33 protein-coding genes and 5 pseudogenes are annotated in these 45,681 nt (G+C 69.2%); 20 read left to right on the forward strand and 18 right to left on the reverse strand.

Features of this window, described 5'->3' with window-relative positions; all coding sequences use genetic code 11:
- The first annotated feature begins 990 nt into the window (after positions 1-990).
- The 12 genes from ABZT02_RS43215 (at position 991) to ABZT02_RS43270 (ending at position 20,620) form a co-directional block, all read left to right on the forward strand.
- A complete protein-coding gene (locus tag ABZT02_RS43215; protein WP_356028302.1) occupies positions 991-2,586 on the forward strand; it encodes an arabinofuranosidase catalytic domain-containing protein in 1,596 nt (531 codons plus the stop codon).
- A gap of 182 nt (positions 2,587-2,768) precedes the next feature.
- Positions 2,769-5,216: an RICIN domain-containing protein gene (locus tag ABZT02_RS43220; protein ID WP_356028304.1), complete on the forward strand. Its 2,448-nt coding sequence runs from the start codon at positions 2,769-2,771 to the stop codon at positions 5,214-5,216.
- Between the two features lie 83 nt (positions 5,217-5,299).
- Entirely contained in the window at positions 5,300-6,430 is a 1,131-nt protein-coding gene (locus ABZT02_RS43225; RefSeq protein WP_356028306.1) for a ricin-type beta-trefoil lectin domain protein, read from the forward strand.
- Between the two features lie 673 nt (positions 6,431-7,103).
- Positions 7,104-8,546: an arabinofuranosidase catalytic domain-containing protein gene (locus ABZT02_RS43230; RefSeq protein ID WP_356028309.1), complete on the forward strand. Its 1,443-nt coding sequence runs from the start codon at positions 7,104-7,106 to the stop codon at positions 8,544-8,546.
- A 151-nt stretch (positions 8,547-8,697) separates the two neighbouring features.
- Positions 8,698-10,341 carry a ricin-type beta-trefoil lectin domain protein gene (locus ABZT02_RS43235; protein WP_356028376.1) on the forward strand — a complete coding sequence of 548 codons (1,644 nt, stop codon included), beginning with the start codon at positions 8,698-8,700 and terminating at the stop codon, positions 10,339-10,341.
- Positions 10,342-10,416: 75 nt separating this feature from the next.
- On the forward strand, positions 10,417-11,895 hold the full coding sequence (locus tag ABZT02_RS43240; protein WP_356028312.1) for an arabinofuranosidase catalytic domain-containing protein: 1,479 nt from the start codon (positions 10,417-10,419) through the stop codon (positions 11,893-11,895).
- A 29-nt stretch (positions 11,896-11,924) separates the two neighbouring features.
- A complete protein-coding gene (locus ABZT02_RS43245) occupies positions 11,925-13,757 on the forward strand; it encodes an RICIN domain-containing protein (RefSeq protein WP_356028314.1) in 1,833 nt (610 codons plus the stop codon).
- 55 nt (positions 13,758-13,812) lie between these two features.
- Positions 13,813-16,221 (forward strand): ricin-type beta-trefoil lectin domain protein, encoded by a 2,409-nt coding sequence (locus tag ABZT02_RS43250; RefSeq protein WP_356028316.1) that lies wholly within the window; start codon positions 13,813-13,815, stop codon positions 16,219-16,221.
- A gap of 79 nt (positions 16,222-16,300) precedes the next feature.
- Positions 16,301-18,283 carry an alpha-L-fucosidase gene (locus ABZT02_RS43255; protein ID WP_356028318.1) on the forward strand — a complete coding sequence of 661 codons (1,983 nt, stop codon included), beginning with the start codon at positions 16,301-16,303 and terminating at the stop codon, positions 18,281-18,283.
- A 71-nt stretch (positions 18,284-18,354) separates the two neighbouring features.
- The gene (locus tag ABZT02_RS43260) at positions 18,355-19,674 is read left to right on the forward strand and encodes a ricin-type beta-trefoil lectin domain protein (protein ID WP_356028378.1); all 1,320 of its coding nucleotides are present in this window, start codon (positions 18,355-18,357) and stop codon (positions 19,672-19,674) included.
- A gap of 235 nt (positions 19,675-19,909) precedes the next feature.
- Positions 19,910-20,269, forward strand: coding sequence for a hypothetical protein (locus ABZT02_RS43265; protein ID WP_356028321.1), 360 nt, complete (start codon positions 19,910-19,912; stop codon positions 20,267-20,269).
- Positions 20,270-20,404: 135 nt separating this feature from the next.
- The gene (locus tag ABZT02_RS43270; protein ID WP_356028323.1) at positions 20,405-20,620 is read left to right on the forward strand and encodes an alpha/beta fold hydrolase; all 216 of its coding nucleotides are present in this window, start codon (positions 20,405-20,407) and stop codon (positions 20,618-20,620) included.
- 475 nt (positions 20,621-21,095) lie between these two features.
- Here the strand turns inward: ABZT02_RS43270 and ABZT02_RS43275 are convergent.
- Together ABZT02_RS43275 and ABZT02_RS43280 are read right to left on the reverse strand one after the other, a co-directional pair.
- A pseudogene (locus tag ABZT02_RS43275) lies at positions 21,096-21,374 on the reverse strand (DUF6207 family protein); the annotation flags it as partial.
- 178 nt (positions 21,375-21,552) lie between these two features.
- The gene (locus ABZT02_RS43280) at positions 21,553-21,696 is read right to left on the reverse strand and encodes a hypothetical protein (protein ID WP_356028326.1); all 144 of its coding nucleotides are present in this window, start codon (positions 21,694-21,696) and stop codon (positions 21,553-21,555) included.
- Between ABZT02_RS43280 and ABZT02_RS43285 the strand changes: the two genes are divergently transcribed.
- The 3 genes and pseudogenes from ABZT02_RS43285 to ABZT02_RS43295 all read left to right on the forward strand — a co-directional run.
- Complete coding sequence (locus tag ABZT02_RS43285; RefSeq protein ID WP_356028329.1) at positions 21,688-22,182, forward strand: hypothetical protein; 495 nt, start codon at positions 21,688-21,690, stop codon at positions 22,180-22,182. The two genes, ABZT02_RS43280 and ABZT02_RS43285, sit on opposite strands and share 9 nt — an antisense overlap.
- A complete protein-coding gene (locus ABZT02_RS43290) occupies positions 22,134-22,859 on the forward strand; it encodes a dienelactone hydrolase family protein (protein WP_356028332.1) in 726 nt (241 codons plus the stop codon). The genes ABZT02_RS43285 and ABZT02_RS43290 overlap by 49 nt, the downstream gene beginning before the upstream one ends.
- A gap of 1,030 nt (positions 22,860-23,889) precedes the next feature.
- Positions 23,890-24,044 (forward strand): annotated as a pseudogene (locus tag ABZT02_RS43295) (IS3 family transposase); the annotation flags it as partial.
- Positions 24,045-24,184: 140 nt separating this feature from the next.
- Here the strand turns inward: ABZT02_RS43295 and ABZT02_RS43300 are convergent.
- Positions 24,185-24,802, reverse strand: a complete 618-nt coding sequence (locus tag ABZT02_RS43300) for a TetR-like C-terminal domain-containing protein (protein WP_356028334.1) — start codon at positions 24,800-24,802, stop codon at positions 24,185-24,187.
- A gap of 68 nt (positions 24,803-24,870) precedes the next feature.
- Between ABZT02_RS43300 and ABZT02_RS43305 the strand changes: the two genes are divergently transcribed.
- Positions 24,871-26,205 carry an alpha/beta hydrolase gene (locus tag ABZT02_RS43305; RefSeq protein ID WP_356028336.1) on the forward strand — a complete coding sequence of 445 codons (1,335 nt, stop codon included), beginning with the start codon at positions 24,871-24,873 and terminating at the stop codon, positions 26,203-26,205.
- 232 nt (positions 26,206-26,437) lie between these two features.
- On the opposite strand, the gene ABZT02_RS43310 is transcribed toward ABZT02_RS43305, so the two are convergent.
- Together ABZT02_RS43310 and ABZT02_RS43315 are read right to left on the reverse strand one after the other, a co-directional pair.
- Positions 26,438-26,833, reverse strand: a complete 396-nt coding sequence (locus ABZT02_RS43310; protein ID WP_356028339.1) for a nuclear transport factor 2 family protein — start codon at positions 26,831-26,833, stop codon at positions 26,438-26,440.
- A gap of 770 nt (positions 26,834-27,603) precedes the next feature.
- The gene (locus ABZT02_RS43315; RefSeq protein ID WP_356028342.1) at positions 27,604-27,774 is read right to left on the reverse strand and encodes a hydrophobic protein; all 171 of its coding nucleotides are present in this window, start codon (positions 27,772-27,774) and stop codon (positions 27,604-27,606) included.
- 291 nt (positions 27,775-28,065) lie between these two features.
- Between ABZT02_RS43315 and ABZT02_RS43320 the strand changes: the two genes are divergently transcribed.
- Positions 28,066-28,611 carry a transposase family protein gene (locus tag ABZT02_RS43320; RefSeq protein ID WP_356028344.1) on the forward strand — a complete coding sequence of 182 codons (546 nt, stop codon included), beginning with the start codon at positions 28,066-28,068 and terminating at the stop codon, positions 28,609-28,611.
- Between the two features lie 322 nt (positions 28,612-28,933).
- Here the strand turns inward: ABZT02_RS43320 and ABZT02_RS43325 are convergent, their stop codons facing one another.
- From ABZT02_RS43325 to ABZT02_RS43350, 6 genes are all read right to left on the reverse strand, one after another.
- Positions 28,934-29,728 (reverse strand): SDR family oxidoreductase, encoded by a 795-nt coding sequence (locus tag ABZT02_RS43325; RefSeq protein WP_356028347.1) that lies wholly within the window; start codon positions 29,726-29,728, stop codon positions 28,934-28,936.
- A gap of 267 nt (positions 29,729-29,995) precedes the next feature.
- On the reverse strand, positions 29,996-32,422 hold the full coding sequence (locus ABZT02_RS43330) for a glycoside hydrolase family 2 TIM barrel-domain containing protein (RefSeq protein WP_356028349.1): 2,427 nt from the start codon (positions 32,420-32,422) through the stop codon (positions 29,996-29,998).
- Positions 32,419-34,746: a glycoside hydrolase family 3 N-terminal domain-containing protein gene (locus ABZT02_RS43335; protein WP_356028352.1), complete on the reverse strand. Its 2,328-nt coding sequence runs from the start codon at positions 34,744-34,746 to the stop codon at positions 32,419-32,421. Before ABZT02_RS43335 ends, ABZT02_RS43330 begins: the two co-directional genes overlap by 4 nt.
- Before the next feature lie 218 nt (positions 34,747-34,964).
- Positions 34,965-35,093: a hypothetical protein gene (locus tag ABZT02_RS43340; RefSeq protein ID WP_356028380.1), complete on the reverse strand. Its 129-nt coding sequence runs from the start codon at positions 35,091-35,093 to the stop codon at positions 34,965-34,967.
- 27 nt (positions 35,094-35,120) lie between these two features.
- Complete coding sequence (locus ABZT02_RS43345) at positions 35,121-36,098, reverse strand: alpha/beta hydrolase fold domain-containing protein (RefSeq protein WP_356028354.1); 978 nt, start codon at positions 36,096-36,098, stop codon at positions 35,121-35,123.
- 65 nt (positions 36,099-36,163) lie between these two features.
- Positions 36,164-38,995 (reverse strand): family 78 glycoside hydrolase catalytic domain, encoded by a 2,832-nt coding sequence (locus tag ABZT02_RS43350; protein ID WP_356028357.1) that lies wholly within the window; start codon positions 38,993-38,995, stop codon positions 36,164-36,166.
- A 321-nt stretch (positions 38,996-39,316) separates the two neighbouring features.
- On the opposite strand from ABZT02_RS43350, the gene ABZT02_RS43355 reads away from it, so the two are divergent.
- The gene (locus ABZT02_RS43355; RefSeq protein ID WP_356028360.1) at positions 39,317-40,777 is read left to right on the forward strand and encodes an MFS transporter; all 1,461 of its coding nucleotides are present in this window, start codon (positions 39,317-39,319) and stop codon (positions 40,775-40,777) included.
- 34 nt (positions 40,778-40,811) lie between these two features.
- On the opposite strand, the gene ABZT02_RS43360 is transcribed toward ABZT02_RS43355, so the two are convergent.
- Positions 40,812-41,405, reverse strand: coding sequence for a TetR/AcrR family transcriptional regulator (locus ABZT02_RS43360; protein ID WP_356028361.1), 594 nt, complete (start codon positions 41,403-41,405; stop codon positions 40,812-40,814).
- Positions 41,406-41,644: 239 nt separating this feature from the next.
- On the opposite strand from ABZT02_RS43360, the pseudogene ABZT02_RS43365 reads away from it, so the two are divergent.
- Positions 41,645-41,989 (forward strand): annotated as a pseudogene (locus ABZT02_RS43365) (AraC family transcriptional regulator); the annotation flags it as partial.
- A gap of 332 nt (positions 41,990-42,321) precedes the next feature.
- Here the strand turns inward: ABZT02_RS43365 and ABZT02_RS43370 are convergent.
- Entirely contained in the window at positions 42,322-42,939 is a 618-nt protein-coding gene (locus ABZT02_RS43370; protein WP_356028362.1) for a TetR family transcriptional regulator, read from the reverse strand.
- A 124-nt stretch (positions 42,940-43,063) separates the two neighbouring features.
- Here ABZT02_RS43370 and ABZT02_RS43375 point away from each other — a divergent pair, with 124 nt between their 5' ends.
- The gene (locus ABZT02_RS43375; protein ID WP_356028365.1) at positions 43,064-44,056 is read left to right on the forward strand and encodes an aldo/keto reductase; all 993 of its coding nucleotides are present in this window, start codon (positions 43,064-43,066) and stop codon (positions 44,054-44,056) included.
- 164 nt (positions 44,057-44,220) lie between these two features.
- Here ABZT02_RS43375 and ABZT02_RS43380 read toward each other — a convergent pair.
- From ABZT02_RS43380 to ABZT02_RS43400, 5 genes and pseudogenes are all read right to left on the reverse strand, one after another.
- Positions 44,221-44,334, reverse strand: a pseudogene (locus tag ABZT02_RS43380) (hypothetical protein); the annotation flags it as partial.
- A pseudogene (locus ABZT02_RS43385) lies at positions 44,303-44,428 on the reverse strand (hypothetical protein); the annotation flags it as partial. The pseudogenes ABZT02_RS43385 and ABZT02_RS43380, both read right to left, overlap by 32 nt.
- 11 nt (positions 44,429-44,439) lie before the next feature.
- Entirely contained in the window at positions 44,440-44,835 is a 396-nt protein-coding gene (locus ABZT02_RS43390; RefSeq protein WP_356028368.1) for an MmcQ/YjbR family DNA-binding protein, read from the reverse strand.
- Positions 44,836-44,986: 151 nt separating this feature from the next.
- The gene (locus tag ABZT02_RS43395; RefSeq protein WP_356028371.1) at positions 44,987-45,421 is read right to left on the reverse strand and encodes a nuclear transport factor 2 family protein; all 435 of its coding nucleotides are present in this window, start codon (positions 45,419-45,421) and stop codon (positions 44,987-44,989) included.
- A 56-nt stretch (positions 45,422-45,477) separates the two neighbouring features.
- The coding region (locus ABZT02_RS43400) for a zinc-binding dehydrogenase (protein ID WP_356028374.1) at positions 45,478-45,681 on the reverse strand (204 nt) is incomplete at its 5' end.

Below are 45,681 nucleotides of genomic sequence, written 5' to 3' on the forward strand. Positions count from 1 at the left end.
CACCACTGGTCAGACGGCCATCCACCAGGAATCCCGGTGGCCATCAGCCTGGACTCGGCTGGCCGCACATCTGGACTTTGCCACGGCCGCCGTCATTCTAGGGGTCGTCGCAACACGTGGTCGATGGCCCACCGGTACGAGGAAGTAGCTGACGGTGAGGCAGGATCACGGCCTCTCACCGGGCAATCGGCGGGTTGCCAGTGATGCCAGCGGTCCTTGCGACCGCCTGAGTCAGCGGAGCGCATGACAAAGAGCCGCCCGCTCCGGGGGCCGCCCCATGGATGGAGGTGCGCCCGTCCTTGCGCCCCGGCACCGAAGCACCTGACTGCCGCACCGAAGTGACGCGGAACCAGAACGCCCGAGCACCAGCAGTACGCGGGGAGCGGCCTCGGGCTGCCGGGCCCGCCACACGATCCGCGTCTCTCACGATCCGGGTCTCACGCGTTGCGGGAAGACGGAATCGAATCGGTTCGGCGCAAGCGCTTCGACGAGATGGTACGACCGTCGAGGGGCGGGGGCAATGGCATGCCGCACACCGAACAGTGCACCCCGGTACGATCGTTGACCGTCTCGTCGGCCGGTGTGGTGTGCACCGCCCCCTCGTCAGCCCTGTTCGGCGGCGGCACCCCAGGTCAGCGGCGTGGCAGCGGGCGCCCGACCGATCGCGGCCCGGCCGTCGGCCCGACCCTCGCGACTCGCCGCGCCGCGTCGGCGTGGGGGCGCACCACCGCTCATCCGCTGTCACGCCGTATCTCCTCGCGCGGGGCGGTCGACCGGGATCGGGGGAGATCGGCGATCGAACCGATTCGGGCACCGGGGCGGATGGAGGCGGCCGAAGCCCTTGACAGCACTGCCGGATCGGGAGCACCGTCTCCCCCCGAAACCTCTCTGCAACCCACTGAAAGATCGGCACCTTCAGGCGCGTCCGCATGTGTCCGCGCCACCCGCACAGAACCCGCCCGGGTTCCGTCGGCACGGTAGGGAGATCGGATGGGAACGACAGGTACGAGACGCCACGTGCTGTTCGGGCGCGGTGGCGTCCGACGACTGCTCACTGCGGTACGGCGCCGCGGAAGGCCGGGAAATGAGGTGGCCCGGGCATCCGTCCGATCGTGGGAGCGCTCCCGCAGCTCTCGGCCGAAGACATTCGCCCGGGTGGGGGCGGCGGCCGTGCTCGCCATCGGCGCACTGGCCGGTGCCGCGGCCACGACCGGGACGGCCCGGGCCGCCACGTCCGGACCGTGCGATCTCTACGCGGCAGGAGGAACGCCCTGTGTGGCGGCCCACAGCACGACGCGGGCGCTGTACGCCTCGTACAACGGGCCCCTTTACCAGGTCCGGCGTGCCTCGGACAACACCACCCGGGACGTCGGCGTCCTGAGCGCGGGCGGCTACGCCGACGCCGCCGCCCAGGACTCGTTCTGCGCGGGGACGACCTGCCTGATCTCGATCATCTACGACCAGTCAGGTCGCGGGAACCACCTCACCCAGGCGCCCGGCGGCGGTGCCGCGGGCGGTCCCGACAACCTCGCGAACGCGACGGCCGCGCCCACCATGGTCGGCGGTCACAAGGCCTACGGCGTCTTCGTGGCACCCGGTACGGGATACCGCAACAACCGCACCGACGGCATCGCGACCGGAGACAACCCCGAGGGCATGTACGCGATCTTCGACGGCACGCACTACAACGGCGGCTGCTGCTTCGACTACGGCAATGCCGAGACGGACAGCAACGACGACGGCAACGGCACCATGGAGGCCATCTACTTCGGCAACATCAAGGTCTGGGGCTACGGCTCGGGCGACGGCCCATGGATCATGGCCGATCTGGAGAACGGCCTGTTCTCCGGGGTGAACCAGCACTACAACGCGAACGACCCGACCATCAACTACCGGTATACAACCGCCATCGTCAAAGGCGGCCCGAACCACTGGGCGATCCGCGGCGGCAACGCGCAGTCGGGCGGCCTGTCCACGTTCTACGACGGTCCGCGGCCCAACGTCGCGGGCTACAACCCGATGCGGAAGCAGGGTGCCATCATCCTGGGCATCGGCGGTGACAACAGCAAGGGCGCCCAGGGCACCTTCTACGAAGGCGTGATGACCTCCGGCTATCCGTCGGACGCCACCGAGAACGCGGTCCAGGCCAACGTCACCGCGGCCGGGTACAGCAACACGACCGGCGGGACGGGGACCGGCGCGCTGCACGCTGTGGGCGCGGGCAAGTGCCTGGACGTGCCGAACTCGTCCACCACGGCCGGCACGCAGCTGCAGATCTGGGACTGCAGCGGCGGCGCCAACCAGAGCTGGACCCGCACCTCCTCGGACCAGTTGACCGTGTACAGCGGCAGCAGCCAGCTGTGTCTGGACGCGTACAACAACCAGACCACCGCCGGCACCAAGGTGGTGACCTGGCCCTGCAACGGCGGCGCCAACCAGCAGTGGCGGCTGAACTCCGACGGCACGATCACCGGCACCCAGTCCGGACTCTGCCTCGACGTCACCGGCGCCTCCACGGCCAACGGCGCCCTGGCCGAACTGTGGACCTGCAACGGCGGCTCCAACCAGCGATGGAGCCTCGGTTGAGGGCAATGGCTCCCGTCCGAGGCCGGTCTCATCACCGGCCACGGACCGCGCAGGATCCGGAGCCGGTGCTTCGCCGCTCCGGTGCCCGGCGTCCTGCGCACCTCCCGACTTCTTCCTACCGTCCGACCGAATCGCCACCGGGCGTCCACACCGAATGCCACCGTCACCCCTGGAGGATGACGATGTCCCGCGCCAGAGCGCTCCGCTTCCTCCGGGCCGCCCCTCTGGCTCTGTTCGCCTTACTGGCCGGGAGTCTGCCCACGGCTGGTGCCGCGTTCGCCGTACCGGCCGGGCGCCAGGCGGCGGCCGCCGACCTGTACGTGGCGCCGGGTGCGCCCGCGGGCGGGAACGGCACCGCTGAGCAACCGTTCGGGACGATCGACCAGGCGCAGCAGCCGGCGCACCGGCTCTCGGCCGACACGAATGTGGTGGTCCACCTGGGCGGTGGCACCTACCGGCTGTCCAAGCCGCTGACGTTCGGATCGGGAGACGGCGGCCAGAACGGCCACACCATCACCTACCAGGCCATGCCCGGGCAGCAGCCGGTCGTGAGCGGCGCCCAGCGGATATCTGGTTGGCAGGTTCATGATCAGGACACCAGCATCTGGTCGGTCCACGTCGGCACCGGTGTGAACACGCGTCAGTTGTACGTGAACGGAAAGCAGACACCGCGGGCGGCGATCCAGGTACCCCGTTCCGGCTTCACCTTCACGCAGACCGGACTGACGGTCAACGACTCCTCCTTCGACTACCTGGCCGGTCTCTCGGACCAGAACCACATGGAAGTCGAGAGCGTCAACTCCTTCACCGACCGCTACGCGCCGGTCCAGTCGATCAGCGGCAGGACCCTCACCATGCAGCAGCCGGCGTGGAACAACAACTCCTGGGGTTACGACACCATCAACGCGCCCTTCGCCGGCGGCACGATGTATCTGGAGAACAACTACGCGTTCCTCAAACAGGCCGGGCAGTGGTACCTCGACTCCTCCACCGGCGACCTGTACTACCGGGCCCAGCCGGGACAGAACCCGAACAGCCTCGACGTCGAACTGCCCCGGCTGCAGAGCCTGCTGGGGATCAGCGGCAGCTACGGCTCCCCGGTGACCGGCCTGGAATTCTCCGGAATCCGTTTCACCGGGACCTCCTGGCTGGGCCCGAGCGGGCCCGAAGGCTACGCGGACCAGCAGAGCGGCGCGCACATCACCGGCGCCTACGCGATGCCCGCCAACTGGCTGAGCACCTGCAGGTCGGGGTGCACGCAGTTCGAGGCCACCCGGAACCACTGGGCGCAGATGCCCGCGGCCGTCCAGGTCTCCGCCGCCACCGGCATCACGTTCTCGGGTGACACGTTCTCCGAACTCGGGCAGGCCGGCCTGGGCGTGGGCAACGACGGCGCAGCCACCGCCTCCGGCACCGGACTCGGTGCCAACGGCATCACCATCACCGGCAACACGTTCACCGACCTCGCCGGCAGCGGCATCCAGGTCGGCGGGATCCAGCCGGACGCGCACCACCCGAGCAACCCGCAGATGACCAACCAGAACATCACCATCAGCAACAACAAGGTCAGCGGGGTGGGCACCGACTACAAGGAGACCGCGGGAATCCTGTCCACCTACGTCACCAACGCGACGATCACGCACAACCAGTGCGACCACCTGCCCTACGACGGGATCGACATCGGCTGGGGCTGGGGGATGAACGACCCGGGCGGCAGCCAGGACTACGTCAACCGGGGCACCTACAACTACCAGCCGATCTACAGCACTCCCACGACGCTGAAGAACAACACCGTCTCCCACAACCTGGTCTTCGACACCAAGAACGCGATGTTCGACGGCGGCAGCATCTACAGCCTGTCCGCGGCCCCCGGTTCGGTGATCTCCGACAACTACATGTACGACAACAACCGCACCACCGCGCTGTACCTCGACGAGGGCTCCCGGTATCTGAAGGTGTCCGGCAACGTGGTGCAGGACGCGGGCAACTGGGCGCTCACCAACGCCAACGCGAACAACCACACCGACGACAGCACGTTCTCCGGCAACTGGTACAACGGCGGCAACACGTACGTCGCCACCGGCCCTCCCCACAACAACGTCCTCAGCGGCAACGTCCTGGTCAGCGGCATCAACTGGCCACAGGGCGCCAGAACGGTCATCCAGCAGGCGGGCGTCCAGTCCTCGGGCGACGGCGGCTTCCCCACGGGCTACCACCAGTTGGTGATCAGCAGCAACAGCCTGTGCCTGGACGTGTACGGCAACTCCACCACCGCGGGCGCCGCGATCGACCAGTGGACCTGCAACGGGCAGAGCAACCAGCAGTTCGAGTTCGTGCCGGTCTCGGGCGGCTACGGGCAACTGCGCGCGCAGAACTCCGGACAGGTCGTGGCGGTGGCGGGCGGCTCCACGACCGCCGGTACGCCGAACATCGTGCAGCAGGCCGCGAGCGGAGCGTCCAGCACCCTGTGGCTGCCGGTACGGCAGTCCGACGGCTCGTACTCCTTCAGGAACCAGAACAGCGGTCTGTGCCTGGACGTCTACGGCGGCGGCGGCAACCCGGGCCAACAACTGGACCAATGGCAGTGCAAGAACGCACCCGGCACCAACCAGGACTTCACGCCCCGGTGACCCCTTCACGCCTCCGGAACGCCCGCACGATCCGGTGATTCGTTCACCCCCACCCACTGACCCGCACCCAGTGAGGAACGCTGATGAAGAAGTACTGGGCACCCTTGGCCGCGGCGCTGACGGCCGCCCTCGGCATGGGCGCAGCGTGGCCCGCCGCGGCCACCGCCGCCGAGACGCCGCCCTTCGCCGCGCGGGCCGCCGCCACGCCCCTGCGGCTGATGCCACTGGGCGACTCGATCACCTGGGGCGTCGGCAGCCCGTCAGGCAACAGCTACCGGGGCTTCCTCGGGAACAAGCTGACGGCCGAGGGGCACACCCTGGACTTCGTCGGCTCGGGGCGCAACGGCACCATGGCCGACCCGGACAACGAAGGCCACTCCGGTTGGCGGATCGACCAGATCGCCGGCATCGCCGACTCTGTGCTGGCACGTTACCGGCCGAACGTGGTCACCCTGGAGATCGGCACCAACGACCTGAACGGCAACTACCAGATCCCCACCGCCGCCGACCGGCTCCGCGCGCTCATCGACCAGATCACCAGGGCCGTACCCGACGCGACCGTCCTCGTCGGCACCGTGATCATCTCCACCAGCGGCACCGAGGAGGCCAACCGGCCCGCGTTCAACGCCAAGTTGCCCTGGATCGTCCAGGCCGAGCAGGCCGCCGGCAAGCGTGTACGGCTGGTGGACATGAGCGCCCTGACCGCCGCGGACCTGTCCGACTCCCTGCACCCCAACGACAGTGGCTTCGGCAAGATGGCGGACGCCTTCAACGCGGGGATCGAGGCGGCGGACGCGGCAGGCTGGATCAAGCCGCCGGATGTCACGAGCGGGCAGGTGCGTTCCGGGATCGCGGGGAAGTGCCTGGGGGTGAGCGGCGGCAACAGCGCCAACGGGACCGCCGCCGAGATCCGGTCCTGCGACGGCTCCGCCGCCCAAACGTGGTCCGCGCGCTCCGACGGCACCCTGCGGGCTCTCGGAAAGTGCCTCGACGCCACCGGCCGCGGTACCGCCAACGGCACCAAGATCGCGATCTGGGACTGCAACGGCGGAACCAACCAGCAATGGCAGACGTACAACGGCGGCTACCGCAACCCTGTCTCCGGGCGCTGCCTCGACGACCCCAACGCGTCCACCGCCGACGGTACGCAGCTGGTCCTGTGGGACTGCAACGGCGGAACGAACCAGCAGTGGACCGCTCTGCCGGTCTCCTGAACGCGCGACCCCGCTCCACCGAGGCCCCGTCCCGCGGCCGGTGGCCCCTCCGCTTCCACCCCCGTACAAGGAGGTTGACCCTTGATGTCCTGGCTCGACAAGGTCCCCCTGCTCCGCAGGGCGCTGACCTCGGCCACCGGCTTGCTGGCCGGCACATCACCGATGTCGCCGCGTGCCGGGTGCTCCAACGGCCATGCCATCCAGCATTGGAGCTTGAGGTGAAGTGATCCGGCGCGCAGCGCGCGCTCCCGCCCCCGGAGCACTTCGGGGTGACCGGAACCTACACCCGCGTCCGGCTCGGCGGCCCTCGCCGGACGCGGGCTCCGGCATGCCCTCAGATCGCTCTGACCAGGTGCAATACATGGGATGGATCGGAGTCCGATTGAGGGTGTCGAGTGTATTGACTCGTTGATGGACCTGTGGAATCACTAGGACATGGGATGTCTGAGTGGTTCTTGTGAGTGCTTCCGAGCGCCCGCACCGCCATGAGGCGTCTGGATCCCCGCGGCCATGCCGGTGGCGGCGGTCCACGGACATCCCTTCGGCCAGGCACAGCACCCTCTGTCCCCTTCCCCCACATCTCCGAGGAACAGAAATGCGGCCTTCACCCCTTTCCCGTCGGAGTCCTGCGGCTCGCAGACGACGCTTACCGGCGTTCGCCGCCACAGGCGTGATGGCGCTGCTGGCCATGATGCTGGCGACTTCGCAGACCTGGTCCGCGCCGGCACCCGCCCCGGCATCGACGCCGGCGCCCATGGTGAGTTCGGCGTCGGGGCGGTGCCTGGACGTCAAGGGCAACGTCGACACACCGGGAACGGCGCTGGACATCCGGGACTGCGACAACCAGCCGAACCAGGCGTTCGAGTTCACCCCGGCGGGCGAGCTGAGGACGATGAGCGGTACCCGATGCGTGGACGCCTACGACAACCGGACCGCGCCGGGAACCCCGGTGATCATCTGGTCGTGCAACGGGCAGTCGAACCAGGCGTGGCGGCAGAACGCCGACGGGTCCGTCACCGGTGTCCAGTCCGGCCTGTGCCTGGACGTCAACGGGGCGGGCACGGCCAACGGCACCGCGGTCATCCTGTGGACCTGCAACGGCCAGAGCAACCAGAAGTGGACCACCTCGACACCCCCGCCCGTGCCCGGCGGGTCGGGTCCCTGTGACATCTACTCCGCGGGCGGTACGCCGTGCGTGGCCGCGCACAGCACCGTGCGGGCGCTCTACGGGTCGTACAGCGGCAGCCTGTACCAGGTCAGGCGGGCCTCGGACAACACGACCCGGAACATCGGGGTACGGGCGGCCGGCGGCTTCGCCGACGCGGCGGCGCAGGACTCGTTCTGCGGGGGCACCTCCTGTGTGATCACGGTCGTCTACGACCAGTCCGGACGCGGCAACGACCTGTGGTACCAGGGATCGGCCCAGGTTCCGGGATCGAGTCAGAGCAGTCCCGCGAAGGCGACCTCCGAGTCGCTGACCGCCGGGGGCACCAAGGCGTACTCGCTGTACATCAATCCGGGCAACAGCTATTGGCGGGACGGTCATCTGACGGGCGTTCCGACCGGCAGCGCGCCCGAAGGGGCGTACATGGTGACCAGCGGCACCCACGTCAACAGCGGCTGCTGCTTCGACTACGGCAACAGCGAGACGACGCGGAAGGCCGACGCGGCCGGGGCGATGGACGCGATCAACTTCGGCACCGAGTGCTGGTTCGGCGGCTGCTCGGGGAGCGGCCCCTGGGTCCAGGCCGACCTCGAATGGGGCCTGTACTCCGGAGGCAGCCAGTCCTGGAACACCGGTCAACGGGCCTTCCCCGTCAAGTTCGTCACCGCGATGCTGAAGAACAACGGGACGTCGAGGTTCGCCCTCAAGGGCGGCAACGCGCAGTCCGGCAGCCTGACGACTCTGTGGGACGGCGCGCTGCCCGGCGGATACAGCCCGATGAAGAAGCAGGGCGCCATCGTTCTGGGCAGTGGCGGTGACTGCTGCAAGCCCGGCGGCGGTGCCAACCTGAGCGCCGGCACCTTCTACGAGGGGGCCATCGTCGCCGGCTACCCCTCCGACGCAACCGACAACGCGGTCCAGGCCAACGTCATCGCGGCCGGTTACCGCTGAGGCCTTCTGCCCGACGCGGGAGGCGGCCCTCCGGGACGTCCGGAGGGCCGCTGCGGGGTCCGCCCCGCTGCCCCGCATGCCCTGATCGACGGATGCGCTCCGCGACGGGGCGTGTTCTGCCGCAACCGACCCAGGAGTTGATGACATGCACATGATCATAAAGGGGGTCGGACACCCCTTGCCGCCGGACCCGCGACCGTTCCTGCGCAGGACCTTGGCGTTCGCCTTCTCGGTCGCGCTGTTCTGCGTCGGCGTCCCACTCGTCTGCCTCGGCACCGCGCAGCCCGCCGCCGCGCTGGGCAACGGACTGGCACTGACCCCGCAGATGGGCTTCAACGACTGGAACGCGTACGGCTGCAACGTCTCCGAGTCGCTGATCAAGTCCACCGCGCAGGCGATGCACACCAACGGCATGCAGGCAGCGGGCTACTCCTACGTCAACATCGACGACTGCTGGATGACCCACAACCGCGACTCCGGCGGCCGTCTGGTGCCGGACCCGGCCAAGTTCCCCGACGGCATCAAGGGCACCGCCGACTACGTGCACTCCCTGGGGCTGAAGCTGGGGATCTACGAGGACGCGGGCACCGCCACCTGCGCCGGGTATCCGGGCAGCCTGGGGCACGAGAGCACCGACGCCCAGTCGTTCGCGTCGTGGGGCGTGGACTACCTGAAGTACGACAACTGCAACAACAACGGGGTGTCCGCGCAGAGCCGGTACACCGCGATGCGGGACGCCCTGGCGGCGACGGGCCGACCCATCCTGTACAGCCTGTGCAACTGGGGCCAGGACAACGTGTGGACCTGGGGCGCGGGAGTGGGCAACAGCTGGCGCACCACCGGGGACATCAGCGCCAACTTCGCCAGCATGCTGTCGATCTTCCACAGCAACGTGGGACTGGCCTCCTATGCGGGACCGGGCCACTGGAACGACCCGGACATGCTGGAGGTCGGCAACGGCTCGATGACGGCCACCGAGAGCCGCAGCGAGTTCAGCCTGTGGGCGGAGATGGCCGCGCCGCTGATCGTGGGCACCAATATCCCCTCGGCCAGTGCGGAGACCCTGTCCACGCTGACCAACTCCCGGGTGATCGCGGTCGACCAGGACCCGCTCGGCAAGCAGGGCACCATGGTGTCCTCCTCGGGCGGCCTCGACGTGCTGGCCAAGCCGCTGGCGAACGGGGACGTGTCGGTGGCGCTGTTCAACGAGACGGGCTCGACGGCGACCATCTCGACCACCGCAGCGGCGATCGGCAAGACCGGGGCGTCCGCCTACACCCTGACCGACCTGTGGTCGGGGGCGTCCACCACCACCTCGGGCACGATCAGTGCTTCAGTGCCGGCGCACGGCACGGTGATGTACCGGGTCGCGGGCGGCACCAGCGGCGGCGGAACCAGCGTGACCGGCGCGGTGCACGCGGTGGGTGCGGCCAAGTGCCTGGACGTACCCAACGCGACTAGGACCGCCGGCACCCAGGTGCAGATCTGGAGCTGCAACGGCGGCGCCAACCAGACCTGGACGCACTCCGCGTCCAACCAGTTCACCGTCTACTCCGGCGCCGACCAGCTGTGCCTGGACGCCTACAACAACCAGACCACCCCGGGGACGAAGGTGGAGATCTGGTCGTGCAACGGCCAGAGCAACCAGCAGTGGACGCTCAACAGCAACGGCACGATCACCGGCGTCCAGTCAGGCCTGTGCCTGGACATCGCCGGAGGGGCCACCGCCGACGGAAGTCTCGTCGAGCTGCGCACCTGCAACGGCGGCAGCAGCCAGCGGTGGACGTTGGGATGACTCCGCATTCGAAGCCCAGAGGAGGTCTCCATGCTCGTACCGGCCGGTGATCGCCGAATCAGGCGAGGGAAAGCCGTGCTCCTTGTCGCCCTGGCGATGGTGGTGGCCGTGTTCGGCGCCCCGGCGTTCGCCACCTCCCCGCGGGCCGACACGGCGGCCATGGCCCGTCCGGTGGCCGACCACGTGGCGGACGCGTCGCTCCCGTGCGACCTCTATGCCGCGGGCGGTACGCCGTGCGTGACGGCACACGCCACGACCAGGGCGCTCTTCGCCTCGTACAACGGGCCGCTCTACCAGATCCAGCGGGCCTCCGACCACAGCTACCGCGACATCGGAGTGCTCAGCGCCGGCGGGTACGCGGACGGCGCGTCCCAGGTGTCGTTCTGCGCGGGCACGTCCTGCACGATCACGAAGATCTACGACCAGACCACCAAGCACAACGACATGCCGATCTCCTGGGGCGGCTATTGGAAGGGGCCCGGGCCGGGCGGGTCCGACGTCGGCGCGGACGCCATGGCCCTGCCGGTGACCGCGGCCGGCCACCAGGTCTTCGGTGTCAAGGTCACTCCCGGCGTCGGCTACCGGCTCGACCACGCGAGGGGCGTGCCCACCGGGGCCCAGCCCGAAGGCATCTACATGGTGACCTCGTCGAACTACACGAGCCAGTGGTGCTGCTTCGACTACGGCAGCGGTGAGAACTCCCACACCGACACCGGCAACGCCACCATGAACGCCATCTACTGGGGCACCGCCTGCTGGTTCGGCGGCTGCACCGGCAGCGGCCCGTGGGTCGAGGCAGACCTGGAGAACGGCATGTTCCACACCAACACCGGCTCCAACAAGGACCCGAGTAACCAGGGCGTGCACTACCCCTTCGTCAGTGCGTGGCTGAAGAACAACGGCACCAGCAACTTCACTCTCAAATACGGCAACGGCGCGAGTGGCGGCCTGACCACCACTTACTCCGGCCCCCTGCCGAACGGTTACTCACCGATGAAGGTCGACAGCTCGGTCCTGCTCGGCACCGGGGGCGACAACAGCCCCAACGGCGTGGGCGAGTTCTTCGAGGGCGCGATCACGGCCGGCTACCCCTCCGACGCCACCGAGAACGCCGTCCAGGCCGCCATCACCGCGGCCGGCTACGGCACAGGAGGCGGCGGCGGTACGTCGACCGCGCTGCACGCGGTGGGCGCGGGCAAGTGCCTGGAGGTGCCGGGCGCGTCCACGACGCCGGGTACACAGACGCAGATCCGGGACTGCACCGGGGCGGCGAACCAGACCTGGTCCCGGACCGACTCCCGCCAGCTCACCGTGGACTCGGGCGGCAGCCGGCTGTGCCTGGACGCTTCCAACCAGGGCACCAGCGCCGGCACCAAGGTCATCACCTGGACCTGCAACGGCCAGGCCAACCAGCAGTGGAACGTCAACGGCACCGTCACCAGCGCCCAGTCCGGCCTGTGCCTGGACGTGACCGGCGCCGCCACCGCTAACGGCACCCCCGTGGAGCTGTGGACCTGCAACGGCGGATCCAACCAGCAGTGGTCACTGAGCTGACCCCGTGACGTGTGACGCAGGAGGACCGAATGAGGACGAGAGCGAGACCCGGCCGTCTGGTACTGGCCGTCGGCATCGTCTTGGCGTTCGTGCTGCAACTGTCGGCGACGGCCGAGAGCCGGGCCGTCTCCGGCGAGGCGCTGAGCGTGAACCTGGCCTCGACGCGGGGCCCGTCGACCGGTGTGGGCGAGGGGTTCCTCTACGGCTTCACGCAGGACGGCAGCCAGCCGGCCGACCAGTTCATCAAACCGCTGGGGATCAACGCGTTCCGCGGCGGCGGATGGTTCTCGGGCGGCTGGATTCGGGACAACTACCAGTACGGATCAGCCACTCGGGCCGACCTCGACTCGATCGTGGCGCAGGCGAAACGGCTGACCCAGCCGCCGTACCACGCGCAGTACCAGGTCCTGGTCAGCGACATCTACGGCGCCAACGGCGGCCAACCGTCCAACACGAGGTACCCGTGCGACAACGGCGACTGCTCCAACTGGATCGCCTTCATCGACTCCACCGTGGGGGCACTGCAGGCATCGGGGCTGAAGTTCGCCTACGACATCTGGAACGAGCCGGACATCTCCGCCTTCTGGACCCGGGGCGTGAACAGCGCCCAGTACTTCCAGATGTGGGACACCGCCTACCGGGAGATCCGGCGCATCGCCCCCTCGGCGCAGATCGTGGGACCGTCCCTCGCGTTCACCCCGCAGAGCAACCCGGGGGAGTGGCGGACCTGGCTGGCGCACGTGAAGGCGGCCGGCACGGTCCCGGACATGATCACCAATCACGACGAGGGTGACGTCGACGACCCGGTCACCGTCTCCCAGTCCCTCAACAGTGCCCTGACCGCTGCGGGTATCGGCCCGCTGCCGCTGTCCGCGAACGAGTACCAGCCCGCCGACCGGCAGACCGCCGGGGTGACGGCCTGGTACCTGGCGCGGTTCGCGCAGTCCGGGTACACCAACGCGATGCGCGGCAACTGGGTCTGCTGCGTCACCCCGAACCTGACGGGTGTGCTCACCCAGAGCGGCGGAACCTGGCAGCCGACCGGCAACTGGTGGGCGCTGCGCGACTACGCCGACATGACCGGCACCCTCGTCGCCACCTCCGGCCAGGTCGGCTCGACCGCGATCTCGGCCTCCGAGGACGCCACCAACAAGCGCGCGGTGGCGATCATCGGCGACGCCGACGGCAACTCCGGCACCTCGTCCGTGACCTTCAACGGGCTGTCGTCCGTCCCCTGGCTGACGAACGGCGGCAGCGTGCACGTCACCGTGCACCGCATCCCGGACCAGGCACCGCTCGGTGCGCCGCTGACGGTCTACGACCAGAACCTGAGCGCGTCCGGCGGCTCGATCACCGTGCCCTTGACGTTCCAGGCCACGCACGACGCGTTCGCCGTATACCTCACCCCGGCCTCCTCCGGCGGCGAGGGCTTCCCGACCGGCTACCACCAACTCGTCGCCGCCCACGACACCTTGTGCCTGGACGTGTACGGCAACTCCACCAGCGCGGGCGCCGCGATCGACCAGTGGACGTGCACCGGGCAGAGCAACCAGCAGTTCCAGTTCGTACCGGCCACGGGCGGCTACGGCGAACTGCGCGGCCAGAACTCCGGACAGGACGTGGCGGTCGCGGGCAGCTCCACGACGGCAGGCACCCCGAACATCGTCCAACAGCCCCCCGGCGCAGCGGCCAACGGCCTCTGGCTGCCTGTCCGCCAGTCCGACGGCTCCTACGCCTTCCAGAACCGCAACAGCGGTCTGTGCCTGGACGTCTACGGCGCCGGCAGCACCGCGGGCCAGCAACTCGACCAGTGGCAGTGCAAGAACGCACCCGGTACCAACCAGGACTTCTTCGTCCGCTGAACCGTCCGCTGTCCGCACCGCCGTGGACACTCCCCACCTGCGAAAGGAACCCACCGTGTCAGCAATCGCACGGCTGTTACGGCGCCTGCGTGTCCCGACGGCCGTGGTCGCGGGCCTCGTCCTGGCCGCCGGCGGCGTCGTGGGCACAGCCGCCGCCCCGGCCCGGGCGGCCACCTCCATCACCCTCAACGGCGCGTCCGGCGGACGGACCTTCGACGGTGTCGGCGCGATCAGCGGAGGAGGCGGCAACAGCAGGCTCCTGATCGACTATCCCGAGCCCCAGCGCGGCCAGGTCCTCGACTACCTGTTCCGGCCCGGCTACGGCGCCTCCCTGCAGATGCTCAAGGCCGAGATCGGTGGGGACACCAACTCCACCTCGGGAGCCGAGCCCAGCCACCAGCACACCCGCTCCGACCTGAACTGCGACCGGGGCTACGAATGGTGGCTGATGGAGCAGGCCAAGGCCCGCAACCCGAACATCAAGCTGTACGGGCTCGCCTGGGGCGCCCCGGGCTGGATCGGCAACGGCAACTTCTGGTCCACCGACATGGTCAACTACCTGGTCTCGTGGCTGGGCTGCGCCAAACAGCACGGGCTGAGCATCGACTACCTCGGCGGCTGGAACGAACGAGGCTACAACGTCTCCTGGTACCAGCAGCTGCGGAGCACCCTCAACAGCAACGGCTACGGCAGCGTCAAGATCGTCGCGGCCGACTCGGACTGGTCCGTGGCGAACGACGTCAACTCCAACCCGTCGTTCGCCTCCGCGGTGAGCGCCATCGGCACGCACTATCCCTGCGGCTACCGGTCGTCCCAATCGACCTGCTCGGTACCGCAGGCCGCCATGTCGTCCGGCAAGCCGTTGTGGGCGAGCGAGAACGGCTCGGACGACTACAACGGGGGAGCGCAGGCCATGGCCCGCGGCATCAACCGCGGATACATCGACGGACGGATGACCGCGTACCTCAACTGGCCCGTGGTCGCCGCCCTCACCCCCAACCTGCCGTACCCCACCATGGGCATGGCCCTGGCAGCGCAGCCGTGGTCGGGCTCCTACTCGATCGGCAAGAACACCTGGGTGATGGCGCACACCAGCCAGTTCACCAGCCCGGGATGGCGCTATCTCGACGCCTCCAGCGGCTACATCGGCGGCAATCGTGCCAACGGAAGCTACGTCTCGCTGAAGTCCCCGAACAACTCCGACTACTCCACGGTCATCGAGACCATGGACGCCTCCAGCGCACAGACGCTGAACTTCAACGTCACCGGGGGGCTGTCCGCCGGAGCCGTCCACGTCTGGTCCACCGACGTGAGGTCCGCCGACCCGGCCGACCACTTCGTGCACGCCGCGGACATCACCCCATTGGGCGGCGGTTTCAGCCTCACCGTCCAGCCCGGCCACATGTACACCCTGACCACCACGACCGGACAGGGCAAGGGAACCGCCACCGGTCCCGCCCGGGGCGCGCTGAAGCTGCCGTACAGCGACTCCTTCGACGACTACGCCACCGGCCATGAGGCGAAGTACCTCATGGACTGGCAGGGCGCCTTCGAGGTGGCGGGCTGCGGCGGCGGCCGCAGCGGAAAGTGCGTGCGCCAGATGAGCCCGCAGAAGCCGATCACCTGGGACTCACTGACCGATCCCCACGCCCTGCTCGGTGACGTGAGCTGGGGCAACTACACCGTCGCCTCCGACGTGCTGCTCGAACAGCCCGGATACGCCGAGCTGATCGGCCGTGCGGGTGGGCACGACTACGACCGCACCGGCGGTCAGAACGCCTACCGCCTGCGGGTGAGTGACACCGGGGCCTGGTCGATCCTCAACTCGAACACCAACGGCACCGTCACCACCCTGGCTCGCGGCACGATCGCGGCACTCGGCACCAACCGGTGGCACAGCCTGGCGCTCACCTTCTCCGGGACCACGATCGCCGCCGTCATCGACGGTGCCACGGTCGGTTCCGTGGACGACCGCACCTGGGCCGCGGGGCAGATCGGCTACGGGACCAGCCAGGGCGAGGCGGCACAGTTCGACAACCTGTCCATCACACCCGGCAGCGGCGGGAGCGGTGGCGGTACGGCCGGCGCGATCGTCGGGGTCGGCTCCGGCCGCTGCGTCGACGTACCGAACCAGTCGCAGACGGCCGGCACCCAGGTGGCGCTGTGGGACTGCAACGGCGGCAGCAACCAGCAGTGGACGAACACCTCCGCCGGTGAGCTGCGGGTCTACGGCAGCGACTGCCTGGACGCCGCGGGCCAGGGCACCAGCCCCGGCACCAAGGTGGACATCTGGGGCTGCACCGGCGGCGGCAACCAGAAGTGGACGATCCACGCCGACGGCACGATCACCGGTGACCAGTCCGGCCTGTGCCTGGACGCCACGGGCGCCGGAACGGCCAACGGCACCCTGCTGCAGCTGTGGACCTGCAACGGCAGCAGCAACCAGAAGTGGACGCACGACTGATCCAGGTGCCCGGCCGACCCGGCCGACCGTCAGCGACCGAAGGTACGACTTCCGCTCAATTCCCCCTGAGAGGCCCCACATGTCCTCGTCCTCCCTGCCGTTCAGCCGGCGCCGACTGCTTGCGGCGGCCGGCGCGTCGGCGGCCGTCGGCCTGCTGCGGTTCGCCCCCGAGGCCGCCGCGACCGACGGCCCCGGAAGCTACACCGCGAGCTGGTCCTCCGTGGACCAGCACCCCCCGGCCCCGGCCTGGTTCCAGGACGCCAAGTTCGGCATCTACTACCACTGGGGCGCCTTCAGCGTCCCCGCCTTCGGCAACGAGTGGTATCCGCGCAACATGTACATCGGCGGCTCGGCCGAGAACAACCACCACAAGGCCACCTACGGCGACCCCTCGGCCTGGCCGTACCACAACTTCATCGACGGTGCCCGCGACAAGGCGGGCAACTTCGTCCAGTTCGCCCCCAAGCTGGTCTCCCAGGGCGGCAGGTGGGACCCGGACGCCTGGGCCAGGCTGTTCAAGGCCGCGGGCGCCAGGTTCGCCGGGCCGGTCGCCGAGCACCACGACGGATTCTCCATGTGGAACAGCCGCTCCAACCCGTGGAACTCGGTCCAGCACGGCCCCAAGCTCGACCTGGTGGGGCTGCACGCGCAGGCCATCCGCGGGCAGGGCCTGAAGTTCATGGCCTCGCTGCACCACGCGTACCACTTCAACGGCTTCTACGACCACGTGCCCTCCCAGTCGGACCCGAGGCTCCGCATCCTCTACGGCCAGCAGGGCTCGGCCGCGGAGAACAAGCTCTGGTACGACAAGCTGGTCGAGGTCATCGACGGCTACCAGCCGGACCTGGTCTGGCAGGACTTCGCGCTGAACCAGGTGCAGGAGTCCTATCGGCTCCAGTTCCTGGCGCACTACTACAACCAGGCCGTCGCGTGGAACAAGGACGTGGTCGCGACCTACAAGGACGGCCTCAACAACAAGGGTGAGGTCTTCGACTTCGAGCGCGGCGGCCCGGCAGATCTGCTCACCCCCTACTGGCTCACCGACGACAGCATCTCCTCCTCCAGTTGGTGCTACACGGTGGGCATCGGCTACTACTCGACGCAGGCGCTGCTCCACTCGCTGATCGACCGGGTCAGCAAGGGCGGCAACATGCTGCTGAACATCGCCCCGATGGCCGACGGCACCATCCCCTCCGGACAGCAGTCCATCCTGCTCGCCATGGGCGACTGGCTCGGCCGCTTCGGAGAGGCGGTCTACAGCACCCGCTCCTGGGCCGGCTACGGCGAGGGCCCCACCAAGATGGGCGGAGGGTCCTTCAGCGGACCGGTGGCCGGCAAACCTCAGGACGTCCGGTTCACCCGCAGCCGGGACAACAAGGTCCTGTACGCCACCGCGTTGGGCTGGCAGGGCGGCACCATGACCGTCACGACGCTGAACTCGAACCGGATCAACCTCAGCAGCCTGACCGGCGCCCAGCTGCTCGGCAACACCGCAGGCACCTACATCGACCTGCCGGCCCCGACCCAGGACGCGTCCGGCCTGCACCTCACCATGCCCTCGTCCAACCCGCCGTTCAGCGCGCCGGCGTACACGGTCAAGCTCACCTTCTCCGGTGAGATCCCCGTCCTGGGCGCGCCGGGCGGCTCCACGACCTGGGTGCGGATCGCGAACGTGACCAGCGGACTGGTGCTCGACAGCGGGGGCAGCGTGGCCGCCGGCTCCAACCTCAAGCAGTGGAGCTACGACGGGAGCACCAACCTGCAGTGGCAGCTGATCGACCTCGGCAACGGCTACCACCGCATCGTCAACCGCACCAACGGCATGGCCGCCGACAGTTACGGCAACGCCGCCAACGGCGCTCCCGCCCGCCAACAGGCGTGGAACGGCGGCAACAACCAGCAGTGGTCGCTGGTCAGCCTCGGCAACAACCGCTACCAGATCGTCAATCGGGGCACCGGCACCGCCCTGGACGGCAGCGGCAGCACCACGAGCGGCTCCACCACCGTGCTGTGGGCGCCGAACTCCAGCACCAACAACGCGTGGACCGTCACCGCCGTGTGAACCGGCGCTCCCCCTGGGACAGCAGAACTCGACGACGGAAGAAGGAGAGCATGGGACGTAAACCGCTCTTGATGTCCATAGCGGCCGCACTGCTTCTCATCCTGAGCACCGCGGGCACCTCGTTCAGCAGCGCCCTCGGCGCACCCGCACCGGCCACGAAGTCCGCCGCGGCGGCGAGCGCCGGCTGCGGCAAGGCACCGACGCTGACCAGCGGCAACCACACGATTCAGAGCGGCGGCCAGAACCGCAGTTACATCCTGCGGGTCCCGGCCGGCTACGACAGCAACCACCCCTACCGCCTGGTCTTCGGCTTCCACTGGCGGGGCGGCACCGCGAACGACGTCGACTCGGGAGGCACCGACGGCTACAACTGGTCCTACTACGGCCTCAGGCGCCTGGCGGACAACGCGAACAACAGCACGATCTTCGTCGCGCCCCAGGGCAACGGCAACGGCTGGGCGAACCCCGGCGGCCAGGACGTGGCCTTCGTCGACGCCATGGTCAACCAGATCGAATCAGGCCTGTGCGTGGACACCACCCAGTTGTTCTCCGCCGGCTTCAGCTACGGCGGTGCGATGTCGTACGCCCTCGCCTGCTCACGGGCGACGGTCTTCCGCGCGGTCGCGGTCTACTCCGGCGCGAACCTCAGCGGCTGCAACGGCGGCAACCAGCCCATCGCCTACATGGGCCTGCACGGCCTCAGGGACAACGTGCTGCCCATCTCGTCGGGACGGCAGCTGCGCGACACCTTCGTCCGGGCGAACGGCTGCACACCGCAGAACCCGCCCGAGCCCGCCAACGGAAGCCTGACGCACATCATCACCACCTACTCCGGATGCAGGTCCGGCTACCCCGTCGTCTGGGCCGCGTTCGACGGAGCGGGCCACGACCCGGGCCCCATCGACGGTTCCACCGGTGACGGCTGGCGTACCTGGACGTCGGCAGCCGTGTGGCAGTTCTTCACCCAGTTCGGCTCGAGCACGCCGCCGACTCCACAGCCCACTGAAAACCAGGAGATCGTCGGCCAGCAGTCCGGACGCTGCCTCGACATCAACAACTCGACCACGGCCAACGGTACGCAGGCACAGCTGTGGGACTGCAACGGCGGCTCCAACCAGCGCTGGACCCACACCACCGGAAAGCAGCTGGTCGTCTACGGCAACAAGTGCCTGGGCGTGGGCCAGGGCGCGGGCAATGGCACCCCGGCGGCGATCTGGGACTGCACCGGGCAGCCCGACCAGCAATGGAACATCAACGCCGACGGCACGATCACAGCGGCGCAGTCGGGGCTCTGCCTGGACGCCAACGGTCAGGGAACCGCCAACGGGACGAAAATCCAGCTGTGGACCTGCTCGGGCGGAGCCAACCAGCACTGGCGCCTGCAGAATTGACGGACCGGGGCCAGGCCCGACACGGTACGGGCCTGGCCTGGTGCGGGGGCGTGCTCGAGCCCGACGCGGACGCGGAAGATCCAGCTGCGGAACGTCCCTGACGGCCTTCAGCTGCACTCCGTCACGAGGACACGGAGTTCGGACTCCCGTCGTTGTCTGATTGGACATCATTTTCCTTGCACTGCAGGTTAGTTGAACCCATGCTCTGCTGCGTCTGTGAACTCCTGATAGCCAGTTGCTCGCCGGGACGGCCGTGGCCGCGCCGTCCGTGCAGACGTCACCCGGGCGCATAGCCTGGACGCCCTGCGAACCACCCTCCGGCAAGAGCGATTCGGCCACGTTCGAGTGCGCCACCATCAAGGTGCCCGTCAACTGGAAGCGGCCCCACGGCGCCACCATCGACCTGGCCCTGACCCGCCACCTCGCCACCGACCCCGAGCATCGGATCGGCTCGCTGCTGATCAACCCCGGCGGCCCGGGTGGCTCCGATGTGGACTTCGCGTTCCAGGCGCCTGCCGCCTTCTCTCCCGAACTGCGGCGCGTTTCGATATCGTGGGCTTCGACCCACGTGGCGTCGGCCGCAGCAACCCCGTGACATGTGACCAGGATCTCCTGAACGCCCAGTGGAACGCGATCCATCCGGACAGTGCCTCCTCCTGCCGCATTGCGCAAGGCGAACCACGCTCTCGGCGAAAACTGCCGAGCCGTCACGGGACCGCTGGTCGGCCACATGGACACCGCGAGCGTCGTCCGCGACATGGACGCGATCCGCTCCGGCCTCGGCGAGCAGCGAATCAGCTACTACGGCGTCTCCTACGGCACGTTGATCGGCCAGCAGTACGCCGAGCTCTATCCGAGCCGCATCCGCCGTGGGTTCGGTCGGCCAGACCGCGGGGCAGTGCGTGCCGGTGCGGGGATAGCGTGGGGCCCCGCCAGCCAGCGATGACGGTGACTCCTCGCTCCGCAAGAGGCCGACGAGTGACGATCGTCCTGCTGCTGGTTCCGCCCCTGCTGCCCTTCGTGACGCCGCAGCTAGCCCGGCGGCTCCTCGGACCCCGCGGCCGCGGCTGGAGCGGGGCACGGCTTCGCGGATCAGCCGCCACGGTTCGCCCCGGATCAGGGATGGGAACATGCCAGCTGACCTGCGCTGTGATGACGCCCTGCTGCGCGTTGGCGATCGGCGGATCGTGATTGAGGTCGACTGGGCCTGTTCCTTCCTGACGCGGGGGTGTGGGGTGGTGTCCTGCGGGGCGTTCCGGAAATTCTGGTGGACGAGGTGCGGAGCGCTCATGAGGTGCGGTTGCGCTTGTCGCCTCGTGCAGAGCGTCGGCCCCGTCTGCTGGCTGCCCCGCTCGCTGAGACGCCTGCGCCCTTTTTCGGTGAAGGAACGGTGCCATGCCAGGGCACCGGGCTCCGGGTTCCCGGGGCGTACGGTCCGCCGGTGCGATCGTGCACTGCGCGGCGAGCAGTTCCTGGACCGCGAGCGCGGTTGCGTCATCGGCGGCCGCGACCTCTACCACGGCCAGCCCCGGCTCCGCCACGTGCGCGTCAGAGCCCCGCCGTATGACGCCGCCAGCGCATTCCACCGCGGCTCGCCGCCGTTCGGGTACCTTCGGTCGCGGTTCGACGCGCGGGAAGGACTCGCCCAGCAACCGGCTGCAGACACTGGCCTCATGAGCGAGAGCAGCGAGAAGGTTCACAGTCCTGGGGAGGCAGCGGGCGGCGTCGCCCAAGGCTCGCCTTCCGGCTGCGCGGGTCCTGGCGCCGTCGGGAGGGGTCGGGTGGTGAAGTCTGCCGAGTCCCCTTGCACGGTCGCCGAGACTAGCCGGGCCGCGCAGCCGGGGCAAGATCGCTCGCTCGAGGTCGCCACGGGGGCGGTCACGACGTGCGGCGGTGCTGGGCGGAGCTGCGGGAGCGCAGACGGATCACGATGTAGAGGGCCACGGCCGCCAGGACCAGGACGACCTTGCTGATGATGCCGACGCGCCAGGACCGCGCGGCGTACCCCACGGGATGTCGCACTGGCCCTACGTCCAGGTCGTCAACGACGCCCTCACTGCACGCGCCATCCCGCCGGGCACCGTACGGGCCGGCCACCACGGCCTCGAGCGCGGCCTGACCATCACCCTCGCCTCGGATGTCTCCCGCATCAGCGGCCGCGGCGGAATCCGGATCGACTGGGAGGAACGCCAAGGCTGGTACCACGCCCCGACCGGGCTGAACGCCTTCGACGTGCTGCTCTACACCGCAGCCCTGCGCGCGCCGAGCGCGGACCCGGAACGGGTGGCCGACGTGCCGGAGGAACTGGTGCGCTTCCGGCGGCTGCCGGAGGAGTATCGGGAGGAGTGTCTTCAGCGGTTTCTGGCGTGGAGGGGAGGTTGCAGAGGGGCACCCGAGCTGTTCTGCCAGCTGCAGAACACCGACCCGACCGGGCTCAACGATCACTACAGTCCCGTCTTATGGCGACGATTACAACGCGCATGGTCGAATACGCAGCCGACGGTCTGACGATGGTCGGGCACCTGGCGCTCCCCGTTGGCGCCGGCCGTCGGCCAGCGGTCCTGATCGGGCCCGAGGGGATGGGGCTCAGCGACGTTGAGCGCCGGCGGGCCGATGCGCTCGCCGAGCTGGGATACGTGGCGCTGGCCTTCGACCTCCACGGCGGGCGCTATTTGGGCGACCCCGAGGAGATGCTTGCCCGTTGCATGCCGCTGCTCGCCGACCCCGACCGGATGCGGGGCATCGGCCACGCGGCGCTCGACGTGTTGCGGGCCGAACCGCCGACCGAACCTGATCGGATCGCCGCCGTCGGCTACGGCACCGGGGGCGCCATCGGGCTGGAACTCGGGCGCGACGGTGTCAACCTACGCGCGATCGCGACAGTCAACGCGCTGACCACGGGCCGACCGGGCGAGGCGGCGCGTATTCGCTGCCCGGTGTGGGCCGGGGTCGGGTCGGAAGACCCGATCATGCCGCCTGCGCAACGGGAGGCGTTCACCGCCGAGATGCAGGCGGCGGGCGTCGACTGGCGCCTCGTGGTCTATGGCGGCGCCTTGCACGCCTTCCACCACCCGCCGGTCGACCACACCGTGGTCCCCGGCGTCGGCTATCACCCTCGGCACGCGCAGCGAGCCTGGCGCGACGTCGTCGACCTACTTGCCGAGTGCTTGCCCGTGACGGAGTGATCTGGTCAGTCCAAGCTCGGGCACCCGCTGACCAGCGCATACGGCCTTCCGCCTGGCAGGCTGACCACACTCAATTCGACCTGTGGGTGATCGCCCGGGGCAAGCCCGAGTCGTGCGGAGAGGTCGTGGCCGCCCACCTCTGGAGGTGGCGGCCGTCGATCAGATGGGCCCCCGACCAGGGCTTGAACCTGTCCGCTGTGCCCGACGGCGCAGTGTCGGGGTACGTCCACGATCGAGAGCCTGCGACCGGCCTGGCGGCAAGCGCGCGTGCGCTGTGGACGAACCTGCTCGGTCTCGATCCACATAGACCTTTTCGCCAGTCCGTCTGGTCTCGTGGTGTCACGGGGGTGATCCAGACGGCGGATCGCTGTTCGCCGGACCGGGCGGAGCCGACTCGACGTCGGCCGCCACGGCAGCCGGCGGGAGCTTCTGCTGTACCCGCTTCGAGATGCTCCAGGCCCGCTCCCGCACCGGTGACCGTGCCAAGGAGCCGGTCCTCGTGACGCCGCCGCATCGCTTCCGTACGGAAGCGGGAGATGACGGTGAGCACCTCGCCGATGCTCCGGGCCGCTGACGCGAGCAGGCTGGGCACGACAAAGGCGAGCACGACCCACACGGGGGCGTCGCCGATCGCTGTCAGGCCCGCGGCGGTCATGCCGAAGATGTGGGGGAGGCGGAACGCGGTCATCGTCGATACTCCGGGGTGCAGCAGGCGGACACAGCAGGGAGAGCACCGTCATCCCCTGAGGCCGTGGCAGAGCAGAGCCGCAGCGCGGGAAGGTCGGAGATCGGCACTGTGCCGGGGCGGAGTGTTAGCGGCGCAAGCCCGTCAATCAGGAGCACGTCGGCGCTCTGTCCAGCTCTCCGTTTCGGACCCCGGCCTGCGTGTAAGAGGCCTTGCGGTGCCGTTGGAGTACGGGAGGTTGGGCAGGGCGCCCTGCTCGCAGCTCGCTCGCGAGCGGCACGGCCCGGTAGACCCTGTCCTCCTAGCCCCGCAACCCCCGGTATCCAGGCAGAGGAGAGGCGGGGCCGCCGGCAGTGGGCCACCGTCAGGAACTGCGGATCGCGATCGTGGTCTGGATCGAGAGGACCTACCACCGTCTCCGCAGACAGGCCCTCGCTCGGCGGCTGACCCCCGCCGAATTCGAGACCGCCATGACCACAGGGGCCTTCCGGGCCGCGTAGCCACACCTGTCACCCAACCTTGCAGCAGCCCTAACCGATGGTCGGCCGCAGTTGGTTGACCTTGGGATCTCGGTCTTCACCGACCATGCACCACTGCTTCAGCCGGGCTCGGGAGAGCCCGGATACCGACCCTGATCCTGTCACCGAGCGAGTTCGGATTGGCGAAGACTGCGGAACAGCTCCGGGGTCGTCCATCCGCGCAGCGTGGCGTGCATCGTCGAGCGGAATGCGCCCTCGGCCGTGGTGGAGTCGAGGGCTCCGGCCAGTTCGAGAGTCACGAGTCCATGCAGGGTTGCCCAGATGGACAGGGCGATCGCTGTTGCGTCGCCGGCGAGAAGGGATGCCTTCAGGCCGCGATCGATGGCATCGAGGAGCGGACGGATTGGGTCGCTGGCACCGACCTCGCCCGACGGGTCGAAGGACTGCACACCACCGAACAGCACCGTGTACAGGTGGCTGTGTCCTCGCCCCCAGCGACGGTAGGCGACGGCCAGCGCGTAGAGGTCGGCGAGAGGGTCCGCGGAGATCTGCACCGCCGAAACGTCCTGGAACAGGCCGGCGACGGCTCTGTCGCGCACCGCACGGATCAGCCCGTCCTTACCGCCGAACAGGGAGTACACCGCCGTCGTCGACGCCTCGGCGGCAGCGGCCACGGCGCGGACCGTGAGCGACTCCCGCGGACGGGTGGCGAGCATCTCGGTCGCGCACTCCACAAGCCGCTCTTTGACGGCCTCGTCGTTTGTTCTCGGCCTACCCACGGCCAGCAGCCTACCCCCTCTGATAACGTCGTTTTGAAACAGCGTTCTGAAACTGTCGGAGGTTCGCCGTGCCCACGTCCGCCATACGCCTCGTCCGCTTCACCGGTCGCTTACTGCTGGCCCTGGCCGCCGTCACGATGCTGGTCGTCGTCTTTCTCGCACTGATCGCCCTCACAGATGGGGCAGGCTCGGGGTTCGCCGCATGGTTGTCGACCCTTGGAGTCGGTGCTGTCCTCGCGATGTGGCTGGGCCGACGCCGCACGTGGCCGGCGCGGCTCGTGCCGTTCCTGCCGGTGATTGTCGCGGCAGCACTGACGGCATCGGTCTGCATCCCGACCGTGCCGACGGCCCGGCGATACCCACCCGCCCTGCCGTTCGTGACCACGCAGCACTGGAGCCTGTCCACCGGCAGCCGGGTCGCGGTATACCACTACCCGCCCGCGAACCCCGGTCCCCGGCATCCCATCCCGTTCGTGTACCTCAACGGCGGACCGGTCCGTGGCATCTCGGTGCTCGACCACCGGTTCCTGCAACTCCTGGCACGCCAGGGCTATGACGTCTACGCCTATGAACAGGCCGGTGGCGGACGAAGCGACCTGCTGCCCATGAGTCAGTACACGATCTCCAGGTCGGTCCGTGACCTCGCCGCCTTCGTCGACCGCCTGAACAAGGGCAAAATCGACATCCTCGGATTCTCCTCAGGCGGGTCCGTGCTCACCCGAGCCCTGGCTGACCCGGGGGTCGCTGCACGCTTGCACCGGGCGATCATTGCTGAGCCCGGCCCCATGGACGGCCCCACCGCACACATCGCCGGGCACAAGGGCCGGAAGTCCGCGAGGGGCCTCGCACCGGCCATGCCCGGACCGCGATCGACGCACGTCCCCCGGTACGCCGTGGCGTTCGGCCTTATGCGACTGGGACTCCTCACCCCCGACACCGGACTGATCGGCCAGGCCGAAGGCGACAACGCCTTCACCGCCGCAGACCTCGACAGCGACACCGCATCCGCCTACTGCGCTCGCGACGCGCATCGCATCCCCGCCGAGGACACCGCACGGAACTTCTCCTTCAGTCCCGCCGCCAGCCTCCGCATCCAGCAGACGGTCAAGGACTCCCCCTCCATCGCCTCGAAACTGAGGCGCTCCCGGACCCCCGCGATGCTGATGATCGCCGAGTGCTCCTCCCAGATTCGTCACTGGGAGACCACCGTCCTTGCCAATGACCCCGCCATCCAGCGCACGCAGTACATGCCCGGAGTCGGACACCACATGTGGAACGGCCTCGACGACAACAACGACCGGGCCGTCGCCGTCATCACTGCGTTCCTTCAGGACAAGCCGGCACCCCAGCCGAACTATCCGACCCGTGATGAGATCCCTGCCTTCCTGCGCGACCAGAAATGAAGACGTTGCAGCCTGCCGCCAGCACAACGGCGGCCGAAACCTCGGGGCCGTGGCTTTGTTCACGAGTACCGACAGCAGATGTTCACCACTTCGGCAGGCAGGCGCCGGAGGTTCTGTTCGCTGCCAGTGGCGCCACCGCCCGCATCCCCGAGGAGCGCCAGCCCTGGGGATCGAACTGACCAACGGCTGAACCATGGACTGCGCACAGAACGGCGGGAGCCTGGAACGCCGGTCACGGCCCTTTGTCCCCATGGCGGTGGGCGACCCGCCACCACCCGCCCTCGCGGCGGTAGACCTGCGTCACCCTGAGCGTGTAGCTCGTGGGCTCGCCGTGGACGGACACGGACGTGCGCTCGAAGCCGGCCGTCCAGGCCAGGTCGCCCACCACGTCGCACGCCCGCAGGTCGAACGCGTACGACGTGCAGGAGGAGAAGCTCTCCGCGAGGTGGGTGAAGAGCTCGTCGACCTCGCGTAGCCCGAAGGCGTTGCGCCAGGCGCCGAGCACGCTCACCGGCTCCTCGCGGGACCACAGTGCCCTGCGCGGGTCCGCGTCGCCGTTGTGGATGGCCAGCTCCGCCGCGTACAGGTCGGATCCGACCCAGGCCAGGAAGTCGTCGCGCTCGCTCATGTCAGCATCGAAACGCCGCTGCGGCCTGACCGCCTCCCAGCCCGGCAGGTGGGTGAGCCGCGACCGGGCCGTCCGGCGGGCCGGGGTGGGGCGGGCCCATCCGAGCCTCGGGAGCCGGGGTGGCCGCCGAGGGCTGAGCCGCCCCTACCGCGCCAATGCCCCGACAGGAGCCCGAGGGTTCGAATTCCAAAGCCACATCGGTGCCTCCCGAAGTAGTGAACATCTGCTATCGGTTCTCGTTCTCGTGAGCAAAGCCACCCACGGCCCATGCAACGAATACGCACAGGATCCCAGGAGTCTTCTGCCCGGCATGCTGGCCCGTTACATCAGCCGAGAGCGCTGTTCTCCGACACTGCCACTCTGCGCACGACCACGGCTGCTTTATCGACGACGCCTCCTGGGGCGGGCACCGCCACCACCACGGCAGTGGCCGTCACCACTGACCTGCTTTCCCGGCTCAGCGGCTCGAGGTGATGCCGCGAGGCGACGGGATGTGGCCCCTGGGGTCACCTGTCGCATCGGACCAGCGGGATACAGCCCGCGGCCGGACCGGGACCGGCAGAGCGTGCGGGGCGGCGCGCGGAATCGGGGTGGCTGGGGTCCGGTGGTTTGGAGGCGCAGGTTCCACTGCTCACCGGGCCCCAGCTATGAAGCCCGGTTCCCGGGACGACGGTAGTCACACCGTTTTACAACAGAGTTGTCCTGATACGGGACATGCCCGTGGGCCCCGGATGGATCCGGGGCCCACGGGCATGTTGCTGCGGGGTGGGTTACCAGCGATACCAGCGTCCCTTGCGGCCGCCCGAGTCGGCGGAGCGCATGACGAAGCCCAGCAGCCAGACGACCAGCACGATGACGGCGAGCCACCACAGTGCCTTGAGCGCGAATCCCGCGCCGAAGAGGAGCAGAGCCAGCAGAAGAACGACAAGCAGGGGAACCATAGTTATCAACCTCCGTCGCTCCTCGTGCCCGGCGAAGGCAAGAACACACAGTCGATTTCCCTGGTTTCTCCACTGCTCATGCGGGCACTGGGCTCAGGTTCTTCACGGCGTTCACCTCTGCCCAAGCGCTCGGAGCCCGGGCTCGCACAGGCTCGCTGTGTCACTTTTCATGGGCTCTGGTCCACTTCGTGTGGTCGCGTACGCAGCGTGACTACGATCTCCTCGTGAGGCTGGCTGAGATAGCCCGAAAATCGCCCGGGCGGTGCGCGGTGTCGCCGACAGTGCTGCGCCGTGAACAAAATACGGCCGGAACTCGAGGAGTTGCTGTTCTCCTCGCTGGAGAACGTGTTGGTGGAGTCCGTCGCGGCTACCGACATCGTCGTCCGGATCGAGGCCCTGAGCACTGCTCGGCAGGCAACCAGCCCTGGCTGCGGGTACTTGTCGGGGCGAATACACGGCTCCTATCCGCGGTTTCCTCACGATCTACCGACGGCGGGCAAGCCCGTCGTGGTGGCATTGAGGGTGCGCCGGTTCGTCTGCGCGGAGGGCTCCTGTTCGCGCAAGACTTTCGCCGAGCAGGTTCCGGGGCTCACTCGCCGGTTCGGCCGGCGGACGGAACGGCTGCGATCGACGCTCATCTCGATCGGCCTCGCGCTCGCGGGCCGGGCGGGGCCTCGCATGACGGACGTCTTCGGGGCGCCGGTCAGTCGGAATACCCTGCTGAGGCTGATCGCCTCGCTGCCGGATCCTCCTGTCACGACACCCCGCGCGGTCGGCGTGGAGTCTACAGCTGTCCGTTGTCCAACGGGCCAGGGCCTCTCCGGCCAGCGGGAATGACACCGGAGAGGCCCTGACGAATCGGGAGGGGCGTTGCCCCGGGGGGAACCGTCAGACTTGGAGCCAGATCGCGTGGTCCGGTTCCAGAAGTCCGTCCGTCATCGAGCCGCTGGCCAGCTGCGTCGCGGTGTGGTCGGGCACCTGGTACGGCTCGTCCGAGAGGTTGACCACGCACCAACCGGGGTCGCAGCGGAAGGCGAGGACACCGACGGGGGGCGTCGACCCACGCGAGGGACACCGCGAAATACGAGAACCATCAGGTCCGGCTCCAGCCCGAACTGATGGTCCAGGGCCTCCGTTTCCGCCGCTGACACCGCACCGCTTACATATGGGTGCCGCCGTCTATGCGGATCTCCGTGCCGGTGATGAACGTGCCGTCCACCGAACCGAGCATGGCGACGACGCCCGCGACTGTCTCCGGCCCGGCGAAGCCCTGGCCGATGGCCGGGAGCAGCTTCATCATGATGTCGTAGTCCGCGTCGTCGGGCAGGCCCGGGCCGACGTTCTCCTTGCTGGTGCCACTCGCGTCGGTCATCCCGGAGGAGATCGAGCCCGGCGCGACGGCGGTGAAGCGGATGCCCTGCTTGCTGTACTCGGCGGCGAGCGCATGGGTCATGGACTGGATGCCGCCCTTGCTGGCGGCATAGGCGGCCATGTAGGGGTGCGCGAAGCTCGCCGAAGTGGAGCTGAAGTTGACCACGGCCGGGTTCTCGCCCTGGAGCAGCGCCGGGATCGTCTCGCGGATCATCAGGAAGGTGCCGGTCAGGTTGACCGCGATGACCTGGTTGAACTGTTCCAGGCTGGTCTCGTGGGTGTGCGAGGAGCGCAGGATGCCGGCCGCGTTGACCAGTACGTCCAGGCCGCCGCCGAGGGCGATAAGGGCGGCCGCGACGGCCTCGCGGACGGAGGTCTCGTCGGCGATGTTCACCTGGACGGTGTGCAGACGGTCCTTGGTACCGGTGTCGGCGGCGAGCTTGCGGGTGGCGGTCAGGCCGGCCGTATCGACGTCGGCGGCGACGACGTGGCCGCCCTCGGCGAGTATGCGCAGGACGGTGGCCTGGCCGATGCCGGAGCCTGCTCCGGTGATCAGGACACGGCGGTCGTCGTAACGGTTCATGGGAGTGCTCCAGTTTCTGGCTAGTGAGTCTGCTGGTCGGTCGGCCGGTGAAGTGATGGCGTGGCCTTGGGTCGGCTGCCTGCGCGGACGCGTTCGGCGTGCTGCCGGGTGGGCCGCGGCGGCGGAGTCGAAGGCGGGCCGGCCAGGCTCGCCCGTCTCCAGGAACTGGTCCCAAACGGTGGCGAGTTCCTCGCAGATCGTTTGATCGTGAGGCACGTCTGTTTCTTGCAACGGAGACGGAGCCCACGCGGACGAATCCATGATCGTTCAGCGTGCGTCGAGGGTGAGGTGTGAGACCCCGTGCAGGTGCGACGTCGCGGTGACGTGGACGCTCCCGGTCCGACCCATGGAACGCAGGACGGCGAGGGCACGACCGCGGTACGCGCGCTGAGTGGGATCGGCGAACGGACGGGTGGGGTCAGGTCTGGCGCTGCCGTACCCCACGAGCTCGGCCGGCCCCTCGACCCTGAGCTCGATGTCGTCGTCCGCGAGCATCTCCACCGTGCCGGCGCCGTCGACGATCTCGACCTCGACGAACGCGAGGTCGTCGCGGTCGGCCCTCAGTCGAGCCCGGTCCGCGGTCAGACGGACCGCGAGGTCGTCCCCCGCCGAGCGGAGCACCGTCCGGGACACCTCGTGCCCTCCTCGGTAACCAACCGCGACGAGCTCGCCGGCGGCGTACGTGGTGATGAACCGAGCGGTGTAGCGACGTCGTTGCCCGGCCCTGCGACGGCCGGCGGAACGCCCGTTGACGAACAGCTCCACCTCGTCGTCCGCGGAGTAGACCTCGATCTCGGCCTTGCGGCCCGCGCACCCGCGCCAGGCCCAGCTCTCGACAGCGTCGGTGCTGCGCCACGCGACCCGTGCGACCGGTTGTCCCGCCTGGTCGAGGGGCCGCACGCCGATCGCCGGCCCGGGGCGCGTTCCCCAGGCCACCTGCCCGAGGCGCAGCGAGAAGTCCGGCTGGCCGGTCAGGTCGATGACCCCGGGCCCGGCGAGGAGGTAGGGGTACGGCTTGACCAGCCCGGTCCTGCGGCCGGGCGCCCACACCCCGACCCCGGACTCTCCCAGGTACTCCCAGCCGACCCAGATGAAGTCGCCGATGACGGACGGGTACTGCGTGACGAGGTCCCACGCACGGGCGATGTCTCCTGGCAGGGTCTCGCTGCCGACGATCACGCGGTCGGGGTGGGCCTTCACATCGTGCTTGTACCGCGCCAGCCCGTAGTTGTAGCCGGCGATGTCCACCTCGGCGAACGCGTCGCGTGTCGCACGATCGGCGATGGGGAGCCGCGAGACGACGTCCATCATGCGCCCGATCTGGTTGACCAAGCGATTGGCTTCCGTGCTGCCGGGCCCCTGCTTGTTGTGTCGAGGCCCGTCCGGCGTGTCGGAAGTACCCGCGTACGGGGACCTGTTCATCGACGACAGGACGTTGAGGAAGATGTTGAGGGCCACCGTGACCGGGCGGTCCGGGTCTGCCGCCTTGACGTACGCGGCGATCTCACGGGTGAGCGCGACGCCGTCGGGGTGCGCGGTCTCGGGTATCTCGTTGCCGATCGAGTAGATGATGACGGAGGGCCGGTTTCGATCCTTCTCGATCATGCGGTCGGCATCCTCGCGCCAGGTGTCCAGGAACCTGTGCGAGAAGTCGTGCGTGGACTTGGACTGGATCCAGTAGTCGGCGAGTTCGTCCATCACGTACATGCCCAGCTCGTCACACGCGTCGAGCAGGTGACGTGACATCGGGTGGTGCGCCGACCGGACGGCGTTGAAGCCGCTCTCCTTGAGGATGCGGATGCGCCGGAACTCCGCGGCCCGGTGGGTGGCGGCGCCCAGGATGCCGTTGTCGTGGTGGATGCATGCGCCGCGCAGGTTGACCTTCTGCTTGTTGATCCGCAGGCCGTGGCGGGCGTCGACGTGCACCGTGCGTAGCCCCACGAGCTCGCGACGGGTGTCGACGACGGCACCGTTGTGCTCGACCGTCGTGACGAGCTGGTAGCGGAACGGGTCCTCGGCGGACCACAGGCGGGCCCCGGGCACGTGCAGGTGCGCGATCCCGTCGTCGGCCGCCACGGCCTGCGCCACGGCCCCTGCCTCGGAGTGCAGTACGGTGCGGACGTGCACGGGCCCGTCGCTGTCGTTCACGACTGCGGTCCGGACCTCGACGACCGCGTCGGAGCCGTGGAGCGTCGTACGCACGCCGACACCGTCATCCTGAAGGCGCACACGACTGCGAATCCGCAGGGACACCGACCGGTACAGGCCGGAGCCGGGGTACCACCGGCCTGCGGGCTGCGCGCTGTTGTCGACGTCGACCGCGATCTCGTTCTCGTCGTCCCAGTTCAGGACGGAGTCGATACGGAAGCCGAACTCGGTGTACCCGCTGCGCACGGTCCCGACCGGGTGGCCGTTCACGGTCACGACCGACTCGCCCTGGATGCCGTCGAAGCGGAGCTGGACGTCTCGACCGCGGTACGCGGGGTCGGCGTACCAGCGCGTGCGATAGGTGTACCGACCCCCCGGGAACCATCCGGTGTCGGACCTGCCGGAGGCGTCGGACGACCGAGGTTCGGTGATCATCGCGTCGTGCGGGAGGCGTACGGCGGTCTCTTCGGCACTGCCCGGGCGACGCATGGTCCAGTCACGAAGGTCGACGCGGTCTGCGTCGAGTTGCACGTCGGTCCCGGTCATCCGGTCACCTCCAGGGTGGTGGTGAGCTCGGCGGTGGAGCTGCCGCCGACCCAGAGGTCGAGGAGGGTGGTGTCGAGCTGGTACGTGCGGGTCGCGGCGCTCCAGTACCGGAGCTGGTCGGGGCCGAGCTCGAAGCGCACGGTGGTGGTGGTGCCCGCGGGGACCGGGACTCGCTCGAAGCCCTTGAGCTCCCGCACGGGCCGCGACGACGACCCGTAGCGCTGGTGGACGTACAGCTGCACGACCTCGTCGGCGTCGCGCTCAGAGGTGTTGGTGACGTCGACCGACACGGTTGCGGTGTCCTGGCGGGCCTTGGACGTCCGGTCGATCCGGAGGTTGGTGTACGTGAAGGTGGCGTAGGACAGGCCGTGGCCGAACGGGTAAAGGGGCGCCCCGTGGTCCTGGAAGTACCGGGCGTGCTGCTCCTGCGGCGTGAAGGTCCGGTAGTGGGAGTACACGAGCGGCACCTGGCCGACGTGGCGGGGCCATGTGAAGGGCAGCCGGCCGGCGGGCGATACGTCACCCACCAGCACGGAGGCGACCGCTTCGCCCCCACGTGTTCCCGGGTACCACGCCTGCACGATGGCGGGGACGTGCTCGTGCGCCCACCGCAGGTCCAGGGGACGGCCCGACAGCACGACCAGGACCACGGGCGTGCCGGTCGCGGCGACGCGCTGCAGCTGCTCGAGCTGACGGCCGGGGAGGTCGAGCGTGGAGGTCGACGCCTTCTCGCCGATCTGGTTCTGCGGCTGCCCGACGACCACGATCGCGACGTCGGCGTCCTGGGCGGCGGCGACGGCGCGCTCGATCTCGGCGTCCTCGTCCAAGTCGGCCGGGGTCGGGACGACCGAGGGGTCCAGTACGTCGAACGGCGACGGGTGCAGCCGCTCGGGGGCACCCGCCCCGGCCGCGTACTCGACCAGGATGCCGTCCCCGAGCCGGGCACGCAGCCCGTCGAGGATCGAGACGGTCTCGGAGGTGTCGTGGGCGAACACCCAGGGCCCGAGCGTGTCGCGCCGGGAGTCGGCGAGCCGGCCGACGACGGCGACGCTGGCGAGCCGCTCCGGCCGTAGCGGCAGCGTGGCCGCGTCGTTCTTGAGGAGTACGAGGCTGCGCTCGGCCGCATCCCGGGCGGCATCACGGTGCGCCGCGGCGGACAGGGCCGCGGGTGCCGCGTCCTCGTCGGTGTAAGGGCTCTCGAACAGACCGAGCCGGAACTTCGCCGCGAGCACCCGCGACACGGCGGTGTCCAGTGTCTGCTCGCTGACGAGCCCGTCGAGTACCGCCTGCGGGAGGTGGTCGAACGCCGGGGTGAAGGTGCACATCTCCATGTCGAGGCCCGCGTTCAGCGCCCGCACGGCGGCATCCTGCTGGCCCTTCGCGAAGTGCTGCGTCTGAAGCGACTGCACGGCGTTGGCGTCCGAGACGACCCAGCCGTCAAAGTGCAGTTCGTCGCGCAGCAGGTCGCTCAGCAGCCACCGGTTCGCGGAGGCCGGCACGCCGTTGAGGTCCATATAGGCGCTCATGACGTTGGCGGCGCCCGCCTCGATCGCGGCTCGGAAGGGCGGCAGGTACACGTTGCGCAACTCGGCGTCGGAGATGTCGGCGTCGTCGTAGTCGCGCCCGCCGCGGGCGGCGCCGTACCCCAGGAAGTGCTTCGCACCGGCAAGGACGCTCTCGGCCCCGAGGTCGCCCTGGAACCCGCGGACCTGCGCCGCGGCCATGGCCGCGCCGAGCACCGGGTCCTCCCCGGATCCCTCGACGATGCGGCCCCAGCGAGGGTCGGGGGCGATGTCGATCATGGGTGCGAACGTCCAGCGGATCCCCGCCGCGCGCGCCTCGCGGGCCGCGACGGCCTGCGCGGCCTCGGCGGTGTCCGGGTCCCAGGTCGCGGCCATCGCGATCGGCACGGGAAAGATCGTGCGCAGCCCGTGGACCACGTCGTAGCCGAACAGCAGCGGGATGCCAAGGCGGCTGTCCTCGATGGCGCGGCGCTGCAGTCGGTTGCCCAGGGAGGGGTCCTTGACGAACAACAGCGACCCGGCGCCGCCACGGGAGACCGCGGCCTCGACGTCGTGGGGCTGCTGGACGAAGGCACGGTGTTCGGGCGGCAGGGACTCGATGTCGAAGTTGTCGGGGATCGGCTCGCCGGTGCCCATGTAGAAGAACTGGGTGAGCTGGCCGGCCTTCTCCTCCAGGGTCATGCGGGCCAGCAGATCGGCGACCCGGTCCTCGACGGGCAGGTCGGCGTCGCGGTAGCGCTCCTCGCGGTCCGTCTCCGGGGCGCCGGCGTCGTTCGGGATCGTGTGGGGAGCGGTTTTCATGGGGAATTCTCCTTCGTTGCTCTACGCGCGACGTCCACATGGAGCGGCCGCAGGGTCTGAACCCAGCCGCGGTGACCGGGTTCGTTCAGGTGAAGGTCGTCGTGGGGGTACTGGCCGCGCAGACCGCCGCGATGGCCCGGAAGGACCGGTCGCAGGTCCGTTCGCTCGGCCCCGGACCGGTCGACGATCTGGCTTACCGCGGCGTTGAGTTGGCACCTCTATGCAGCCTTGAGCGGGCGAAAGCGCAGTCGGCCGATGGGCGGAGCGGCGAGGGGGATGCCGGTGAAGACTCCGCCTGCATTGCCCCACCGGGTTCCTCGTATTGACCCATGCCTCGTGCGGGCTATGGGGAACTGGGCGAATTCACTGTTCCGTCACACCTCAGCCTGTTCCTGGGAGGCCCCCATCAGGGCGAGGATCGCCGGGTCGTCCATCAGAGCCGGGCCGTCCACGAAACGGCCCGCGTCCACGCGGCGGACGAACTTGGCGGTGCGGTCGAGGGCTTCGAGCGATTCGGGCAGCATGGAGCCGAAGACGGGCCAGGCATGGTGCATGTACGGCCAGAGTTCCAGCATCGTCTCCACGCCGCAGGCGGCGGCGCGTGCGGCCAGCGCGACCGAGTCGTCACGCAGCAACTCGGAACCTGAGGCCAGAATCATCAGCGGGGGCAGACCGGTGAGGTTGGCACGTGCGGGAGAAGCCTGCGGGTCCTCGGGGCTGCTGCCGGCGAGATAGTCCGCGGCCATGCGCGGGCCGAGCCAGGGGGTGATCATGGCGTCGGTGGCGGCGTTCTCAACCCAGCTGCCTGATGCCAGGTTTTCCGCGCGCAGATCGAACACGCCGGACCAGAGCACGCCGGCCAGAGGCGTGCCGTCGCCTGCGTCGCGGCGGCGCAGCAGGAGCCCGGCGGCAAGACCGGCTCCCGCCGACTCGCCGACCACGACGATCCGGGCCTCCGGGTAGGCGGCACGGACGGCTCCGTAGGCACACTCGCAGTCGTCGAGCCCATCGGGGAAAGGGTCTTCAGGCGCGAGCCGGTACTCGGGCACCACGGCTCGGATGTTCAGGCGCACTGCCAGGAGCCCGGCCGCAGCCCGCGCCTGGGTGGCGGTGCCGGTGCGGAAGCCGCCGCCGTGGACGTAGAGGATGACCAGGTCGTCACGCGGCTGTGGTGGGCTGAAAAGCAGTGCCCCCGCCAGGCCGGGGAACGTTTCCTCGACCACACCGTCCGGGACGGGGGTCATCGCCGCAAAGCGGACTGCGTTCTCGCGTTCCTGGGCAAGCGTGGGTTGCGCGGCGGCTCGACCGGCTGTGACCAGTTCGGAAAGCCACTCGTGGGTCTTGCTGGGCATGGGGCCTCCAAGTCGTCGGAGAAAGGAGTGCAGTGGGCGGGAAGCAACTCCCGCCTGACGGCCCGTCAACCAGTAGTCCGTGCTCCGGCGTTGAAGGCGGAGTACTGCTCCTCAAGATCGAGGAGGAACTCGGGGCCGCCAGGCACCATGGCGGCCGCGTTGCGGATCGTCGTCTCGCCGGACTCGGTGTCGGATTGGTCGATGTATGCCGCTGCCTCGGGGAAGTAGCGCACCAGGGTGTCCGTGAAGATCTTCATGGCCCCCGGCCGGTCCATCAGCTCACCGAGCGTGGTGTCCAGGGTGATCGGGCCGCTGGGTGGTGCCGTTGCCGGCAGGTGGACGGTCCAGGTATGACGACCGGCGGTCACGTCGAACGGCGAGCCGGCCGGGCCCGGCAGGTCGACCACTGCGGTGGCGTTGGGCGGGACGAGCGCGGTGATGTGAAGCTCCTCGCCGTCCAGACGCCAGGCGATCTCCGCGCGGCCGTACGGGGTGAGCAGCGCCGCCTGCGCGCGGTCCAGCCCGCCGCCGGGGCGGGGTGCCAGGCGCAGCTTCCGGTAGCCGGGCTCGGCTGGGGCCAGGCCGGCGACGGTGCGGTGCAGCCAGTCGGCGACGGCGCCGAGCGCGTAGTGGTTGAACGAGGTCATGCCGCTGGGGTTGACCTTGCCGTCGGGCAGCAGGCTGTCCCACCGCTCCCAGATGGTGGTCGCGCCCTGGGTGACGGGGTAGAGCCAGGACGGCTGCTCGGTCTGCATCAGCAGTCGGTAGGCCGCGTCCAGGTGACCGGTCTCGGCGAGGGCGTCGCAGATCAGCGGCGTGCCGACGAAACCGGTGCTGATCCTGTAGCCGCCGGCGCGGACCAGGCCGGCCAGCCGCTTGCCGGCGTGCGCGCGCTGGGCCCGGTCGGGCAGCAGCGCGAACTGGAGCGCCAGCGCGTATGCGGTCGGGGCGTCCGCCATCAGCCGGCCCGTGCCGGTGACGTACTCGGAGGCGAACGCCTGACGGACCTGGGCGGTGAGCGCGCCGTAGCGGACGGCGTCCGCCTCGCGGCCGAGCAGCTGCGCCGCTTGGGCGACGATCTCGGCAGAGCGGGCGAAGTAGGCGGTGGCGACGATCTCGCCGGGGGTGCGTGCCTGATCCGGGCGCCCTGCCGGGGCGTTCGGGTCCAGCCAGTCGCCGAACTGGAAGCCGCTGTCCCACAGACGTGACTCCCCGGCCAGCGAGGCGACGTGGTCGACCCAGCCGCGCATGCTCTCGAACTGGGCCGCGAGCACGCCGAGGTCGCCGTAGGCGTGGTAGAGCACCCAGGGCACGATCGTGGCGGCGTCGCCCCACGCGGCGGTCGGGGTCTCGGCGCTGTCGACGCATTTCGGTACGACGAAGGGGACCCCTCCGTTCTCCCCCTGGTCGGCGGCGAGGTCGGCGAGCCATGAGGTGAGGAAGCCGGCGCTGTCGTACAGGTAGGCGGCGGTGGGGGCGAAGACCTGGATGTCGCCGGTCCAGCCCAGGCGCTCGTCGCGTTGCGGGCAGTCGGTCGGGACGTCGAGGAAGTTGCCGCGCATGCCCCAGACCACGTTCTGGTGCAGCCGGTTGAGCAGCTCGTCGGAGCTTTCGAAGGTGCCGGTGCGCTCCAGATCGGAGTGGATCACCACGGCACGCAGGTCCTCGGGCTTCAGTTCGCCCGGCCAGCCGGTGACCTCGGCGTAGCGGAAGCCGTGGAAGGTGAACCGCGGCTCGAAGGTCTCCGGACCGCCGCCGCGCAGGATGTAGCGGTCGGTGGCCTGCGCACTGCGCAGCGGTGCGATGGCGAGTTCGCCGTCCTCCAGCACCTCGGCGTGGCGCAGCACGATCTCCTGCCCGGCCTCACCGGTCACCGTCAGGCGCAGACGGCCGACGAGGTTCTGGCCGAAGTCGACGATCGTCCGGCCCGAAGGTGAGGTCGTGATGGCCGTCGGTGCCAGCTCCTCGATCCGGCGCACTGGCGGGCCCACGGGGGCGACGAGCGTCGCCGGGTCGCGCTCCTCGACGCGCACGCCCCGCCAGTCGGTGGGCTCGACGCGGGCGTCGTGGGTCTCGCCGTCGTAGAGGCTGCTGCGGCGGATCGGGCCCTGGGCGGCCTGCCAGCGGCCGTCCGAGTCGGTGGTCACGGTGTCGGTGCTGCCGTCGGTGTAGCGGATCTCCAGCTGGGCCAGCCAGGCCAGCCGGTCGCCGTAGACGGCGCGCTTGTCGCCGGTGAAGCCGAGGCGGCCGCGGTACCAGCCGTCCGCGAGGAGAGCGGTCAGGTTGTTCTCGCCGTCCTGCAGGAGGGCTGTCACGTCGTAGGTCTGGTAGCGCAGGCGCTTGCCGTAGGTGGTCCAGCCGGGGGCGAGGACGTGGTCGCCGACCGGGGAGCCATTGAGCTCCGCCTCGTAGACGCCGTGCGCGGTCGCATAGAGGCGGGCGCCTGCGACGCCGGGGCGGATCGTGAAGGCGCAGCGCAGGTGGGTGGCCGGCTGGTCCTGCTGGGCGTCCTCGTCCCAGTCGGCACTCACGAAGCGGGCCTGCCAGTCGTCGGGGTGCAGCAGTCCGGTCTCGGCGAAGGCCGGTTCACTCCAGTGCGACCAGGCTCCGTCCGTGCCCCGGACACGCACCCGCACGCCCACGCGCTCTCGCGAACCGAGGGCGTCGAAAGGCCAGGCGACCAGGACCGACTCGTCGTGTTCGGCCTCGGCCGTGGCGACCACGTCGCCCTGTGCGGCCAGTCGCTGGATCGCATAGGCCGTCTGCCGCCAGCCGGGCAGCTCGGTCTGGGTGGTCCACGACAGGCGGGGGCGGGATTCACCGATGCCGAGCGGCTCGCGGTGGTGCTCGAACCGCAGGCGCGCGACCGCAGGGGCGGGGGATAGGGCTTCAGGCACGGCGTCTGTTCCTTGCTGTCGGGGCTGTGCGCGGGCGTCGTACGCCTGTTGCGGCGATCACGATGACGACTAGAGGAATGGAACGTTTCAATCCCCGGTGGTGGCTCTCGGCGCACCGGTGAGATTCCTTGGCGGCAACCCTAGCGCCGAATCCCAAACAGAGCTAGGTTTCTGCTCCGTTAACCCAGCGCAACGCGCCATGACCGTCCAATATCCCGCCCGCTCCGGGATCTGGGGGAGGGGCGTCGGCCGACTGAATGGGTTCAACGCCCTACTGTTGCTCCGTCGACCGGAGCCCATCCATCGAGAGGGCACACCGCCGTGACATCCTCACTCACCCCCGCCGCGCCTGCGGCCGAGGCCGAAGCCATGAACCCCGTCCGCGGCGCGCGCTTCGCGCTCATCGCGCTCGCACTGCTGTGGCCCACTCAACTGCTCACCCTCGTCGGCATGCTGACGGGCAACGCGCAGGCGTCCGTGGCCGTCCACTTCCAGACCACTCACATCGCCTGGTTCATCCTGTCCACGGCGCTGGTCTCCACCCTGCTGACACCGTTTGTGATCAAGGCCGCCGACCTCTACGGCAAGCGCCAGGTGATGATCGCCATCACCCTGACCGGCCTGGTCGGCGACATCATCGCCGCCTCCGCGGGCAACTACTCCATGATGCTGATCGGCCGCAGCATCGCCGGCTTCTACGGGCCGATCGGCGCTCTCACCTACGCCACCGTCCGCGAGATCCTCCCGCCGAAGCAGGCCGCCACGGCCAGCGGCATTGTCGGCAGTGGTGTCGCCTTCGTCGCCATCGGCGGCCCGTTCCTGACCGGCTGGGTCCTGGACGACTACGGCTTCCGCGGGGTCCTGTGGTCCATCGTCGCGGCCACCGCCATCGGCCTGCTGCTGATCCTGTTCGCCGTGCCGAAGACCCACTACCGCGACCCCTCCGCCCGGATGGACTGGATCGGCGGCCTGCTGCTCGGCGGCGGACTGACCGCGCTCACCTACGGCATCGGCCAGGGGACGGACTGGGGCTGGACCTCCGCCGGCACGCTCGGCTGCGTCATCGGCGGTCTCGCCGCCATCGCCCTGTTCGTGGTCTCCCAGAAGCGCATCGCCCAGCCGCTTGTCCACCTGGCCATGCTGGGCCGTCGCAAGGTGTGGACCGTCATACTGGCCACCGCTCTCACCGGCGGAGCGCTCTTCGGCACCGGCATCATCGCCTCGCTGCTGGTGCTCTACCCGAAGATTCCGACCATCTCCGACGGCCTCGGCATGACCGCCACCCACTCGGCGGTGATCGGCCTGCCGGCGAGCCTGCTGATCCTCGCGGTCGGCTTCGGCACAGGGGTGCTGCTGCGCAAGGTCGACGCGCGCCTCCCGCTGATCCTCGGCGGTCTGATCTCCACCGTCGGCTACCTGGCTCAGGCGGCCTACCACTACACCAACGCCGAGCTCATCTGGTGGGGCAACCTCTTCTCGATCGGCTTCGGCATGATCGTCGCGGTGATCCCGATCCTGATCATGCGGGCGGTCTCAGCGGAGGAGCAGGCCATCGCCAGCGGCATTCAATGGATGTCGATCGGCGTCGTCACCACACTGGTCACCACACTGACGTACGTCATCCTGGCCCGCGACGGCAAGGTGCTCCAGGGAACCCAGTTCTACCTGGACCAGGGCTACAAGAACGCCTTCTACTTCGCCGCGGGCACGGTGTTCCTCGGCACGCTCGCGGGCCTGCTGATCCCGCGCCTCGAGCCCGCCGCGGATGTGGAGGCGGCCTGAGCGCGAACGGGTGCGTGATGTCCGGCGCCGGACATCACGCACCCGGCGGCCGGCACAGGCGGTTGAAGGCGTCGATCGCGGCCACCATGTCGATGCGCTGGTCCAGCAGCCACTGCTGCTGCAGGCCGTCGGAGACGGCGATCAGAAGCTGCGCCAGCTGCTCTGCCGGGATGTCGGCGCGCACGCTCCCGTCGGCCTGACCCTGGCGCAGTCCGTCCTCGACGGTGTCGCGCAGGCGGGTGTAGCGCTCGGCGAAGAAGCCGTGCGCAGGATGCTCCGGATCGGTCGCATCGGCTGACAGGTTCACGAACAGGCTGACCAGGCCCGGCGAACGGGTGTTGTGCTCCGCAGTTCGGGCCATCGCATCACCCGGGCTGACTGCCGTGCTCGTGTGCTCCGCCGCGTCCGCTGTGTCGCGCTCGGCAAGTACCGCCGTCAGCAGCTCCTCGCGGGAGCCGAAGTAGTGCAGCACCCCGGCCTGCGACATGCCGACCCGGTCGGCGATCTCCCGCAGCGACGACCCCCGGTCCCCACGCTCGGCGAACACCTCCAGCGCGGCGCGCAAGATCTGCGCCCGGCGCTCAAGTCCCTTGCGATAAGGCCCTCTCGGCCTGCGTGCGGTGGTCACGGTCGGACCGTACCGCGCTTGGGGTCCTCCATGAAAACCGAGTGGCGTTGGCCGTTTACTGTCCGCCCTCAACTTCGAGAGCTCACACCTGCCAACGTCGCCGCTGGTGGAAGTGCTCTCGCAGTCGGCCGGCGGCGAGGAATCTGGTCCTGGGCCGGGCGGGGTTCTGGCCCAGACGGACCGGACGGCCGTAGCGACCCCCCGGTCTTCGTCGACCAGGCCCGGCCAGCAGGGTGATCAGCGGCACCGGCCGCGCCGACAGGTACAGGCGTTTCCTGGACGCCCTGGAGCTGCACTTTCGCGAACTGCACCAAGCCGCGGACTACGCCGAGTTGCTCGGCTGCTCAATCCGCACCCTCAGCCGCGCCGCCCGGGACACCACCGGCAAGCCAGTACGCGAACTCATCGATGAGGGGCGCCTGTTGGAAGCCCGGCGCCTGCTGGGAGCTGCCCGGTGGGATGCCCGCGCTGTGGCCGTCCACCTCGGCTTCACCGACCCCGCGAACTTCGGCCGCTTCTTCCGCGACCGCACCGGCCTCACCCCGGCCCCCTTCGCCGCCCGCGCAGCGAGGACCCACGCGTGACGGAAACGCGGCGGAGGCCTCGTGCCCATCGGAGGCGATGACCCCGTCGCGATCTGCGTGAACGCCCGTTGGGAGCACTGGTGAAGTGTCGGCGTTCGAGAGCTGCAGTATTCGCCCGCAGGGCGAGTGGCGAGTCGGCACCCGCCTTGTTCCAGTCGATCCGCCCGGCGGTGCCGGCCCGGACGGCTTGCAGGATCCCTGTCTGCACCCGGAAGAGAACTGCGTCGATCGCTCTCCGGTGAACAGCCCACCCTCTCCACGGAGCCTGCTTAGGGCAGATGCGGGCGCCGTTCGGGGAATGTTCGCGCAGGGCTGCCGCCGGTCCAGGGACCTCAGCTCGCTCGGGGGAAAAGCTGCTCGACAGCGGTCACCACCGCGGCGCGGCGGGCGGCGGTGGTGGGGTCCACGGCGTGTGCGGCGGCGGCCTCGCTGAGTTCGGGTTGTGACGCCCAGGTCATGGCGATCTGATTGACCAGGGCGAGGACGTCGGCCGGGTCCCAGGCGGGGTCGAGCTGTCCGGCCTGTTGCACCTGGCGGAGCTGGTCGATTTTGCGGGCGAGCACTGCCTGGGCGGGATCGTCGGCAACGGCTGCGGTGCCCGGCAGTTCGAGGCGGCCCCAGGCGATCAGGCGGTAGTGGTCTGGACGGGCGACAAAGTAGTCGAACAGGCGGCCCGCGTAGGCAGGGAGGTCGCACGGGTCCAGCTGGGTGGCCTCGGCGATGACGACGTACTCCCGTGCGGCGACGTCGGCATAGAGCGCGTCTTTGCTGCGGAAGTAGGCGTAAACGCGTTCTTTGCTGGTCCTGGCGAGCTTGGCGATGCGGTCCACGCGGGCGCCGGCGATGCCGTGGCGGGCGAACTCCTCCATGGCAGCGGTAAGGACGCGCTCGCGCGTGGTGTCGCCGGCGGCGGGCGCTGCGGTCCGGCCGGAGTCGCGGGACTGGGACATGGCCCCAGAATAAAGCACCGAACCGTTTGGTTTGGCATCGCGGCTCACCGGGCGTACAGTCAAACTGAACAGTTCGGTTTGACCTCTGCGGGTGAAGCCGGCGAACCACTCAGGGAGTGAACTCATGCAGCACCGCAATCTGGGCTCTCAGGGTCTGCGCGTCTCGGCACTCGGCCTGGGGACAATGGGCATGTCCATGGCTTACGGCGCCTCGAACGACGACGAGGGCATCGCGACCATCCGCCGCGCCCACGAACTCGGAATCGACTTCTTCGACACCGCCGAGCTGTACGGAGCCGGTACCGGCAGCAACGAGATCCTTTTGGGCAAGGCGGTCAAAGACTTCCGCGACGAGGTCGTCCTTGCCACCAAGTTCGGCTTCGACATGACTGCCCCGGCGATCAGCCCCGCTTTCGACAGCCGTCCGGAAAACATCCGCAAGGTCGCCGAGAACAGCCTGCGCTACCTGCAGAGCGACCACATCGACCTCTTCTACCAGCACATTTCCGACCCCGACGTTCCGGTCGAGGAGGTCGCCGGCGTGGTCGGCGAACTGATCGCCGAAGGCAAGGTGAAGTACTTCGGCCTGAGCAACGTCGGCCCCCAGTACATCCGCCGCGCCCACGCCGTCACCCCGGTCTCCGTGCTCCAGTACGAGTACTCGCTCTTCGAGCGGGAGGTCGAGGAGGAGATCCTTCCCGTCTTGCGGGCACTCGGCATCGGCCTGGTGCCCTACTCCCCGCTCGGCCGCGGCTTCCTCACCGGCCAGGTCAAGCCCGCCAGCGAATACCCCGCGGACGACATGCGCAGCTGGGACGAGCGCTGGCAGGGCGAGAACTACACGTACAACCTGCACGCCACCGAACAGCTCAAGGATCTGGCCGGCACCAGGGGCATCACCACCGCTCAACTCGCGCTGGCCTGGCTGCTCGCCCAGGGCGAGGACGTCGCGCCCATTCCCGGCACCCGCAGCACCAAGCGCATCGAGGAGAACGCCGGCGCCGCCGACGTCCAGCTCTCCGCCGCCGCTCTGGCCCGCATCACTGAGATCCTTCCCCACGGCTCGGCAGGCAGCCGCCTCCCGGCCGCCGTACTGTCCAGCTTCACGACAGACTGACCGCGCCGACACAGGGGATGTGGGCCGTGGGCGGCTGATCCTGGCTCAGCCGGAGTCCGGGTGGCGCCGCTGGGCACGCAGCCGGGCCCAGTGCTTGAGGCGGCGCCGACCTCGGCCTCATGGCCGTGCTCGGTGGGCCGGTAGGAGGTGTCGCGGTCCATGTCCTCGGGGAAGTATTCGGCGCCGGAGAAGCCGTCGGGGGCGTCCGGGTCGTACTGGTAGCCCTTGCCGTAGCCCCTCGGGCGAGCCGAGCCGCTCGTACACGTCCCACGCGGCAAGGGCCTGCTGGACGGCGCTCGGGTCGGCCATGCCGACGTCCTCGCCTGCGAAGCGGACCAGGCGGCGGGCGATGAACAGCGGCTGCGGCCACACCCCGGTAAGGGTCAGCGCGGGGCCCGGTCCCCCCGGGCGTACGTTGCCGGGTCCACCGGCTGCTGTGCTTTCGGTAGCCCCGCGACCACCAGCCGGTAGGAGTCGGTCACCAATTCCTGCACCAGGCCGCGGTCGAGGGAGTCGCCGCCGTGCAGGGTGATCCAGTGTCGCTTGTTCATGTGGTAGCCGGGGGTGATCTCGGCGTGCTGCTCGCGCAGCGCCGCCGCCTCGTCGGGGGCGGCCTTGAGGATCACCAACGGTTCCCCGGTGACGTCGGTCATCAGCATGAAGACCTTGCCGCGCACCTTGTGCACGTCCCACTCCTCACCGAAGGGATGCTCCAGTGCGGTGCCGGGCAGGCCCTCGGCACACTCGGCGGCCATCTGCTGCAGCTTCTTACCGTTCATGACGTTCAGCTCCTTGCTCCGCGTACGACGGGACTCCACCATCGGCAGGCCGCCTGTTCCGTTTCCCAGCCCCGCTTTCGCAGGCGCTCACACGAGGATTTCCGCTGCTTGCCGCGTAGGGGCACATCCGCGCTCTGGCGGCACCTGCCGGTCAGGAGGCGACTTTCTCCGTCACGGTCTGGGAGAACGCCCAGTTGGAGTGCACGATGCGCCACTGACCGTCGATCAGGCGGTAGCCCTGGGTGACGTTCCAGGCGTCGGGCTGTTTCTCCTTGCCGTCCTCGTCGAGAACGAAGGTCTTCAAGTTGTAGCCCAGGACGGCGAAGTCGCCGCTGTCACTGACGTGGACCTGCGGATTGAGGTACTCGCTGCGCACGATATGCGGGTTGGAATAGATCGAGTCGATCCACTCGACGACCTTGTCCCGCCCGACCACGAAGTCCTCCAGGAGCGACGAATCGAAGTAGCTGACCTCCTGCGCGAACCCGTCGAGGTAGCCGCGGTTGTCGCCGGCGCTCCACCGCTCGTTGAAGGACTTCTCCAACTCGATGATGGTCTTGCTGATCTCTTCCTTGCTGAGGCTCATCCCATGTCCCTTTCACAGGTGCTGTCGCTGACCTTGTCGCGTCCCGCGATCAGGTTTCAGTCGTCCAGGACGACGACGTGCTTGCCCGGCGTGCCGCGGGATACGAGGTCGGCCTGGGCGTCACGGACCTGTTCCAGGCCGTGGTAGACCTTCGCGACCGGGACGTTGAGGCGTCCTTCGGCGATGGTCTGGAGCTGGTGGGCGAGGACGTCGGCCGGGAAGTCGGCGGCCTCACCCACGTAGCTGGTCAGCCGCACCCC

This window comes from Streptomyces sp. NPDC005402, from assembly GCF_040606575.1.
In the GTDB taxonomy this organism is placed as follows: Bacteria; Actinomycetota; Actinomycetes; order Streptomycetales; family Streptomycetaceae; genus Streptomyces.

Coding starts and splice junctions, on each gene's coding strand:
- ABZT02_RS43215 (WP_356028302.1), top strand. CDS start 991: ATGGGAACGACAGGTACGAGACGCCACGTGCTGTTCGGGCGCGGTGGC.
- ABZT02_RS43220 (WP_356028304.1), top strand. CDS start 2,769: ATGTCCCGCGCCAGAGCGCTCCGCTTCCTCCGGGCCGCCCCTCTGGCT.
- ABZT02_RS43225 (WP_356028306.1), top strand. CDS start 5,300: ATGAAGAAGTACTGGGCACCCTTGGCCGCGGCGCTGACGGCCGCCCTC.
- ABZT02_RS43230 (WP_356028309.1), top strand. CDS start 7,104: ATGGCGCTGCTGGCCATGATGCTGGCGACTTCGCAGACCTGGTCCGCG.
- ABZT02_RS43235 (WP_356028376.1), top strand. CDS start 8,698: ATGATCATAAAGGGGGTCGGACACCCCTTGCCGCCGGACCCGCGACCG.
- ABZT02_RS43245 (WP_356028314.1), top strand. CDS start 11,925: ATGAGGACGAGAGCGAGACCCGGCCGTCTGGTACTGGCCGTCGGCATC.
- ABZT02_RS43255 (WP_356028318.1), top strand. CDS start 16,301: ATGTCCTCGTCCTCCCTGCCGTTCAGCCGGCGCCGACTGCTTGCGGCG.
- ABZT02_RS43260 (WP_356028378.1), top strand. CDS start 18,355: ATGTCCATAGCGGCCGCACTGCTTCTCATCCTGAGCACCGCGGGCACC.
- ABZT02_RS43270 (WP_356028323.1), top strand. CDS start 20,405: ATGGACACCGCGAGCGTCGTCCGCGACATGGACGCGATCCGCTCCGGC.
- ABZT02_RS43285 (WP_356028329.1), top strand. CDS start 21,688: ATGTCGCACTGGCCCTACGTCCAGGTCGTCAACGACGCCCTCACTGCA.
- ABZT02_RS43290 (WP_356028332.1), top strand. CDS start 22,134: ATGGCGACGATTACAACGCGCATGGTCGAATACGCAGCCGACGGTCTG.
- ABZT02_RS43310 (WP_356028339.1), bottom strand. CDS start 26,833: ATGAGCGAGCGCGACGACTTCCTGGCCTGGGTCGGATCCGACCTGTAC.
- ABZT02_RS43315 (WP_356028342.1), bottom strand. CDS start 27,774: ATGGTTCCCCTGCTTGTCGTTCTTCTGCTGGCTCTGCTCCTCTTCGGC.
- ABZT02_RS43325 (WP_356028347.1), bottom strand. CDS start 29,728: ATGAACCGTTACGACGACCGCCGTGTCCTGATCACCGGAGCAGGCTCC.
- ABZT02_RS43330 (WP_356028349.1), bottom strand. CDS start 32,422: ATGACCGGGACCGACGTGCAACTCGACGCAGACCGCGTCGACCTTCGT.
- ABZT02_RS43335 (WP_356028352.1), bottom strand. CDS start 34,746: ATGAAAACCGCTCCCCACACGATCCCGAACGACGCCGGCGCCCCGGAG.
- ABZT02_RS43345 (WP_356028354.1), bottom strand. CDS start 36,098: ATGCCCAGCAAGACCCACGAGTGGCTTTCCGAACTGGTCACAGCCGGT.
- ABZT02_RS43370 (WP_356028362.1), bottom strand. CDS start 42,939: ATGTCCCAGTCCCGCGACTCCGGCCGGACCGCAGCGCCCGCCGCCGGC.
- ABZT02_RS43375 (WP_356028365.1), top strand. CDS start 43,064: ATGCAGCACCGCAATCTGGGCTCTCAGGGTCTGCGCGTCTCGGCACTC.
- ABZT02_RS43390 (WP_356028368.1), bottom strand. CDS start 44,835: ATGAACGGTAAGAAGCTGCAGCAGATGGCCGCCGAGTGTGCCGAGGGC.
- ABZT02_RS43395 (WP_356028371.1), bottom strand. CDS start 45,421: ATGAGCCTCAGCAAGGAAGAGATCAGCAAGACCATCATCGAGTTGGAG.